Annotated in this window: 48 protein-coding genes and 2 pseudogenes (2 of these 50 cut by a window edge); 43 read left to right on the forward strand and 7 right to left on the reverse strand. The window is 37.3% G+C overall.

Going from position 1 to position 57,671, the window contains the following annotated elements:
- The 6 genes from SAY88_RS09560 to sda form a co-directional block, all read left to right on the forward strand.
- On the forward strand, positions 1-775 hold the 3' portion of the coding sequence (locus SAY88_RS09560; RefSeq protein WP_332631349.1) for a sugar phosphate isomerase/epimerase family protein. The gene continues 89 nt to the left of window position 1, outside the view; only the last 775 of its 864 coding nucleotides appear in the window; its start codon lies off the left edge, out of view; its stop codon occupies positions 773-775.
- A 528-nt stretch (positions 776-1,303) separates the two neighbouring features.
- Positions 1,304-2,326: a Gfo/Idh/MocA family oxidoreductase gene (locus SAY88_RS09565; RefSeq protein ID WP_332631351.1), complete on the forward strand. Its 1,023-nt coding sequence runs from the start codon at positions 1,304-1,306 to the stop codon at positions 2,324-2,326.
- A 40-nt stretch (positions 2,327-2,366) separates the two neighbouring features.
- Positions 2,367-3,194, forward strand: coding sequence for a sugar phosphate isomerase/epimerase family protein (locus SAY88_RS09570; protein ID WP_332631353.1), 828 nt, complete (start codon positions 2,367-2,369; stop codon positions 3,192-3,194).
- Between the two features lie 185 nt (positions 3,195-3,379).
- Entirely contained in the window at positions 3,380-4,801 is a 1,422-nt protein-coding gene (xylE, locus tag SAY88_RS09575; RefSeq protein ID WP_332631354.1) for a D-xylose transporter XylE, read from the forward strand.
- 353 nt (positions 4,802-5,154) lie between these two features.
- Entirely contained in the window at positions 5,155-6,081 is a 927-nt protein-coding gene (gene iolE / locus SAY88_RS09580) for a myo-inosose-2 dehydratase (RefSeq protein ID WP_332631356.1), read from the forward strand.
- A 458-nt stretch (positions 6,082-6,539) separates the two neighbouring features.
- Entirely contained in the window at positions 6,540-6,680 is a 141-nt protein-coding gene (gene sda / locus SAY88_RS09585; protein ID WP_332631440.1) for a sporulation histidine kinase inhibitor Sda, read from the forward strand.
- A gap of 835 nt (positions 6,681-7,515) precedes the next feature.
- Here sda and SAY88_RS09590 read toward each other — a convergent pair.
- On the reverse strand, positions 7,516-8,670 hold the full coding sequence (locus SAY88_RS09590; protein WP_332631357.1) for a GerAB/ArcD/ProY family transporter: 1,155 nt from the start codon (positions 8,668-8,670) through the stop codon (positions 7,516-7,518).
- A 683-nt stretch (positions 8,671-9,353) separates the two neighbouring features.
- On the opposite strand from SAY88_RS09590, the gene SAY88_RS09595 reads away from it, so the two are divergent.
- From SAY88_RS09595 to SAY88_RS09690, 19 genes are all read left to right on the forward strand, one after another.
- Positions 9,354-10,970, forward strand: coding sequence for a spore germination protein (locus tag SAY88_RS09595; protein ID WP_332631358.1), 1,617 nt, complete (start codon positions 9,354-9,356; stop codon positions 10,968-10,970).
- A 25-nt stretch (positions 10,971-10,995) separates the two neighbouring features.
- A complete protein-coding gene (locus tag SAY88_RS09600) occupies positions 10,996-12,219 on the forward strand; it encodes a Ger(x)C family spore germination protein (RefSeq protein ID WP_332631359.1) in 1,224 nt (407 codons plus the stop codon).
- Positions 12,220-12,222: 3 nt separating this feature from the next.
- Positions 12,223-12,405 (forward strand): hypothetical protein, encoded by a 183-nt coding sequence (locus SAY88_RS09605; RefSeq protein ID WP_332631361.1) that lies wholly within the window; start codon positions 12,223-12,225, stop codon positions 12,403-12,405.
- 119 nt (positions 12,406-12,524) lie between these two features.
- Positions 12,525-13,916, forward strand: coding sequence for a D-xylose transporter XylE (gene xylE, locus SAY88_RS09610; RefSeq protein ID WP_332631362.1), 1,392 nt, complete (start codon positions 12,525-12,527; stop codon positions 13,914-13,916).
- A 1,338-nt stretch (positions 13,917-15,254) separates the two neighbouring features.
- Positions 15,255-16,262: a LacI family DNA-binding transcriptional regulator gene (locus SAY88_RS09615; RefSeq protein WP_332631363.1), complete on the forward strand. Its 1,008-nt coding sequence runs from the start codon at positions 15,255-15,257 to the stop codon at positions 16,260-16,262.
- Between the two features lie 266 nt (positions 16,263-16,528).
- Positions 16,529-18,022, forward strand: coding sequence for a sugar ABC transporter ATP-binding protein (locus SAY88_RS09620; RefSeq protein WP_332631364.1), 1,494 nt, complete (start codon positions 16,529-16,531; stop codon positions 18,020-18,022).
- Between the two features lies 1 nt (position 18,023).
- Positions 18,024-19,016 (forward strand): ABC transporter permease, encoded by a 993-nt coding sequence (locus SAY88_RS09625; protein ID WP_332631366.1) that lies wholly within the window; start codon positions 18,024-18,026, stop codon positions 19,014-19,016.
- 163 nt (positions 19,017-19,179) lie between these two features.
- Positions 19,180-20,184, forward strand: coding sequence for a sugar ABC transporter substrate-binding protein (locus SAY88_RS09630; protein WP_332631368.1), 1,005 nt, complete (start codon positions 19,180-19,182; stop codon positions 20,182-20,184).
- 194 nt (positions 20,185-20,378) lie between these two features.
- Positions 20,379-20,645, forward strand: coding sequence for a sugar phosphate isomerase/epimerase family protein (locus SAY88_RS09635; RefSeq protein WP_332631370.1), 267 nt, complete (start codon positions 20,379-20,381; stop codon positions 20,643-20,645).
- Positions 20,646-20,660: 15 nt separating this feature from the next.
- On the forward strand, positions 20,661-20,912 hold the full coding sequence (locus SAY88_RS09640; protein ID WP_332631372.1) for a hypothetical protein: 252 nt from the start codon (positions 20,661-20,663) through the stop codon (positions 20,910-20,912).
- A 20-nt stretch (positions 20,913-20,932) separates the two neighbouring features.
- Positions 20,933-21,088 (forward strand): hypothetical protein, encoded by a 156-nt coding sequence (locus tag SAY88_RS09645; RefSeq protein ID WP_332631373.1) that lies wholly within the window; start codon positions 20,933-20,935, stop codon positions 21,086-21,088.
- An 87-nt stretch (positions 21,089-21,175) separates the two neighbouring features.
- Positions 21,176-22,216 carry a bifunctional inositol 2-dehydrogenase/D-chiro-inositol 1-dehydrogenase gene (gene iolG, locus SAY88_RS09650; RefSeq protein ID WP_332631375.1) on the forward strand — a complete coding sequence of 347 codons (1,041 nt, stop codon included), beginning with the start codon at positions 21,176-21,178 and terminating at the stop codon, positions 22,214-22,216.
- Positions 22,217-22,682: 466 nt separating this feature from the next.
- Positions 22,683-23,708: a LacI family DNA-binding transcriptional regulator gene (locus SAY88_RS09655; protein ID WP_332631376.1), complete on the forward strand. Its 1,026-nt coding sequence runs from the start codon at positions 22,683-22,685 to the stop codon at positions 23,706-23,708.
- 775 nt (positions 23,709-24,483) lie between these two features.
- Complete coding sequence (locus tag SAY88_RS09665; RefSeq protein ID WP_332631379.1) at positions 24,484-28,275, forward strand: DEAD/DEAH box helicase; 3,792 nt, start codon at positions 24,484-24,486, stop codon at positions 28,273-28,275.
- Positions 28,268-29,017, forward strand: coding sequence for a hypothetical protein (locus SAY88_RS09670; protein WP_332631381.1), 750 nt, complete (start codon positions 28,268-28,270; stop codon positions 29,015-29,017). Before SAY88_RS09665 ends, SAY88_RS09670 begins: the two co-directional genes overlap by 8 nt.
- Positions 29,018-29,613: 596 nt before the next feature.
- A complete protein-coding gene (locus tag SAY88_RS09675) occupies positions 29,614-30,654 on the forward strand; it encodes a Gfo/Idh/MocA family oxidoreductase (protein WP_332631383.1) in 1,041 nt (346 codons plus the stop codon).
- Between the two features lie 94 nt (positions 30,655-30,748).
- A complete protein-coding gene (locus tag SAY88_RS09680) occupies positions 30,749-31,744 on the forward strand; it encodes a LacI family DNA-binding transcriptional regulator (RefSeq protein WP_332631385.1) in 996 nt (331 codons plus the stop codon).
- 313 nt (positions 31,745-32,057) lie between these two features.
- On the forward strand, positions 32,058-32,696 hold the full coding sequence (locus SAY88_RS09685; protein ID WP_332631387.1) for an HAD-IA family hydrolase: 639 nt from the start codon (positions 32,058-32,060) through the stop codon (positions 32,694-32,696).
- Positions 32,697-32,848: 152 nt separating this feature from the next.
- Positions 32,849-33,307 carry a 2-thiouracil desulfurase family protein gene (locus SAY88_RS09690; RefSeq protein ID WP_332631388.1) on the forward strand — a complete coding sequence of 153 codons (459 nt, stop codon included), beginning with the start codon at positions 32,849-32,851 and terminating at the stop codon, positions 33,305-33,307.
- A gap of 171 nt (positions 33,308-33,478) precedes the next feature.
- Here SAY88_RS09690 and SAY88_RS09695 read toward each other — a convergent pair whose 3' ends face one another.
- Complete coding sequence (locus SAY88_RS09695) at positions 33,479-34,294, reverse strand: formate/nitrite transporter family protein (RefSeq protein WP_332631389.1); 816 nt, start codon at positions 34,292-34,294, stop codon at positions 33,479-33,481.
- 463 nt (positions 34,295-34,757) lie between these two features.
- Here SAY88_RS09695 and SAY88_RS09700 point away from each other — a divergent pair, with 463 nt between their 5' ends.
- Complete coding sequence (locus SAY88_RS09700) at positions 34,758-36,287, forward strand: malate:quinone oxidoreductase (protein ID WP_332631391.1); 1,530 nt, start codon at positions 34,758-34,760, stop codon at positions 36,285-36,287.
- A 272-nt stretch (positions 36,288-36,559) separates the two neighbouring features.
- Here the strand turns inward: SAY88_RS09700 and SAY88_RS25955 are convergent, their stop codons facing one another.
- Complete coding sequence (locus SAY88_RS25955) at positions 36,560-36,847, reverse strand: helix-turn-helix domain-containing protein (RefSeq protein ID WP_431308854.1); 288 nt, start codon at positions 36,845-36,847, stop codon at positions 36,560-36,562.
- On the reverse strand, positions 36,733-37,431 hold the full coding sequence (locus tag SAY88_RS09705; RefSeq protein ID WP_332631393.1) for an AraC family ligand binding domain-containing protein: 699 nt from the start codon (positions 37,429-37,431) through the stop codon (positions 36,733-36,735). Before SAY88_RS09705 ends, SAY88_RS25955 begins: the two co-directional genes overlap by 115 nt.
- A 157-nt stretch (positions 37,432-37,588) precedes the next feature.
- Between SAY88_RS09705 and SAY88_RS09710 the strand changes: the two genes are divergently transcribed.
- Together SAY88_RS09710 and SAY88_RS09715 are read left to right on the forward strand one after the other, a co-directional pair.
- Complete coding sequence (locus SAY88_RS09710; RefSeq protein ID WP_332631395.1) at positions 37,589-38,431, forward strand: sugar phosphate isomerase/epimerase family protein; 843 nt, start codon at positions 37,589-37,591, stop codon at positions 38,429-38,431.
- Positions 38,432-38,569: 138 nt separating this feature from the next.
- Positions 38,570-38,752, forward strand: coding sequence for a hypothetical protein (locus SAY88_RS09715; RefSeq protein WP_332631397.1), 183 nt, complete (start codon positions 38,570-38,572; stop codon positions 38,750-38,752).
- 132 nt (positions 38,753-38,884) lie between these two features.
- Here SAY88_RS09715 and SAY88_RS09720 read toward each other — a convergent pair whose 3' ends face one another.
- Entirely contained in the window at positions 38,885-39,502 is a 618-nt protein-coding gene (locus tag SAY88_RS09720) for a cell wall hydrolase (RefSeq protein ID WP_332631399.1), read from the reverse strand.
- Between the two features lie 383 nt (positions 39,503-39,885).
- On the opposite strand from SAY88_RS09720, the gene bioW reads away from it, so the two are divergent.
- From bioW to SAY88_RS09760, 8 genes are all read left to right on the forward strand, one after another.
- The gene (gene bioW / locus SAY88_RS09725) at positions 39,886-40,674 is read left to right on the forward strand and encodes a 6-carboxyhexanoate--CoA ligase (protein WP_332631401.1); all 789 of its coding nucleotides are present in this window, start codon (positions 39,886-39,888) and stop codon (positions 40,672-40,674) included.
- The gene (gene bioA, locus SAY88_RS09730; RefSeq protein WP_332631443.1) at positions 40,655-42,022 is read left to right on the forward strand and encodes an adenosylmethionine--8-amino-7-oxononanoate transaminase; all 1,368 of its coding nucleotides are present in this window, start codon (positions 40,655-40,657) and stop codon (positions 42,020-42,022) included. The genes bioW and bioA overlap by 20 nt, the downstream gene beginning before the upstream one ends.
- Positions 42,006-43,190: an 8-amino-7-oxononanoate synthase gene (gene bioF, locus SAY88_RS09735; protein WP_332631403.1), complete on the forward strand. Its 1,185-nt coding sequence runs from the start codon at positions 42,006-42,008 to the stop codon at positions 43,188-43,190. The genes bioA and bioF overlap by 17 nt, the downstream gene beginning before the upstream one ends.
- The gene (bioD, locus tag SAY88_RS09740) at positions 43,191-43,880 is read left to right on the forward strand and encodes a dethiobiotin synthase (RefSeq protein ID WP_332631405.1); all 690 of its coding nucleotides are present in this window, start codon (positions 43,191-43,193) and stop codon (positions 43,878-43,880) included.
- On the forward strand, positions 43,877-44,884 hold the full coding sequence (bioB, locus tag SAY88_RS09745) for a biotin synthase BioB (RefSeq protein WP_332631406.1): 1,008 nt from the start codon (positions 43,877-43,879) through the stop codon (positions 44,882-44,884). The genes bioD and bioB overlap by 4 nt, the downstream gene beginning before the upstream one ends.
- 59 nt (positions 44,885-44,943) lie before the next feature.
- Positions 44,944-46,140 carry a cytochrome P450 gene (locus SAY88_RS09750; RefSeq protein WP_332631407.1) on the forward strand — a complete coding sequence of 399 codons (1,197 nt, stop codon included), beginning with the start codon at positions 44,944-44,946 and terminating at the stop codon, positions 46,138-46,140.
- A gap of 292 nt (positions 46,141-46,432) precedes the next feature.
- Complete coding sequence (gene queD, locus SAY88_RS09755; protein ID WP_332631408.1) at positions 46,433-46,921, forward strand: 6-carboxytetrahydropterin synthase QueD; 489 nt, start codon at positions 46,433-46,435, stop codon at positions 46,919-46,921.
- A gap of 642 nt (positions 46,922-47,563) precedes the next feature.
- Entirely contained in the window at positions 47,564-47,848 is a 285-nt protein-coding gene (locus SAY88_RS09760) for a hypothetical protein (RefSeq protein WP_332631410.1), read from the forward strand.
- Positions 47,849-48,022: 174 nt separating this feature from the next.
- Here the strand turns inward: SAY88_RS09760 and SAY88_RS09765 are convergent, their stop codons facing one another.
- A complete protein-coding gene (locus tag SAY88_RS09765; RefSeq protein WP_332631412.1) occupies positions 48,023-48,640 on the reverse strand; it encodes an RraA family protein in 618 nt (205 codons plus the stop codon).
- A 164-nt stretch (positions 48,641-48,804) separates the two neighbouring features.
- Between SAY88_RS09765 and SAY88_RS09770 the strand changes: the two are divergent.
- The 3 genes and pseudogenes from SAY88_RS09770 to uvsE all read left to right on the forward strand — a co-directional run.
- Positions 48,805-49,032 (forward strand): annotated as a pseudogene (locus tag SAY88_RS09770) (flavodoxin family protein); the annotation flags it as partial.
- Positions 49,033-49,241: 209 nt separating this feature from the next.
- Positions 49,242-49,478, forward strand: a complete 237-nt coding sequence (gene tlp / locus SAY88_RS09775; protein ID WP_332631414.1) for a small acid-soluble spore protein Tlp — start codon at positions 49,242-49,244, stop codon at positions 49,476-49,478.
- A gap of 269 nt (positions 49,479-49,747) precedes the next feature.
- Positions 49,748-50,701 carry a UV DNA damage repair endonuclease UvsE gene (gene uvsE / locus SAY88_RS09780; protein WP_332631416.1) on the forward strand — a complete coding sequence of 318 codons (954 nt, stop codon included), beginning with the start codon at positions 49,748-49,750 and terminating at the stop codon, positions 50,699-50,701.
- Positions 50,702-51,233: 532 nt separating this feature from the next.
- On the opposite strand, the gene SAY88_RS09785 is transcribed toward uvsE, so the two are convergent.
- Positions 51,234-51,803, reverse strand: a complete 570-nt coding sequence (locus tag SAY88_RS09785) for a TetR/AcrR family transcriptional regulator (RefSeq protein WP_332631418.1) — start codon at positions 51,801-51,803, stop codon at positions 51,234-51,236.
- A gap of 156 nt (positions 51,804-51,959) precedes the next feature.
- Here SAY88_RS09785 and SAY88_RS09790 point away from each other — a divergent pair.
- The 4 genes and pseudogenes from SAY88_RS09790 to SAY88_RS09805 form a co-directional block, all read left to right on the forward strand.
- Positions 51,960-53,288: pseudogene (locus tag SAY88_RS09790) on the forward strand (MMPL family transporter); the annotation flags it as partial.
- An 8-nt stretch (positions 53,289-53,296) separates the two neighbouring features.
- Positions 53,297-54,388, forward strand: a complete 1,092-nt coding sequence (locus tag SAY88_RS09795; RefSeq protein ID WP_332631419.1) for a hypothetical protein — start codon at positions 53,297-53,299, stop codon at positions 54,386-54,388.
- A gap of 1,426 nt (positions 54,389-55,814) precedes the next feature.
- Positions 55,815-56,717 carry an AraC family transcriptional regulator gene (locus tag SAY88_RS09800; RefSeq protein ID WP_332631420.1) on the forward strand — a complete coding sequence of 301 codons (903 nt, stop codon included), beginning with the start codon at positions 55,815-55,817 and terminating at the stop codon, positions 56,715-56,717.
- A gap of 420 nt (positions 56,718-57,137) precedes the next feature.
- Positions 57,138-57,671, forward strand: the 5' portion of a protein-coding gene (locus SAY88_RS09805) for a sugar ABC transporter substrate-binding protein (RefSeq protein WP_332631422.1). Its footprint extends 429 nt past the window's final position; only the first 534 of its 963 coding nucleotides appear in the window; the start codon lies at positions 57,138-57,140; its stop codon lies beyond the right edge, outside the window.

Raw genomic sequence — 57,671 nt, forward strand, 5'->3', positions numbered from 1 at the left:
TGTAGAATTATCACCGCGTAAAGATTTTATTTGGTTTTATGAATATCCAAAGGTAGATAAGCAGCTGATCAAAGATCTTAAAAAATATTGCTCAGATGCTGGGGTGAAGATCTCTTCGGTCCTTCCTGTTCAACAATGGTCTTCTCCAAATGAGGAAGAACGTCAAGCGGCCGTACGAAATTGGAAGCGTTGTATTGAAATCACTTCTGAATTAGGTGTCGATTTAATGAACAGTGAATTTGCCGGTGACATAAGCCGTCCGGTTGAAAGTGAAGCGGCTTTTGTGAAATCAATGTACGAATTAATGCCACTTTTTGAAAAAGAAGGCATTAGACTGAATTTACAATCGCACCCGAATGATTTCATTGAGTTGAATACAGAAGCGATTCGAATGATTCGTGCACTCGATAAAGACTGGATTAAGTTAGTATATTCAGTTGCCCATGCGTTCTTCTATGATGATGGCATTGGTGATGTAGAGAAACACTTAGAAGAAGCAGGAGATTTATTGGATCACGTTCTCATTGCCGACACGCTTAATCATAAAGCCGCATTTGGATTACGTTATATTGTGAATCCACCTGATGCAAAAGTAACCATTCACCAGCACCTAAATCCTGGTGAAGGGGAAGTAAACTTTGATGCATTATATCGCAAGCTAAGAGAAATGAAATTTGATGGAATTGTAACAAATTCAGTCTTTGCTTATCCTGATCGACCAGAATGGTCAAATGAGCTAACGCTGAAATCCATTAAAGAAGGATTAAATATTTGAGTAGCAATAGAAATGTATAGGATGGTTTAAAGAACAATTAGAAGATTATTCAAAAAATACAGGTTTCAAAACCCACTATTTTTTCATAGATATTCCCCCTGAAAAACTATGAAAATCCTAAAACCAATTTGGACTTTAAGACTTCGGTATTTGCCGAGGTCTTATTTCTTTTATTTCTTCTCCAATTATCATATCAATCCACTGTAAACAAAGATTATATAAATGAAAGAACCTCAAAAATAGGAAGAATCAAAGTGGAAAGTAGAAAAAAAGGAAAGAACTTCCCTTAGGGGTGACTGCATTTCATAAGAAAGGAATGAATTATAAGTGCAGTTTTATCATTGTTTTGTAAGAGTTTCTTGTAATATCACGTGTTGCAGATGAGAATTAACCTATAAAAACTACGGATCTTTAAATGGAAAAATCCAAAAAAAGTTTGACTAATGAAAATAGATAGGTTAATATCAGAAATAAGGAAAGAGCTTTCCTAAAAATGAATGGTGTATATTATTTTATGGAGGTATAGTTATGAATAAAGTAAATATTGGTTTAATAGGTGCTGGAAGAATGGGGGCTTTTCATGGGGAAACGATTGCTCAGCGATTACCTCAAGCGAATTTGTATGCGGTTGCAGATCCTGTTCCAGGTTCGGCTGAAAAACTAATTGAACGTTTAGGTGTCGATGCGAAGGCTTATACAAGCCCAATGGATTTAATTCAAGATCCAGAAATTCAAGCGGTTGTTATTGTTTCACCAGCTCGTACACATGCAAGCAATGTACTTGCTGCGATTAAGCAAGGTAAGGCAGTATTTTGTGAGAAGCCTATGGCTGTTACTTTAGAAGAGGCGGATGAGGTTGTTCAAGCGGCAGAGGAAAGTAATGTATTAGTACAAGTTGGTTTTAATCGTAGGTTTGAAAAAGGCTTTAAAGCAGCTCATAAGGAGATCAAAGCTGGGAACATTGGAACTCCACAATTAATGAAATCTACGACAAAAGATCCAAAGTTAAATGGAGCTGAATCAATCCCTGAATGGACGATTTTCTTAGAAACTTTAATTCACGATTTTGATGCTCTTATGTATTTGAACCCAGGTGCCAAACCAGTTGAAGTATATGCGGTTGCAGATGCATTGATTCGACCAGACTTAAAAGAAAGTGGATTATTAGATACAGCTTCTGTAACAGTCAAATTTGATAACGGTGCCATTGCAACGGCAGATGCAAACTTCCAAGCTGTTTACGGTTATGACGTTCGAGCAGAAGTGTTTGGATCTGAAGGTATGCTGACTATGGGTGGACTACGTGAATCAAGTATGACTAGATACAATCGTAATGGTGTAAGCTATGATACATCTAGCTATGATCAAGATTTATTGTTTGATGCTTATGTAGAGGAATTAAGAAGCTTTGCAGATTGCATCATTCAAAATAAACCAGCAGAAGCGACGGCTGAGGATGCTAGATGGGCGTTGAAAATTGCATTAGCAAGTATTGAATCTGTAAAAACGAACAGTCCCATTAAAATTGATAATCTAGTACTAGTTAAATAATTTAAAAGATATCTACTAATTATAATGGAGGGGAAAATAAATGATCAGAGAGTATGGCCTTTGTTTATGGACGTTTGGGGATATTGAATTTGAAGAAAAGTGCAAGCTTGCCAAGGAGATTGGTGTTGATGGAGTCGAAGTCCAAGGGGATTTGACACAAAATCCTGAAAAATTAGCAGAAATATTAAAAAAATATAATTTGAAAGTATTGTCAATTACTCCTGATAATGTTGATATTTCAAGTGCAAATGAGCAAGTTCGTTCTAGTGCCGTTCAATATTTCTTGGATCTAGTAAGTTGGGCAGATCAACTTGGTGCGACACGAATTTGTTTGCATGGCGATGTTGGCAAGACTCATGGATGTGGCGATCTAACGAAAGATTGGGAATTACTTGTCCTTAGTACGAAGGAGGTACTAAAGAAAGCGGAAGAACATGGTATAGAAGTTGTATTTGAAGTATTAAATCGTTACGAAAACCACCAAATTGTAACAGGTAAAGAGGCGTTAAACTTAATTAAAGAAGTTGAAAGCGATAACCTTAAAGTTCTATTAGATGCGTATCATATGAATATTGAGGAAGCTTGTCCTATTCAGGCATTAAAGGATGCGGGAGGTCTGTTGGGGGTTTACCATATCGCTGATTCGAACAGACAAGGAATTGGTGATGGTCACTCGAATCTAAAAGCCCAAGTAAATGTGTTAGATGAAATCGGCTACGATGGACCGATTATTATGGAAATGATGGTGGAAGGGCCTAATCCATTTACACCAATGAAACATGGCGATTATTTATGTGAGATTGTCAATCACTATAAAAAGTCTTTGAAACAATTAAAAGAATGGGAAGTTGCTTCAGTAGAGGTCTAGAATCAATTACCACTTTTAAAAGTTTTAAAAGCGCTTGCGACAAAGCATTAAAGAGTGCGTTCCTTACCTCGATGTTACTCTAATAGCGTTGAGGGTAAGGACTTCAATCGAACCGTAATTAAGCCTCCTAATGTATATAATGTACAACGAGACCGATTACTGTAGCAAAAAAGGAGTGAGGTATTGTGAAACAAAATATGAAGTATATTATTTATTTGACGGTCATTGCGGCACTAGGCGGACTTTTGTTTGGATATGATACAGCCGTCATATCTGGTGCTGAACAGTCATTACAAGTCTATTTCATCGACGGGCTTGGGTTAAGTACGTTATTTCATGGGTTGACCGTTTCTAGTGCTTTAATTGGATGTATTATCGGTGGGATAGTGAGTGGAATTCTTTCGAATCGGATCGGCCGTAGGAATTCGCTGATGGTTGCCGCTGGACTGTTTTTTATTTCGGCATTGCTTTCAGCGTATCCAGAATTCCTATTCTTTACAAAAGATGAGCCGACAGTTGGCTTGTTCGTTATGTTTAACATCTATCGAATTCTAGGGGGGATAGGTGTTGGTTTAGCTTCTGGTTTAGGACCGTTATATATAAGTGAAACATCCCCTGCAAACATTAGGGGGAGACTAGTAACATTAAATAATTTAGCGATTATTTTTGGTACGTTATTTGTCTATTTTGTAAACTGGCGAATTGCTGCTGGGCAAAGTGCTAGCTGGATCCATGATCTTGGCTGGAGATATATGTTTGCTTCTGAAGCGATTCCAGCACTCTTATTCTTTTTCTTGCTCTTTTTAGTGCCTGAAACGCCTCGTTATTTAATTTCGAAAAATAGAGATGAAGAGGCTTTAAATATCTTAACGAAAATAAATGGTTCGCAGAAAATAGCAAAAGAAATTTATGAAGAAGTAAAACGAACTATGGACACTCCGAAAGGACACTTGTTTTCGTATGGGAAGTTAGTAGTAATTGTAGGAATTTTATTAGCGGCTTTTCAACAGTTTGTTGGGATAAATGTCATTTTGTATTATGCCCCTCGTATTTTTGCTGATATGGGAGCGAGTACAGATACCGCAATGCTACAAACGGTTCTTTTAGGAGCAGTTAATCTGTTGTTTGTTTTTCTAGCTCTTACAGTAGTTGATAAGTGGGGAAGGAAGCGCTTACTACTTTTAGGGTCTGTAGGTATGACTGTTGGTATGTTCGGAGTTGCTGCTTTATCATTTGCAGATGCAATGGGAGTAAGTGCGTTGCTATTCATTTTATTATATGCAGCTTTTTACAATCTATCCTGGGGACCGCTCATGTGGGTACTTGCTTCAGAGATTTTCCCTAATAGAATAAGAGGTCAGGTGATGGCCCTGACAGTCGTTTCTTGTTGGGTTTCTAATTTAATTGTGTCCTCAACATTTCCTACCTTATTGGAAATTAGTAGTGGCATGACTTATAGCTTTTATGGCTTAGTATGTATTCTAGCGTTTTTATTTGTATGGAAGCTGGTTCCGGAAACAAAAGGGAAAACACTTGAAGAAATTGAAACGCATTGGAAGGTAGACGAAACTTCATATGATATAAGTAATAAAAAAATTCATTTGTAAACCAAAAATAGTTTATGTGAAAGTTCATAAAAACATAATTTTATTATTGACAAAATAGAGACAACAATGTGAACCCTGCTCAAGAAAAGCGCTTTCTCGTTGTTGTTTTAAATGAGTTAACGTAAAGAGGAGGAAGTAAGAATTGATCTAGTTGAAGAGAGAATCGATACCGGTGTACAGCCAATTACACAAAAGAGTCATTCAAATAAATAAATAAATAAATAAATAGCAGATAGGTATGTAGATGTATGGAATGTTATTAAACTTGAAACCTATATACCTATGTAGTTAACTAATTAAATTTCATTGCAACTATCATTAATAGAACCAATCTAATTAGAGGGGGAAGAATTGTGACTCAATCACTAAATCATGAATTTAAAATTGGTATTGCTGCTCTTAGCTGGATTAATGATGATATGCCAGCATTAGGAGATAACTATTCCCTAGAACAAGTATTATCAGAGATGAACTCACTTGGATATGTAGCTACTGAATTGGGAAGAAAATTTCCAACAGAGAAAAACGAGCTTAAAGCAATATTAAACAAGTATCAATTAACATTAGCAAGTAAATTTGTTGGGGTTATATTTTCTGACCCTGAATTAAGAGAAAAAGAATTAGAAAGTTTTTGTAAATGGGTTGATTTTTTAGCAGAGATGGGTTGTAAGCACGTCATTATCTGTGAAATGGGCGGTTCAATGCATTGGGATAGGCGTCGCTTAGATGATAAGAAGGTCGTGCCACTTTCAGATGTAGAGTGGAATAGTATGGTTCAAGGGTTAAACAAAGCCGGTGAGATGTGCCAAGAGCGTGGATTAGAACTTGTTTTTCATCCTCATGGAGCTACTGTTGTGGAGCAAAAGGAAGATATTGACCGATTAATGGAAACAACAGACTCAAATTTGGTTCATCTCTTATTTGATACAGGTCACTCTGAATATGGAAAATATAACCCGTTAGAACAACTTCAAAATCATTATAATCGTATTAAGTATGTTCATTTAAAAGATGTTCGTACATCGGTATTGTCTAAAGTGCAGTTAGGGGAACTAGATTTTAGAGAAGGTGTACTTGCTGGAGTATTTACTGTACCTGGTGATGGTTCCATTAATTTCAAACCTATTTTAGAGGAGTTAATGTTCCGTGGTTATAAAGGATGGTTAATTGTTGAAGCAGAGCAAAATCCTGAAATTGCTAATCCATACAAGTATGCAAAAATAGCAAAGAATTTTATCGATGAAACAATTCATGAAATTAGTAATAAAAAAAGCGTTTGAAGTCTCTAAGAACTGAATTCATTCTTGAATATTGAATCCTATCCAATGGAAAAACCTAACTTTTCATGTTTACAAAGTAAAGCAAGGGATCTAAGGCGGCCTGTACCTTAATATAGCCTTTATATAGACACCTTATGTGGAACTGCCTGTGAAGAGGGGCGCTAGGGATTATGCAAAATGAACGAGCTGACATTCAAATGACAAAAAAATTACTGGTAAATTCATTAAACGGACTGTAGAATGGTGTATTTTCAATGCGAAAAATGATTAGGTGCTTTAAGAAAAGGTGATTTAATGTTTAAAGCTTCGTTTTGACTAATATACCAAGAATCTATGTGTTGGCACATTTAGGTCAAGTATTTAGCCGATTATATAAGTGAACACAGTTAATTATATGAAGTAATTACAAGTATAGATAATATGTCTGAGAGGGAAATTAGATAAATCAGGGTGGTATGATGAACCAGCTAAAAAATGAATTATTAGTAGAAGTTTATATAAAAGCTATTGAAGCTGGAGTAGATCAAGAGTTTCTTCTATTAATTAAAAAGGAGGTTAATAGAAGAATAAAAGAACGCCAATTGTACCATAATAATTGACGTAAAGTTTTATACCTTTTGTAAAAAGGGTATCCCCATGGTCATCAACCTAAGCATATTAGTTGTGTGAAAATTTTAAAAACGCTATCCTTTCAACAGCCCACGATGAAAGGATAGCGTTTTTATGATAGATCTTGTAGAGAAAGAACTTCAATGATTTGTTACAGAATTGATGAGGTATTTATCGCAGCAAGTCTTACAACAATTAGCCAGAGAACTCAGTTTGTCCAACGGTAAAGTAAAACCGGTGCTAAGGAGCTTATCAAACTTTGTGTTGGTTACATGAAAAAAGCGATGACTTCCCTCGTTGAATTTGTAGTACATTAGAAGCTACATCAGGAGTTTCGGTGAGTCCAAAAGCATTAAATTAACGATTCAACGCCACAGTGACGTTTTCAAAAACCTTATTTTCTACCCAAAAATTTACCCACACGTCGCTCCCTTTCACTAAATATAACCATCTATTTAATAGAATTCCACTGCTTTTCAGTTGCCAGATTCCTTTTATGATACTACCCAGGAAAACCCTTTATACTTGGTTCGTTAGGCAAATTGAACTGTTTATCAAAAACGTGGAACTCCTATTTTAGCAAGCACATGGTTGAAGTGTTTAGAATATCAGATCTATGTACAATTTATTTTTTTACTTAATTTAAAATGAGAAAACTCCTCTTACAAAAGAAAGAGAAGGAACTTAGCAAATACAAAGCTGTTTATATTGTATTACTCAAGCCTAAGCAAGGCTATAGAAAAAGACACCATCATACATTTAAAAGAGATTGAAGACTTATTTAACGCATTAGGCCTTCTGTTACATGCAATTTGTTGACTGAGTCTATTCGACATTATGAGATTTTTCAACCCCAGTACACTTGTTGTCATTTTTGAATTTCACTAAGGGCTTTACCCTTTTATGAAAATAGGAAATAACCAGTAACAAACAGGGTATCACAATCTGTAAAGGAAGATGTACATAAGTCATGAGAAACTTTAATCCTATGGCATCGTGTTCCACTAGATTCCTTGCCTGGATAAATCCAAGAGAGGTAACAATTGTACCAAGCGGAATAAGAACGGAATGGTAGCTCTGTAACTTAAATAAATGAGCGGTTCCAACAGCAGCCCCATATATGTATGCACCTACTTTAAAAAAACCTCCTACTACCATGATTAGGATTACCACCGCATCGATCCGCTCGAGAAAATCTGCTACGGAAGCCATCCGTGCTGTCGCTAATAGAGGGACATTGATCCTACCGTACAATTGAGGCCCGAGAACAGATATCAAACCTATTATATTAAGAGTTAATAAAACTCCTCCAGTCAAAACAACAACCATACCCACTGTCTTAACTCTTCTATTATCTTTTAACGCTGGCCAAAGCATGGTGAACACGATCAATTCCCCATACGGCAAGATGGTAAGAGTAGGAAATGATGTATTTAATACGTTTTTTATTCCTGTACCAAGTACAGGTGTAAGATGTTTCAGATCGATAACCCCTGAAGCATAAATGACAGCCCATGTGGAAAATAATATTATCAGAATAACGGGAACCACCATTTCTGCCATCCGTCCAAACACTTCAATACCACCGCGGAGAGTATAAATAATGACGGCTACAAAGCTTGAAATGATAATCATAGTAGGGGTTCCATATAAAATTGTAGAAATCATAAGTTCAGCGAAATCTCGACTAACCCTTGCAGCTTGGGATATAAAATAAATAATATAAGTGATACATAATGGATATCCAAAAAACCTACCTAAAATAGTTTGAATGATTTGAATCAATGAATTACCTGGATAATCCCCAGATAATTTAGTGAAAACTAATACTAACATAAATCCAAATAATGTGCCGACTACCGAGGCAAGCCAAGCATCCTGTTTTGCTTCTCCTCCTAAGGCATGAATGATAGTAGTTCCAATTTCAAAAATTAACATTACAAGAAAAAGTTGTTTTAGACCTATTTTCTCCTGGTTCATTTCATAATTTCCTTTGTTTACCAAGGAATAAAGGGAAAATTAGCCTGTGTAACTTGATTATCATAATAGAACATTCCTCTCTCTCTAAATCAAATCATCCAATTAATGTACATAGGTATTATTATCGTTTATCATCTTTTTTAACCCAAAAGTTAAATTGAGAAATATAGCTCATTTCTTTAAAAGCCTTTCTTGAAAGGCAAGGTACAGTGGGTATTTTATTCTCCATTTTGAAAATGATATATAGATAAAGAAAGTGTGAGAATAGATAGCAGTAACACTTATTTATCAATACAAATTAAGTTGCTTATCTAACGCGCAGTTACATCTTTGGAGGACAAAATATGAATACTTTTCGTAATGTGTGTTTTGCTGTTATGCTAATCTCTTTCATCGGATGGTGTATTTATTACTACATAAATGAGGTTGTGTTAAAACTTTTGGTTAATATAAATTATTATACTTTCACCATATTGGAAATTCTGATGGCTTTTATGGGAGCTTTCTACATGATCATAAACGTTATTATGTTAGTAGGATACCTTATCTATGGGTTAGTTTTCTCATATAAAAAAAAAGATGTTTAATAATTACATAAAGGTGGTAGGTTCTCTCGATCCAAATAGGAACCGTGGACATATGTGGTGAAGAATTTAAAAGCTTTACTGAAAGGGGTAGGCGGAATGACAAAATGGATACCAGGTAGAATGAAAAGTTTAGTAACTTTCAAACGAAAGTACATGAATTCTCTAGTTCAATCATCGCTAACAAATAGGGAACCTTTGAAAAGTGACATACTTAGCACAAATCTTTCACAGAATGTAGAACAATTGAAAACGATCTTTGATCGCTCTTCTGATATTGTGTATAGAGATTTTCAATTCGGGGATCTTCAAAAAGGAATAATTGTTTTTTTAGATGGGCTCGTCAATATGAAATTGATTGACGACGATGTCATAAAACCTTTGCTTGAATACGGAAAGAATCCCTTGTCGCAATCAATACTTTGCTTTGAAGATCTGGAGAATTTTCTGCGAAATCAAGTGGTGTCCGCTGCACAGTTAAGTGAGGGGAGAGAATTTCAAGAGGTGATAGACCATGTGTTAGGCGGTGACACGGCTTTGATAATTGACGGCGTAGGACAAGCCTTATTCATCAGTGCAAAAGAATGGGAGTCCCGCTCAGTAGAAGAACCGGCGACAGAGTCCGTAATCCGTGGCCCTAGGGATGGATTTACGGAAAACTTGCGGACTAATACCAGTCTTATTCGCAGGAGATTGAAAACTCACCAGCTTAAAATGGAAGCGATGAAGGTAGGGAGGTTATCGAAAACTGATCTCGTTATTACATATTTGGATGGTATAGCGGATGAATCCATGGTAGCGGAAGTCCGCGAAAGAATTGGCCGGATTGACATCGATGCAATTCTGGAAAGTGGATATATTGAAGAGTTAATTGAAGACAATCCTTATTCAATCTTTCCTCAAGTTCAGTATACGGAACGACCGGATAAAGTCACCGGAAATTTACTAGAAGGAAAAGTAGGGATTATCATCGATAATACCCCGTTTGCTCTGATTGTTCCGGTTACCTTTTATGGAATGCTTATGTCGAGTGAAGATTATTATGAGCGTTATTTGATTTCGACTGCGCTACGCTGGATCCGCTTTACATTTTTGTTGATTGCCTTGTTATTACCATCGCTCTATATTGCCTTGTTAACATTTCATCAAGAAATGGTTCCCACTACCCTTTTGTTCAGTATGGCAGCCTCCCGTGAAGCAGTTCCCTTTCCTGCTATTATTGAAGCATTGCTGATGGAAATTTCATTTGAAGGATTGCGAGAAGCTGGGGTGCGTCTACCTAAGCCGGTCGGACAGGCTGTGAGTATAGTCGGAGCCTTGGTGGTTGGTCAGGCCGCTGTTCAGGCCGGTCTTGTTTCTGCGCCGATGGTTATTGTTGTGGCTATGACCGGTATCTCATCTTTTATTATTCCAAGCTACAGTCAGGCAATCTCGATCCGTATGCTACGTTTTCCCATGATGATTCTAGCAGGTATGCTAGGGTTATACGGAATATTATTAGGCCTCTTGATTATAATAAGTCATATGTGTCGTCTTCGGTCGTTCAGCATACCTTATTTGTCACCGATGTCCCCTATGCATTTTGGTGATCTTAAGGACGTCCTTGTACGGATGCCTTGGTCGAACATGATGGTACGCCCAGAAGAGACCGCTAAAAAAAATTCGAAACGAATGAATAATTCTTTTCGCTCTCGCCGGCCGAATGGCAGCAAGTAGAATTTTCCACGGAAGGATAATTTAGATGAGAAGGCGATTTTTTTTTGTTTCGATTCTTCTGATAATGTCGTTTATCTCCGGTTGCTGGAGCCAGACAGAGGTCAATGACTTGGCATTTGTGACCGCGACCGGAGTTGACATGATGGGGGATGGCAAAATCCGTGTATCACTCCAAGTGGCTATTCCACGAATGTTAGGTCCTGCAGAAGGTGGCGGCGAACAAGGCTCAGGGGCTGAAGCGGTATGGGTTGTTTCAGAAAAGGGGGAAACGATTTTAGACGCTTATCGAAAGATCCAAGAGAAACTACCGCGGAAAGTCTACTTTTCCCATAACCGTATTATTATTATTGGTGAAAAATTGGCCCGTGACAGCGTCTCACCGGCACTCGATTTTTTTACAAGACATCGAGAAGCCCGAATGAACAATTATATTATGTTCACGAATGGAGAAGCTTTGAAGATTTTAAAATTTATTCCTAAACTCGAAAGAATACCGGCTGAAGTCATGAGAAAGGAAGAGGAAATGCAAATTGGATTAAAGACTAATCTGAAAGATTTTGTCAATATGCTTGTGTCAGACGGTGTGGATCCCGTTGCTTCTAAAATAGAAATAGTGTCCTCGAATGTAAAAAGTGAAGAAGACTCACCATCACTAGATCAGCAATCTCCCGCAAAAGAGGAAACTAACCTTTCCGTCAAAGGGGCAGCGGTATTCAACAAGGATCAATTAATAGGTTGGATAAATGATAAGGAGACGAGAGGAGTACTTTGGCTTCGCAATGAAATGAAAGAAGATGAGGTCACGGTAACCATCCCGGAGGATAAAGGAAATGGAAAGATAAGTGGACAAATATTGAAGGCAGAGTCAAAAATCATCCCGATCCTTATGCAGGACGAGTTGGAAATAGAAGTTAAAGTAAGGGCTGAAGGCGATCTTTTTGAGAATAGCTCAAAAATGGATTTAAGTGATCCTAAAGTGATTCAATTTGTTGAAAAGAAATGGGAGGATAATGTCGAAAAAAGAATCCAATTGGCACTCGATAAAGTGCAAAAAGAATTCAAATCAGACATTTTCGGATTTGGTTTGGCAGTGGAGCGAGCCTATCCGAAAGAGTGGAAGAACAAGTTTTCTGGAGAACGGTGGGATCAAATATTTCCAAGTTTGAAAGTGACGATCACAACCGATATAACAGTGGCCCGTACAGGTTTAACGAACAAATCTCTGATTTGGGAAGAGGAGGAGTTTTAATAAATGAAGCTAAACATAATTTTGATCCTTTTCGTACTGCTTGCTTCTCGGGATGTGCCTCGATTGATTCGGAACAAACAATATAGAAAAGATCTGCTTGTATACAGCTTTTTGATGCTGCTAGGGTTAACCTTGAATATTCTTGCTGCCTTCCATGTTTATATTCCGATTTGGGTGCAGGTTTGATAGCAATTAGATCCGTTGTTTTTCTAGATATTTAGTAGAGAATTGGTACGGGTGGGAGTATATTGAGCAAACGGACCATCTTGTGGTGTGGTGCTAACTTATAAGGGAGTTCATAAGAAGTGAAACAAAATATTAAATATATCATTTATTTAACAGTGATTGCTGCGTTGGGCGGACTTTTGTTTGGATATGATACAGCCGTCATATCTGGTGCTGAACAGTCATTACAAGTCTATTTTATCGACGGGCTTGGGTTAAGTACGTTATTTCATGGGTTGACCGTTTCTAGTGCTTTAATTGGATGTATTATCGGTGGGATAGTGAGTGGAATTCTTTCGAATCGGATCGGCCGTAGGAATTCGCTGATGGTTGCCGCTGGACTGTTTTTTATTTCGGCATTGCTTTCAGCGTATCCAGAATTCCTATTCTTTACAAAAGATGAGCCGACAGTTGGCCTGTTCGTTATGTTTAACATCTATCGAATTCTAGGGGGCATAGGTGTTGGTTTAGCTTCTGGTTTAGGACCGTTATATATAAGTGAAACATCTCCTGCAAACATTAGAGGGAGACTAGTAACATTAAATAATTTAGCAATTATTTTTGGTACGTTATTTGTCTATTTTGTAAACTGGCGAATTGCTGCTGGGCAAAGTGCTAGCTGGATTCATGATCTTGGCTGGAGATATATGTTTGCTTCTGAAGCGATTCCAGCACTCTTATTCTTTTTCTTGCTCTTTTTAGTGCCTGAAACGCCCCGTTATTTATTTTCGAAAAATAGAGGTGAAGAGGCTTTAAATATCTTAACGAAAATAAATGGTTCGCAGAAAATAGCAAAAGAAATTTATGTAGAAGTAAAACGAACTATGGACACTCCGAAAGGACACTTGTTTTCGTATGGGAAGTTAGTAGTAATTGTAGGGATTTTATTAGCAGCTTTTCAACAGTTTGTTGGGATAAATGTCATTTTGTATTATGCCCCTCGTATTTTTGCTGATATGGGAGTGAGTACAGATACCGCAATGCTACAAACGGTTCTTTTAGGAGCGGTTAATCTGTTGTTTGTCTTTCTAGCTCTTACGGTAGTTGATAAGTGGGGAAGGAAGCGCTTACTACTTTTAGGGTCTGTAGGCATGACTGTTGGTATGTTCGGAGTAGCTGCTTTATCATTTGCAGATGCAATGGGAGTAAGTGCGTTGCTATTCATTTTATTATATGCAGCTTTTTACAATCTATCCTGGGGACCGCTCATGTGGGTACTTGCTTCTGAGATTTTCCCTAATAGAATAAGAGGTCAGGTGATGGCCTTGACCGTCGTTTCTTGTTGGGTTTCTAATTTAATTGTGTCCTCAACATTTCCTACCTTATTGGAAATTAGTAGTGGCATGACTTATAGCTTTTATGGCTTAGTATGTATTCTAGCGTTTTTATTTGTATGGAAGCTGGTTCCGGAAACAAAAGGGAAAACACTTGAAGAAATTGAAACGCATTGGAAGGCAAATGAAACTTCATAAGATATAAGAAATTAAAAGTTCATTTGTGAAACAAAAATAGTTCACGTAAAAGACTATTAGATATAAAGAAACACTGCTGAACCTTCAATTGTATATATAATGGGCGATTTTCTCTATTCATTAATATAAATGGTAAGTACAATCTAGTTTTTTTTGAATGTCGATTTCAAATAAAGGAAAGGGTTTTCTCTATTCGTGATTTTGAACGAAAGAAAATATAATTTTATATAGGTGTTGGATTTAGATAAACCTCTGTTATATCAACGTATTTAACGTTTAATTCAATAGAATATATATTTTGAGAGTTCAAAAAATATAAAATTTATATTGACAGTAATGAAATATCGTTATAGACTTTCAATTAAGGAAAGAGCTTTCCTTTACTTACCTTAAAATGAAAGCGTTGTTATCAGGTGGTTAACATTAAATAGGGAGGAAGGAGTAAGATTTGGTCTAGTTGGTGCAGGTCGTATGGGATGGTTTCATGGTTTTTCTATTGTTCGTAAGATATTTACACTAAACTTGTTGCGATTGCTGATCTAGTGCCAGGAGATGCCGAGAGGTGTGCAACTCAACTGAGGTGTGCAACTCAACTGAGGAGGCAACGAAAGCATATACAGAGATGCGGAAGAAATGTTTCAAGCCTCATCTGTTGATACGGTTGCCATTGCATCACCATCCTGTTCGCAAGCGAAACTTGTAATCGTTGCCACTTAAGAAAAGAAAGAGGTTTCTTGGTAAAGACCAATGATTGTCACGTTAGAAGAGGTAGAGCAGGTAATATTGGTAACTAGTAAAGCGGATGTTCCTTTGCAGGTTAAATTTCAAAGTGGTTTATGGTTATGAAGCAAGAGGTGAGGTGATTGGTTTAACTGGAATGATAACTATACAAAGTATTCAACAACCATGATTAGTTATACAGATGATGGGATTAGTATGGATACATGCTCGTAATGCTCTCTCTATTGCCTTGGCTTGTATCAAATTTGTTCAAACTAGTCAACCTATGAAAATTTCAGAGGGTGAACTTGAGATTTAATGCTCTGATATTAAAGGTAAATTATAAACAGCAATTATTTTAGATAGTTTGACAAAAGTAGTGTGTTGAATATGCTATTTTGAACGAAATAAAGATATAAGGATCTAAACTTTTTGAGGGAAAACCCTTTCTTTAATTATGTTAATCACTGTGGTTTAATTTTGGGGTATCTTGTTTGATTCGAGTGGAAGTTACGGGGTATCTAAACCTAGGAAAGCTCTTCTAATCCTCCTCTTTTAACCTACATAAAAATGGTTTAAACTAATGTATAGGTTCTAAAGTGAAAGGAGGGTAAGAACATGAAACAACCAACAATCTACGATGTTGCAAAAGAAGCGGGTGTTGCAATCTCAACGGTTTCAAAAGTTCTAAATAAAACGGGTAGCATTAGTGCAAAAACAAGAAAAAAGGTAGAAGCTACTATGCTGAAGCTAAATTATCAACCTAGTGTTGCGGCATCGGTAAAAAAGCGTATGCAAACAATTGGTTTGTTAATACCAAACATTGCCGACACGTTTATGGCTGAAGTTGCCAGAAGTATTGAAGACCACGGTAGAAAGTTTGGATATAGCTTAATAATTTGTAGTACGGACAACGATTCTGAAAAAGAATTAGAATATGTTTCTATGCTAAAGCAAAAATACATTGATGGGATTATTGTTGCAACAGGTTTAAAAAACATTGCAGCATTAAAGGAATTATTAAGTAATGAGATACCAGTTGCTCTACTTGCTAGGGATGTACCATCGCTACGAGTGGATACAGTGACTGTAGATGATTTCTTAGGAGCTTTCCAAGCTACCTCTTACTTGGTTAATCTTGGACATAAAAATATCGCGATGATCACCGAGGATATTAACTTTCCGGCTGTTCGAGCTAGGTTTGATGGATACAAACAATCTCTTGAAGAAGCTGGGATAGAGTACAATGAAGAATTAGTATCTTTTAATAATGTAACTTTTGATGACGCCAAAAAATCAACTCGAAAATTACTTGAATTGTCGCAATCGGCAACAGCAATATTTGCTTCTACAGAATCGTTAGCAATTGGAGTAATGCAAGCTGGCCGTGAACTTGGACTAGATATCCCTGGAGAACTTTCGGTTGTCGGTTTTGATAATACGATTCTTGCAACAATGTGTTATCCACAACTAACAACCATCGCTCAACCGATTAATGAAATGGGAAAGAAAGTAATTGAATTATTAATAGAAGAAATAAACGATCCAAAAAAGATTAAACAACGAATTGTCCTTTCACCAGAATTAATTATTCGTGACTCTGCTAGTAATTTGAAAACTAGCTAAATAAGAATGACATAGGCGGCTATATTAGGTAGAGATACATCGTGTGGAGAATAAGATGTGTCTCTAATCCTAAAAAAAGAATTAGTTATAAATCTGACTATTCAAATGGGGGAAATCTGATTATTGCATTTACTTAATGTTGAAAGCGCTACCTTTGTTAGGTTATTTAGCTTTCAGGAATTTATTTAAATAATATTTAAATAAATTCCAACTAAGTTAATAGTCAAACATTAAGAGGCTATGAATTTTTGGAAGGAGGGTCAGTGGTGACAGAATTACTCAGACTTGAAAATGTTTGTAAAGGTTTTTCTGGAATTCCTGTATTGAAAAATATTGATTTGGATGTTAAAGCTGGAGAAGTTCATGTATTACTAGGGGAGAACGGTGCCGGTAAATCAACAATGATTAAAATTATGACTGGTTCATACAGCAAGGATGAGGGTGACATGTATTGGGAGGGGCAAAAAGTAAATATACAGGGCCCCTCAGACGCCATGAACCTTGGAATTGCAACCATATATCAAGAACTAAATTTAATACCTGAGTTGCCTGTATATGAGAATATATTTCTTGGAAGAGAAATAAAGAAGAATGGAAAGTTTTCTCTTTTAAATAAGAGAGAAATGATAGAAAGAGCAGCTACGTATTTAAAGAGATTAGGGCAAGATTTCTCACCAGAAGTGTTAGTGAGTTCATTGGGGGTTGGCCAACAACAGTTAGTTGAAATTGCTAAAGCATTTACGGTTGATACCAAATTAATTATTATGGATGAGCCAACATCAAGTTTAAGTGCTTCTGAGTCAGAACAGCTATTAAAAACAATTATGGAGTTGAGAAGTCAAGGAATTGCAATTGTATACATTTCGCATCGGTTAGAAGAATTAAAACGAATTGGCGATAGGATAACGATTCTAAGAGATGGAAATACGATTGACACCTTAAATGTTAAAGAAACTAGTACAGATAAAATGGTTGAACTGATGGTTGGTAGAAAATTGGAGGATAAGTTTCCAAAAGGTGAATTTAAATTGGGAGAAGAAGGATTAAGGATTGAAAATTTGCGATTAAAAGGATCTGAGGAGGAATTAAATTTTACAGCTTATCAGGGCCAAATCTTAGGTATATCTGGTTTAGTAGGGGCTGGAAGAACAGAGCTAGCTCGCAGTATTTTCGGTGTAGATCCTATTGAAACAGGGAAAATTCATGTTTTTGGAAAAGAAACTCTAATTAAATCACCAAAGGATGCAATTAGAGCAGGCTTGGCATTCATAACAGAAAATCGAAAAACAGAAGGTTTAATATTAGATGATTCAATTAAAAACAACATGTCAATTGCCAGCCTTAAGAAATATAAACGAGGGCCCTTTATACATTGGGAAAAGATAAAGCAAAGTACTGAAGATTACACTCGTGAACTCCAAATTCGTCCAGGAAATATTGAAAAACATGCTAGGAAATTAAGTGGGGGTAATCAGCAAAAAGTTGTAATTGCAAAATGGTTAGCAACAAAAGCTAGGGTATTTATTTTTGACGAGCCTACCCGTGGTATAGATGTAGGTGCGAAAGTTGAGGTTTATCGTTTAATTAACTCTCTTGTTAGTGATGGAGCGGTAGTCATTATTATTTCATCTGAACTGCCTGAAATTTTAGGAATATGTGACAGAGTACTAGTTATGAGTGAAGGGAAAATAACTGCAGATTTATTGAGAGAAGAAGCAAGTCAAGAACTAATTATGAAGGCAGCTACAGGAGGGATGTAACGTGGCACAAACAGTAGTAGAAAAGAAAAATGAAAAGAAAAAAGGGGTTGACGCAAAAGCAATACTAAGTAAATTCGGGGCTTTATTTGGATTATTGTTATTAATAATCATTTTATCATTGCTTACAGATAGATTCTTAACTATCAATAATTTTATGAATATAGCAAATCAAGCATCAATTAATGCATTACTAGCTTTAGGTGTTTTATTGCCGATTTTAACAGCTGGTATTGATTTATCTATAGGAGCGATTTTAGGTTTTTCAGTTATGATGATGGGACTTGTTGTTGTAAATATGGGTGCCAATCCGATTATTGGTATTTTAGTTTGTTTAGCGGTTGGTGCAGGATTTGGTTTAATTAACGGCCTTCTATTAACAAAACTTAGATTACCGCATCCATTTATTTCAACGTTAGGTACTATGAATGTTGCACGTGCATTAGCTTTAATTATAACTGGTGCAGCTCCAATTGCAGGTTTTCCATTTTTGATTCAGTATTTTGGAAGTGGGAAAGTTGCAAATGTTATCCCATTTAGTTTTGTTCTTGTGATAATCGTTGCTGTTGGACTTCATATGTTCCTAAATCACACTATGACTGGACGATATATCTACGCTATCGGTGGAAATAAAGAAGCGGCACGTCTTTCAGGAATTAATGTCGATCGTATTTTGATAATAGTTTATTCAATAAGTGGATTGATGGCGGGGTTAGCAGGACTTGTTTTAGTTGGACGAGTGAATTCCGCTTTCCCATTAGCTGGGTTAGGATATGAATTAGATGCTATAGCAGCAGTAATTATTGGCGGTGCTAGCCTATTTGGTGGTGTAGGTACTGTATGGGGAACGCTGATTGGAGCTTTAATCATTGCGGTCTTACGTAATGGATTGAACTTGTTAGGTGTAGCTGCTGATTTGCAGTTAGCTTTTATAGGGGTTGTTATTATTGCAGCAGTATATGTTGATGTGTTAAGACAGCGACCTAGAAAGAATTAAATTGTTTCCATTTTAGAGATAGCGGAGGGTGCAGTAATTTCTACGATGTTCGTTCAATTTTTTTAGGGTTAGTTACAACTCTATAAATCAGAATGTTCAGTTAATTACTAGTTATTCTCATGCTTTTTCTAATTAAAATAAATTAAATTGTAGGAGGAACGAAATGAAAAAGTTATTTGTTGTACCAATGGTATTGATGTTGATGTTGATTCTCGTAGCTTGTGGTGGAACCGAATCTTCTAACACAGAAGAAACTGTTGAACCATCTGGAAACGAGGACGCATTAGAAGCAGGTTCAGATGAGGAACTAAAGGTTGCTGTTGTTCTACAGTCGTTAACTAGTGAATATTGGGAATTTGTTCAAGCTGGGGCACGACAAGCATTTGAAGATTTCGGTGTTAATGGTACGATCCTAGGTCCGTCATCTGAGGCAGAAATTATGTTACAAGTTGATATGCTGCAAGACGTTCAAACACAAGGAACAGATGCATTAGTTGTTTCAGCAACTCAACCAGATACTGTAATTTCAACATTTGAACGATATAAAGAAGACGATATTCCTGTTATTTTGATTAACCAAGATGTTGATTGGGAAGACAAGGTTACTTTTATTGGGACGGATAACTATATAGCAGGAAAGCAAGGTGGGGAATTACTAGCTTCCATGCTACAAGAAGGAGATGAAGTTGCTTTAATTGGTGGCCACCTTGGATCAAGGGCTCATGATGACAGACTTGGTGGTGCAAAAGAGGCGTTAGAAGCTGCTGGAGTGATTGTTGCCTCCGAACAACCAGCTGATAGTGATCGAAGCAAAGCGATGAGTGTAATGGAAAATATTTTACAAAGCAATCCAAATTTAAAAGGTGTTTTCGTCAGTAGTGATGATATGGCGATGGGGGCATTAAGAGGGGTGCAAAACCAAGGGGTAGATATTCCAGTTGTAGGATTAGACGGGATGGTAGAGAATATTGAATCTGTTATTGCCGGTGAATTAGCAGGGACCGTTGCACAGAACCCTTATGATATGGGGTATAAGGGTGTAGAGATGGCTATTCAAGCTATTAAAGGTGAAGAAGTTGAAAAGAGAATTGATACCGGTGCACAGCAAATTACACAAGAAAATGCTCAAGAGACGTTAGATTTCTTAAAGAGTCTTACAACTAAATAGATAGTGAATAAGGGTATATAGGCAGAAAGGGGTATGTTAACCTTGAAACCTATATACCTATTGTAATTAAGTAAATTTCATCACAGAAATCATGAATAGAATTAATGTAATAATTGGAGATGAAGGATTGTGACTCAATCATTAAATTATGAATTTAAAATTGGCATTGCTGCTCTTAGTTGGATTAATGAGATATGCCAGAATTAGGAGATAATTTTTCCTTAGAACAAGTCTTGTCAGAGATGAACTCACTTGGGTATGTGGCTACAGAATTGGGAAGAAAATTTCCGTCCGAGATAGAGGAACTGAAAGAAATTTTAAAAAAGTATCAATTAACCTTAGCAAGTAAATTTGTTGGGGTTATATTTTCTGATCCTGAATTAAGAGAGAAGGAATTAGAAAAGTTTTCTCAATGGGTTGATTTTTTAGAGAAAATGGGTTGTAAGCACGTCATTATCTGAGAAATGGGCGACTCAATGCATTGGGATAATCGGCGCTTAGATGATAAAAAAGTCGTTCAACTTTCAGATGTAGAATGGAATAGTATGGTTCAAGGATTAAATAAAGCTGGTGATGTGGAGCAAAAGGAGGAAATTGACCGCCTAATGGAAACAACAGACTCAAATTTGGTTCACCTCTTATTTGATAAAGGTCATTCAGAATATGGAAACTATAACCCGTTAGAACAACTTCGAAATCATTATGATCGTATTAAGTATGTCATTTAATAGATGTTCGGAAATCAGTTTTGTCTAAAGTGCAGTCAGGGCAACTGGATTTCAGAGAAGGTGTACTGACTGGAGTGTTTACTGTACCTGGTGATGGTTCGGTTAACTTTAAACTTATTTTAGAGGAATTAATGTTCCGTAGTTATAAAGGGTGGTTAATTGTTGATAGTATTTAGTTTTAAGTATTTTGAAAGCGCCTAATAGCTCTTAACTAATCAGTCTAGTTAAGAGTTCATATTAATATTTAGAGGAGGAATTTGATTATGACATTAGGATTTGGTGTAGTAGGAACAGGTACAATAGGGAAAGAGCATATTAATCGAATTACTAATAAACTATCGGGAGGAAAAATCGTTGCAGTAACAGACTACTTCGAAGAGTCAGCCAAAAAGACAGTTGAACAATATCGATTAGATGCCGTTGTCTATTCAGACGATAAAGCGTTAATTGCTGATGAAAATGTCGATGTTGTTCTTGTGACAAGTTCAGAAGCAGCACATGAAGAAACGGTGCTTGCTGCCGTAGAAGCGGGAAAATATGTTTTTTGTGAAAAGCCATTGGCAACAACAGCGGAAGGTTGTATGAGAATCGTTAATGCAGAAATGAAACACGAAAAGAGATTAGTTCAAATTGGGTTTATGCGACGTTACGACAGTGGTTATGTTCAATTAAAGCAAGTAATTGATACTAATGAAATTGGGGAACCATTAATGATTTATGCTGCACACCGTAATGTTGCTGTAGATGAAAGTTATACAAATGAAACGGCCGTAGTAGGTACATTAATCCATGAAATCGATGCGTTACATTGGTTAGTGGGTGATGATTATAAAACAGTGCAAGTTCTTTTCCCTAAAAAAACCAAGGCTGCGCATTCAAAGTTACAAGATCCCCAAATTTTCATAATTGAAAGTAATAGTGGAATTGTCATGAATATTGAGGTTTTTGTAAATTGTAAATACGGTTATGACATTCAATGTGAAATTATTGGTGAAGATGGTATTGCTAAGCTTCCTGAATTTCCAAGTGTTATTACTCGGAAAGATTCTAAATTAAGCACAGGAATTTTAACGAACTGGAAGGATCGCTTTGTAGAAGCATATGACATAGAAATACAAGACTTCATGGATTCTGTTATTAAAAATGGAGAACCAGAGGGACCTTCATCTTGGGATGGTTATATTGCGGCAGTTACTGCTGATGCCTGCTTAAAAGCGCAAGAAACGGGTGCTAAAGAGCCAATCTCTCTTAAAGAAAGACCAGATTTTTATAATGATGAAAGGACTATTCAAAAAACAGTTTGATTTTTACGTCATAGTAAGGTGGAAGAAATGAAATAGAATGGAAGGTTATCTGACTTTTATGGCATATAACAGCATGGTATCAGAGTAAAACTTTAAGGTAGCGGTCTTTGGTTCTATAAAGATATTACTAATAAGCTAGTATTACATAGTGCGAATTGGTAAATACTGGCTTATTATTATTATTCTATTCGATTGTAATCAAAAATATTAAAAGATAGTTGAAAGCGATTACGCAATTTGGTCCTCTTACTGAGCTGGCAAGTTAATTTAATACCAGGATGAAGTTATGTAATGATTACGAGAGGGGAAAAGGTAAAACGGTGAGATTGTAAATTGGTCTTTAAAAAAACTTTACCCTATCTATTTCTTATATGCCTCTAGAATAGAGGTTGATAATAGTATTAAAATCATTTCAAATCAAAAACTAATCATTTTTATAAAGAAATTCAAATAAAAAGGTGATTATATGAAAATGAGTGATGTTGCGAAACTAGCTAATGTATCTACTGCAACGGTTTCAAGAGTTATTAGCAAACCTAATAGCGTAAGTATAGATAAACGGCAAAGAGTTTTGGATGTAATTAAGGAACTAAATTATCAACCACATATAATTGCTAGACAATTTAAAACAAATAAAACAAAAACAATACTAGTAGTTGTCCCGGATGTAACCAGTGCTTTTTTTGCCGAAGTCCTAAGGGGAATTGAGCATATAGCAATAAAGAATGATTACCTAGTAATTTTAGGAAATACAGAAAATAAAATAGATACTGAAAAAAAGTTTGTGAATTTGTTACCTCAAAGACAAGTAGATGGAATGGTAATGTTAACAGCCAGACTTGATAAAAAGACATTAGAAGACCTTTCAAAAAAATATCCGTTGGTTCTTGCGTGTGAATATATAGAAGGATTAACTGTACCAACTGTTTCTATTGATAATATTAGCTGTGCTAGAAAAGTGACAGAACACTTAATTAGACTAGGACATACTAAAATTGCACATATCACTGGTCCGATTAATGTCATTCTTAGTAGAGATCGATTGAAGGGGTATCAAGAAGCGATGATTAATAATGGTTTAGATATCGTTAAACTATATATTCAAGAAGGTAATTTTTGTTTTGAATCTGGATATGATCAAATGTCAAAATTACTAGCTTTGGAAGATAGACCTACAGCAGTGTTTATTTTTAATGATGAAATGGCTATGGGGGCAATTAGGGCTATTAAAGATAGTGAATTAAACGTTCCGGAAGATATAGCAGTTGTTAGTTTCGATAATGTCTATATGTCATCTGTATGTGAACCTAGAATAACAACAGTTAATCAACCTAAATATGAAATCGGTAGAATAGCAATGGATTTATTATTAAAATTAATAAATGGGGAAGAAGTACAAAATAGCAAGATTATTTTAAAGGATGAATTAATAATAAGAGACTCCTGTGGCTCCCGGAGTAGACAATATAGGGTTAGAGGTGAACAAACATGAGAGAGTAGTTGTTTGTTCACAAATTCTAATGGGGATAATTGGATTAAGGAAGCTAGAGCACTGGTCTAAAAGAATATACGTTCTGTTATGGGATATTATACTTGGTTATAATAATTGTTAGAGGTGATAATTCATGTGCTGTAGATTTACTTTGACAGCAACTAAAGAACAAATTGAAGAACAGCTGCTCATAGAACTATTTGATTATCAACCAAGATTTAATATAGCTCCTAGCCAGCCTATATTAAGCATTGAGCAAAAAGTAGGGCTGGTTTCTTAAGGTGGGGTGCGGTCAATAATACGAGTATAGGTAAGAAGATTGAGGTCCTTCGGCATTGTAACAGTGTCGGAGGACTTTTTTGAGATTGAGAGTGTCAGAAAACTTGGAAAATGGAGAAAAAGTTCATCATAAGGGGGATGAAGCCCAAATCCATGCTCAAACAAAGAGAAAAAGTTCATCATAAGAGAGATGAAGCCCAAACCCACGCTCAACCAAGGAGAAAAAGTTCATCATAAGGGGGGATGAAGCCCAAACCCATGCTCAAACAAACAGGAAAAGGCGTGTTAAGACTGTAGAGACTCCTGATAAACATAATTAAAGCCTACTAAATTGATAAAGCTCATTATTCATTTCAAACTTGCAAAAATTACATACATATAATTCTACTAAAAAACTCAATCTTAATGAGCAGCTGTCGTTCAATATGCTATAATTCAGTTTTGGACGAAAACTATTAAACATTTTTGGTGTTGAATAATGCAAGTAGGTGGACGCATGAATACACTTATAAAGACATATCGTTGTCCGATTACTATAACGAATAAAGCGAAGGATAAGATGCGAGTGCTCGGGATCGAGGAGCGTTCGTTTTTTTCGTTGGAGAAATCGTTTCGTATATATATAGAAAAATATCCGCAGACGGAGGATCGCCCTCTTTCAGTAGCTTTTTACGTAGATAATGAGGCAAATGTACGGATGGCCGATATGTACGATGGGCTTGTGGTCATACTGCATTGTGTCGTTGAGAAGGACCGTTTTATTGTAACGAATGTAACGACGAAAACGGCGCGTGCCTCTGTGCATACAAACTGGCGCCGGTCAGTCGACTTAACATTTGATTTGAATGTTCAGCGGGGGAGTACGATCTCGTTTGAATTACTAAGCTTGATTCACGGAATGCCCGTTGCGCAGGAAAGTTCTACGTACGTAAAAAAACGTATTGCAAGTTGGGAAGGTTACCTGAAAATTCAGGAACGTTCGGCGGATATCCCAGATATGGACTGTAAGTATTCGGGTCTTACATTCAATGGTGATTTTACCCGGATGACCATTACTGGCTGTGAATTAGATGATAAGCAATGGAAATCACTCAAAGATTTGAGCGTTAAATTAAAAGGACTAGACCAGGATGTTGGAAAAGTAATAAAAGCGAATCGTTCTGCTCGTAAGGTGGAAGTAGAACTGAACAAAAATATGGAAGAACGGGCTAGAAAGAATCAGATTGACCTGAAGCAAAAAGAAGTGGTTTTCAGTAATTTTGCAACGTTAAGCCAGGTGAAAAGACTGCGGCAAGGATTTAAGAACTTAGAAAATGGCTTAGCTGCAAATCCAGAGCTGGAGCAACTTTTATTTGAAAATAAGCCACCGGTTCGGCCTCTAAAAAAGCTACCACCACTTCAGTTTCATAATCGATTAAATGAGTTTCAGAGGGAAGCGGTCACAGGCGCTATGTCTGCGGAAGACTTGTACGTCATTCAAGGACCGCCTGGAACCGGGAAAACAACGGTTATATCTGAAATCTGCCTGCAAAATGCACGAGCAGGGCTGCGCACACTAGTCGCGTCGCAGTCCAACTTGGCGGTTGACAATGCTCTTGGTCGATTGTTGGAAAATAAAGATATTCGCATTCTTCGAGTGGGACGGACGGAAAGCATTGAAGAAGAAGGCAAAAAGTTCATTGAAGAAAATGTAGGACAGTATTGGAAAGACCATACATTAAAAGAAGTTTCCACACAATTTGAAGCACGACAAAAACGTGAAACGGAATTTGAAGCAGAATGGACGGAAAATGAACGGAAGCTAGAGGAGCTAGAGCCAGAGCTTGCTCGTTTGGAAGCGGAGATTGAAGCAAAAAAGAGAGCGAAAGAACAAGTTAGTGAAATTGAGACTAGTATCAAAGAGCATAGAAAGAACGTGCAAACGGCCGAGCATGAGCAGCAGTCAGCTCAGCAGCGTGTGCTGGAGGTCGAGCATTCTCTCCGTTTGTTGGACGAAGAAATAAAAAAGGATGGTATTTTTCTTCGTGATGAGCCAAACAGTGACGCTATTCAAAAAAAGTACGATGCCATCCAAACAGAAATACAACAACTACAGCACAGTATCGCCTGTCATGATCTTGAAAATAACGTTGCTGAAAAAATGCAAATCTTCGAAAAAGCTAAAGCTGAATGCAAAACTTGGGCCGAGGAAACGGTAATGTTGGATGCGTTAATCACAAAAATAACGGACGTCAAACAAGTTGACGGTTTAAAATGGATCTTACTTGAACAAAACCTGGAACGGCCGGTAAAAGTTCAGGAGCTTTTGGAAGAACTAAGAGAGATTCGGGCAGAAATCAAACAGCTCGAAAAATTAAAAGAATACAATGACAAACTAAATGGTGCGGTTTCCTATATAGAACAACTATTAAAAGGGCAGCGCATTTCGTTTGACCAAGTTCAGCAGCGTGCTCTAAATCGCTCAGTTGTTTATACAGCGGTGGAAATCGATCATTTTTTAGATGAACTTAGAAGCAGATTAAAAGGTAACACAAATATCTATCCACAAATGCTTTTGGCAGCTCTTGAAGGATTGTATAGCAGGAGGCACTTTGTGCGGAAAAAGGCTGTACGGCTAAAGCCATTTGATACGTATAAAAACATGGCACAGGAAGCCTTCAGGCAACTAAAGCAAGAAATGCTCAATCACCTTCAGAGTATACAGGAAGAAAACAAAAGGTCCTATCAAAAGTGGCAGCAGAAGGTGGATGAGCAGAACGCAGAACTTCAACCACTTCAAAATAGATTGAAAGAAATGATGGAGGATGCAGAACCGATTCCGAATGCTCATGAACTGCTTCGACAAAATGAAGCGAAGGCAGTAGAGCTTCAGAACAAGAAAAACCAGTATGAGCAAGTAAAAGAACGGGTTGATACAAATCGTCAACAAAGTGAGGAAGTAACGTTGCAACTTCAAGAAGAGGAGCAGAATCTTGCACAAATCGAAACTCGTTTAGAAGAGTTGTATAGCTTGATTGCAGAGAAGGACGAAGAGCTAATTCCTTCTTATGAAATTCTTGAGAACGAACCGGAAAAAGAGCATGAAGAAGTCTTAAAGCAAGTGGCGAGTTTTACTTTTACACGGGAGTCACTAAAACAGGAAAAACAAAGGCTTCCTCTTTTTCAGTCCATTCAAGGACAATGGCTTTCCTTGCTTGAAGAAGCAAATGACCACGATCTAGATGAAATTCGCAAACTTTACGTCAAGCATGCTAACGTTATTGGAACAACATGTGTGGCATCTGCACGGAAGGACTTTATGGATAGCTTCCCTGTCTTTGATGTCGTAATTATTGATGAAGTATCAAAAGCGACCCCTCCAGAGCTTCTTTTGCCAATGCTAAAAGGGAAAAAAGTCATCTTAGTCGGGGACCATCACCAGCTACCACCTTTTTTGGGAAACGATACGCTAGAAGAGACTTTGCAAGAAATGGCGGACGAAAGTGATGACTTTGAAGGGAAAGTGGAATTAAAAAATCTGTTAAAAGAATCGTTATTTGAAAGGTTGTTTAAAAACTTGCCGAAAAGCAATAAAACAATGCTTGCTATTCAGTACCGGATGCACGAAAACATTATGTCAACTATTTCGCCATTTTATGAGCAGGAAAACGAACGACTCCAATGCGGTTTGCCAGATTCCGATTCACAGCGGGATCACTTGCTAGAATCGTCACTCATTCACCGAGACAATCATTTATTATGGCTCGATATCCCGAACGAGCCCGCCTTTTTCGAAGAAAGAATGAAAGGTGGAAAAAGCCTCTTTAACTCGGCTGAATTGAAAAGAATTGAGGAGTTGTTAAAGGAACTCGACCAAGCGACGGCAGAGGCGAAGCAAGCTGGAAGAATGAAGCAAGATGAGAAGAAAAGCATTGGTGTTATTAGTTTCTATGGGGAACAAGTCAAACGAATTGACCGCCTAATTCATCAGGAGCTACGCTTGGACCACTTGACGATTCGAACTGGGACCGTCGACCGCTTTCAAGGGATGGAAATGGATGTCATATTGTTAAGCATGGTACGTAATCACGATAACAAACAGGATGATATTGGTTTTGCCAAAGACTATCGCCGTTTGAATGTCGCTCTATCTAGAGCAAGGGAACTGCTCGTTTTAATTGGCAGTACGAAAATGTTTACCGAAAAAGCAAGACAAGCAGCAACTAGACAAATGTATATGCACGTATTAGAAGCGGTCAAACAACAAAATGGTCTGCGCACGCTTGAAGAGGTGAGCCTGCATGGATAAATTAACAACACGGTTACGAGCGAGTTTGCTTGAGAACTCAGCTGTTGAAATCAAAGAGTCTGCTATTTGGTATGTGCCAGTTGAAATTCTTGATGTGACATTTAAACGGGTGAAGCGATCTAAAATGGATATTCTCATGAAGATGATCCTTCTTGCGGTAGAACAGACAGATATCCGGCGCGCTGCTAATTTGTCGGAAATGTTGTTAGTAGAGGAACTCTTTATTGCAGATTTGATGGAAAAAATGCAGCGCACAGGCTTGATCTACCTCGAAAGATCCATTTTTAAGCTAACAACGAAAGGACAAGAACAACTGCAGACAGGTATCCTGGAAGAGGAAATGGAAGAAGAGGGGACAGAGCTTTTTTACAGCTCAGTTCATGATGAATTTATGCCAGAGTCTACCTCCTCCTTATCCGAAGTAAATGAAGGTTGGAAGCTTTACCGTTACGCAGAGATCCAGGACTTTAACGATAACGATCGAATCTTTCATGTTCTTTCCGAGCAGGAAAATGGCTTAGACGAAAACGGCTTCCAAACAGTTGTAAGTGAATTAATAAGTTTTGAGCAACAGACTGTCGAACACGTTCCATGTTTGGAATTTCAACTATATAACAAAGAACAGGATATCTACTATGCACGCGTTTGGAATACATGGCTTGCACGCTGGGATGATAAGCTTGAGAAACAGATAGAAGAGCATGAGCGGGTTGAATGGAGAAGAAAGTGGATAGAAGCTTAGGAAAGTTACGGACTGAATGTTCATATTGATAAGAAAAGTTATCAAAATGGGAGTGATTTGGTATGGGGACAATCCATTCTTCAGAAAAGTTAGTGAGATATATTTCGAACATGAATAGCGACAATTCTATGTTTTGATTTTCTAATCCAGGAAAAGGAAAATTCACTCTTGTTTTACAAGAACAAGTTAACAAGTCTATAAAAGATGAAGCGAAAGCTAATCCTGAACTAGAACATATAGTTAAAAAATATGACTTCGGTATGATGCCGGAGTCTTTTTCTTATTAATTTAGCACTATTGTTTGTGGTGTAGCGCTTAATCGACATGGCACTAACTACTATTATGTGTATTATGAATTTCTTCTTTTTATTAAGAATTTAATTTTTATAAAAGCTAGAGATCAATTAAATTATTTAAATCTTTTATTTTTAACACAATATTTTCGTTGACTAGTAAAGCGTTATCATGATAAATTTTGATTAAGCGCTTCACCAAAAGTGATTTTGTAATTGAACTTTATAAATGATGTGTTTGAACCTTAAGACGAAAGCTACTAACCATGCAAGTAAATACCAAGAAACAAGGAGTCGATTAGAATGAAAAAGGTAAAAGTAGGGATTGTTGGATTAGGAAGATTAGGTAGACAACATGCAGAAAATTTAGCTTTTCGCATTCCGGGTTGTGAATTGACGGCAGTGTGCAGCGTGATCGAGTCAGAGGTTGAGGAAGTCCAAAAACAATGGAATATCCCATATGGCTATACGAGTTATGAAGAAATGCTTGAAAATAAAGAGCTTGATGCCATTTTTATTGCTTCTCCATCAGGATTTCATTGCGATCAAATCAAAAAAGCACTGGCAGCTGGGTTTCATGTATTTAGTGAGAAGCCGCTTGGTCTGTACTTGGAAGAGGCTCTTGAAGTACAAGAAGCTGTTAACAATCACCCTGACCAAGTCTTTATGTTGGGATTTATGCGTCGCTATGACCGCTCGTATATGGCAGCAAAAGAAGCGATTGAAAGAGGGGAAATTGGTGAGCCATTCATGATTCGTTGCTATGGTTTAGATCCAGCTTCTAAATTGGATGGGTTCTTACAGTTTGCTCGTGCGAATTATAGTGGAGGATTGTTCTTGGATATGTCGATCCATGACTTTGACTTAGCGCGCTGGTACTTAGGTACGGAAGCAAAAGAGACTTGGGCAATTGGTGGTGCTTATGCACGCCCTGAGTTTGACGAAATCAATGATGCTGAAACGGGAGCAGCGATGGTTCACTTTGAGAATAATACGATGGGGATCTTTGTAGCTGGTCGAAATTGCGCACATGGGTATCATATCGAAACAGAAATTATCGGAACAAAAGGTTCTCTTCGAATTGGTACAGTGCCTGAAAAAAATCAAGTGGTAATCATGAAGGAAGAAGGAGTAATCCAGGAGTGTTTCGATGGATTTTTAGAGCGCTTTGAGCAAGCGTACCAAAAAGAAGCGGAAGAATTTATCAATTGCATTATTGAACAAAGAAAACCGGAAGTAACGGTTGAGGATGGAGTCAAATCAACAGAGCTTGGGTATGCGTGCAAACAATCGTATGAAAGCAAAGAGTTAGTAAAGTTAAATGAGTTCATAGCAGTAGACTAAGGAACTAAAATGAGAGACCGATTATTCCTCGAATGGTACCTATTAAGTCAAGGTAAATGGTATAATTAGAATCAAAAATAAAGAGGGATATGAGATGAAACCTACTATATATGATGTTGCAAAGGAAGCAGGCGTCTCTATTGCTACTGTTTCCAATGTCATCAATAACAACGGCCGTGTAGGGGAGAAAACGAGGCAAAAAGTATTAAAAACAATGGAACAACTAGAGTATTCCCCTAGTGTTGTAGCTTCTGCATTAACAGGGAAGAAAACAAATACAGTCGGGCTTTTGATTCCTGATATCTCTAACCCTTTTTTTGCTGATATTGCAAGGAGCATTGAAGATAGAGGAAATGAACTTGGGATTAGTGTGATTATTTGTAGTACGGATAATCTTGAAGAAAAGGAAAAGAAATATATTTCTCTTCTGATTCGTAAGAGTGTGGATGGATTTATTCTAGCTTCAGGGGTAAAAAGCTTAGATCTATTGGAAGAGGTCATGGAAAAGAAAATTCCTGTCGCCCTGATCGCAAACGACATCCCATCATTGCCAATTACGACTGTAACTATTGATGATTTTAAAGGCGGGTATATTGGGACCAAACACTTACTCTCCTTAAATCATACGAAAATTGCCATGATTGCCGAACATGCCTGGAGCAATATTCAACGAATTAATGGATACAAACAGGCGCTGTTGGAACAAAATGTAGAGCCAAAGGAAGAATACTTCATCAAGACAGAAGCAACGATTGAAAGAGGCAAACAAGCTGGATTGCAATTGCTCAATTTAGAGGAGCCACCATCAGCGATCTTTGCTTGCAACGATTTATTAGCCATTGGCGCGATCGAGGCAGCTAGAGAACTTGGATTTGATCTTCCAAACGATTTATCTGTCATTGGGTTTGATAATACTGTTCTTTGTAGGCTAACGGTTCCAAAGCTAACCTCTGTATCCCAACCCATTCATGACATGGGGAAGAAAGTGTTTGACATGCTTTTAGATAGTGATTTTACTAATCAAAAGACACTTTTCATGCCGGAGTTGGTTGTAAGAGAGTCTAGTGGAAAATATACGGATACAGTTTAGTTTTTAAGTGCCTGTTACTTTTGAAGACAAGTGACAGGCATTTTTTTTGTTTCGGTTATACACTGTTTGAAACCAGCCTGTGCATTCGCTTATTTGCAGCTTAATTACGTACGTTATTGAACGGGCATTAATAACATAAATATAGTTAGCGAATAACCAGCTTTGTAATAAAATAATGAAAGATGGGACAAATAGAATAAAATGGTAATATGAATGTAGTTCACGAATAGTTTCTAATTCATTGGAGAACGATGATCAATGGTTTGTATGATTCTATCATATTCATTTACCGAGGAGAGACAGGAGACAACAAATGCCTAAATACGTTCTATTCGATTTTGATGGAACCTTGGCCGACTCTAGGAATGTTTTCATTTCTGGATGGAACGCCTTTGCGGAAAAATATCAATATCGAAAAATTAAACTTGAGGAATTACCCTCACTGAGAAAGTTATCAATCCTTGAAAGAGCCAAGCGTTTGAACTTTCCAATCTTGAAAACGCCACTCATTATTCCAGACTTCTACCGTTTCTACCTGAAAAATGCAAAGGAGATCAAATTGTATCCTAGAATGAAAGAGGTACTCGATACGTTAGAGCGGCAGGGGCATAGCACCGCCATTATTTCCTCTAATTCAGAGGATGTGATCAAAGAGGTATTACTGCGTAATCAAGTATTAAATATATCAAGGGTGTTGAGTTCGAATGTCATCTTTGGCAAAGATAAATTAATTCGCAAATTTCTTAAGGAGCATCAACTAGAGAAATCTGATGTTATCTATGTCGGAGATGAGCAACGGGACATTATAGCCTGCAAGTCAGCTGGAATCAAGGTCATATGGGTGAGCTGGGGTTATGACGCGAAAGAGCTTGTGCAGGAACAAAACCCTGATTACCTTGTGTATACACCGAAGGAGCTGCTGGAGGTTGTTTTGCAAGAACTCGGCAGATAAAACGATTAAATTCCTAGTCACATACAGAGTTTTGTGTGACTAGGTGACTTTCTAGTAGTTATAGGATTTGTTTTCTTGCTACGAGGTTAGTTCAGCAAAGAAATTTTTGATTAAATTTATTAAGGCAGATTTATGCTGGAGGGGTTAGCGATATGATATTGGTGAGTTCCTGCTTAGCGGGCTTGAAGGTTAGATATAACGGCACGCACAGTTTAAATTATGAAATAACTAAGCTTGTAGAAGAAAATAAAGCTTTTACAATATGTCCAGAATTACTCGGCGGATTTTCAACTCCCAGAGAGCCTGCTGAAATAGTGGGGGGAAACGGAGAAGATGTACTCGATGGAAAGGCTAAAGTAATTGAAAAATCAGGAAAAGATGTTACGAAACTTTACATAAAAGGAGCTTATGATACACTTGAAAAAGCTTTAGAATTAAATGCGACAATAGTGGTTCTAAAGGAAAATAGCCCCTCTTGTGGCAGTTTAAAGATTTATAACGGCGAATTCATTGGAGAAAAAATTGAGGGGATGGGTGTTACTTCTGCTTTATTAAAAAGAAATGGATTAAGAGTAATTTCGGAAGAACAGTTTGCTGAAACCTTTCTATAGTGCTGGCTTCAAGGATTTCTACAGCTGAACTGTTTTCCACAAATACTTATGAGAAAGAATAAAATAAGATATCCGTTTTTAAAATTTTGTGAAAAACGCTTGGATAAATTACATCCAAACGTTTTTAATTCTGTGGGCTAGAGCCACGAGTGATCAAAGGAGCTATTCTATTTACGCATTTGAACGAAACACCTTAACCTCTCCTTGTGACTTCACTTGTTTCGGTTGATTGAGATAGTGATAAAGCACACCCATGAACAAGCTTCCGCCGATAAAGTTCCCGATGGTAACGGGAATCAAATTATGAATCGCTCCACCATAGCTAATCGTCTCAGGATGCTCTAATACAAGCGCAATGGCAAAGGCACCCATATTAGCAATGCTATGCTCATAACCTGAAATAAAGAAACAGAATACAAGTAGCATCATTGTAAAGATTTTCGCTCCTTCTGATTTCATATTCATCGGAAGGAAGAAGGCTAAGCAGACAAGCCAGTTACATAAAATACCTCGAAAGAAAAGCTCTAACCAAGGAGCGCTCATTTTTTGTCCAACGACACTAAATAAGAAACTGTTCACAGATGGATCGTTAAAAAGTCCTGTTAGAAAGATGATGTGTGCAAATAAGATAGCACCTAGAAAGTTACCAACATAACTCATACTTAATAATTTCAAAGCATTAGACCACATCATTTTCTTCTGCAAGCATGTATACGTATAGTAAAATGCGTTGCCGGTAAATAAATCACCGCCACCAAAGGCAATGAGAATAATCGCCGCTCCGAACGTAATTGCAGCAACTGGATATGTGAATGGAGATCCTTCTACATAAAAAAGATTTCCTGTTTTAAATGCAACAATGACACCAAACCCTATAAAGAGACTAGCTAAAATCGCTCGAAATACGTAACGAAAACGACTTTCGCTAAAAGCCTTCTCTTTTTTTAGGGCTAGTTGTTCAACTTGTTGTAATGCATGATGTTCCATGATAACTTCACCTTTTCTTTTGCCCCTTTTTGACAGAGGTTTAACTTCGTTGTCTAAACAACTTTACTACTATAACAAAAGATGAGGATTGGAACTAGAGGGAAAAATCAAGGTAGGCGTTTTCATTTGAAAAAAATTTTTTGAGTGTATTTTTTATTTGTTTATTCAAAAAATTGTCAGTTTATTGGTAATAGCAAACCAAAGGTTTAACCCTTGCATAGAGCAGGTTTGAGCCTTTGGCTTTAAGGGAGTGGTACACATGCTTGTCATTTCTAACTAGCTTTTAAAAAGCTTAGAACTATTATATAATAGGAAGTAAATATTTTAATCTAAGAAAAATTCTGATAAACTGTAATTAGGTTTAATTCATCAGAAAAGATATAGGCGCCCTCGCTTACTGAGGTTGCCTAAGTAGGAGCGCCTATATCTTTTCTGCAAATTCTAGGAGAAAAGGTTGGTAGACATGAGCAACAGAGAAACGAAAACCGACGTCATTTTAATTGGCGCTGGAATCATGAGTGCGACTTTAGGAACACTCTTGAAAGAATTAGTACCAGAATGGGAAATTAAAGTGTTTGAGAAGCTCACCAACGCAGGAGAAGAAAGCTCTAATGAATGGAATAATGCAGGAACTGGACATGCGGCACTGTGCGAGCTTAACTACACCGCTGAAAAAGCGGACGGATCAATTGATATTAGTAAAGCGATAAAAGTTAATGAAGACTTTCAGGTGTCAATGCAGTTTTGGTCTTATCTTGTAAAAAGCAAGCTTTTACGGAATCCACAGGATTTTATTATGCCATTGCCTCATATGAGTTTGGTCCAAGGCGAAGAAAATGTATCTTTCTTAAAAAAACGTTTTGAAGCGCTTTCAGAAAATCCATTATTTAAAGGCATGGAACTTTCCGAAGATCCAGAAAAACTGATGGAGTGGATTCCGCTAATTATGCAAGACCGTACTTCTAAGGAATCGATTGCAGCAACAAAAGTTGACTTGGGTACTGATGTTAACTTTGGTGCATTAACACGAATGTTATTTGATCACTTGAAGACTAAAAATGTGAAATTAAACTACAAACATAGTGTTACTGATATTACACGTACTAGTGATGGATTGTGGGAATTGAAAGTTCGGAATCTCGACAGTGGTATGGTCGAAAACCATACGGCAAAATTCGTCTTTATCGGAGGCGGAGGAGGAAGTCTTCATTTACTACAAAAATCTGGTATTCCTGAAGGGAAAAATATCGGTGGATTCCCTGTAAGCGGAATATTCCTTTCCTGTAATAATCCAGATGTTGTAGCGAAGCATCATGCAAAAGTATACGGCAAAGCTAAGGTTGGTGCGCCGCCAATGTCTGTTCCGCATCTTGACACGAGATATATCGATAATAAAAAATCATTGCTATTTGGACCGTTTGCCGGATTCTCACCAAAGTTTCTAAAATATGGTTCAGTGTTTGATCTGTTAACATCTGTAAAACCGGATAATCTCGTAACGATGTTGGCAGCAGGCGCTAAAAACATGTCATTGACAAAATATCTAATTCAGCAAGTCATGTTGTCAAAGGAAAAGCGTATGGATGAGTTACGTGAGTTTATCCCAAACGCAAAAAGCGAGGATTGGGATTTAATTGTAGCGGGCCAACGTGTGCAAGTAATTAAAGATACAGAAGCTGGTGGCAAAGGAACGCTTCAATTTGGTACAGAAGTAATTACAGCCGAGGATGGTTCAATTTCAGCATTACTGGGTGCTTCTCCGGGTGCATCTACAGCCGTTTCTGTTATGCTGGAGGTCATTGAAAAATGCTTCCCTGAACAGGTAAAAGAGTGGGAACCAAAAATTAAAGAAATGATTCCTTCTTATGGTGTGTCACTAATGGAAAACCCAGAACTTATTGAAGAAATCCATACTTCAACAGCGAAAACTCTTGGCTTTGAGGATAACAAACAAAATTCGAAAAGTAAAAACGATATGTTACAGCAAGCATAAATTGCCGTTTGGGCAATTTATGCTTTTTCCTTTTAGGGGAATCTTTATAAAAAGGATAGATTACCTAAAATCGTTACTGTAGTATTAAGTTATTTATTTTGTATTGGTAACCAAATATACGTTTTGTGCTAATATCGATTTGTTTTCTTCTATTACCCAATATGTGGGTGTGTTATATTGTATTTGTAATAAACAGTTATTACTCGTTTGAGTAATCGCTTACCCTAGCATACTTATTTACGACGATATATGCAGATTTCCCATCAAAAGGATTAAAAACCTGATTTTCGGAATTCACGCGGTGAATAGCCAATGATTTTCCGGAAGAGCCGTGAGAAATAATTTGGATCGTAAATTCCTACGGCAGCAGATACATCACTTATAGTCAGTGTATGGTCCTTCAAATATTCAACTGCACGAACCATACGTAAGCGGTTTAGATATTCTACTGGGGGAAGTCCAGTCGCTGACTTAAAGATTGACCGAAAATAACCGAGACTGATGTTTTGTTCACGGGCGTAATTGGAAAAATCGATCTGTTCGGTAAGGTTGTCCTCAATAAACTTTTGGGCTTTGCGATAATATTGTTACGTGGACTTTCTTTGTTAGGTACAATGGCAAACTGGCGTAATCTTGCTCTTGAAATGACAATTAGAATCAAGTTCAAATAGTCCTGCTTGACCTGCTCAAAAGCAAAGTCTTGTTCCTTTTGTTCGTGAAGAATAATTTCCATCATCTTTTGAACCCGTTTAGCCTCAGGTACCGACAAATGAATGATGTTCTGACGGTTTAAATCAGCAGGTGAAATTGGATTGTTGCTTTCAGGTTCAGTCAGATCCTTGATCAATCCACCGAATTGTTCTACCCACCAATCAGCAATTTCTTCAGGGTAAAACTGACAGTTGTACATCGAAACTGGGGTTTCAATGGTATATGTATGCTCCTGGTGTGGAGGGATGAGAAACACATCGCCCGGAATCAATGGCATAGAAATATTCTTGAATTGGTGGAGACAGGAACCTTTTGTAATCAAAACAAATTCCTGAAAATTATGACGATGAAGTGGAACAGATTCCACTGTATGGAACTCTTCCAAGGCAATGGCACTCTTATCAGTACCCTTAAAAGGAAAATATGGGATCATACGTCACCGCTCCTTATGTTACTCGTTGATATCATAATTATAAATTATTTAAAGAAGGAAAATAAGATGAAAATGGGTCTAAAGGAAGGTTACGACCTTTTCTTGTGTTGAGTTCCAATCGAAATATAATCTATAAAACTAAAAAGGAGAGAGTCTAATGAAAATTGCATTTAATCAAGCTACTACCCTTAAATCATCTACCCTTTATGATGACCTACGTTTTTGTGAGGAGAACGGGTACGATTTTATCGAAATCAGAATTGATAAGCTAAAGGAATATTTAATCGACCACTCAGTGGAAGATTTGAAGAATTTCTTTCAAAATTCTCATATTAAGCCTTTATCGTTTAATGCTATTGAATTCTTTACCTTCCAACCTGATACGACGTTTAATCTAATGAAAGAAGACGTTCGTTTAGTGGAATCAGTAGGGAAAGAAATTGGTTGCGACTTGGTCGTAGTGGTTCCAACCTTTGACATTGGTGATGTCACATGGAGTCAGATCAAAGAAGAGACAAACAAACGCCTCAATGAGTTTCTAACGTTAACGGAAGCATCAAATTTCAGATTTGCCCTAGAGTTTGTTGGTTATCCGCATTGTTCGATTAATACGCTTGATGGTACCTTTGAAATCGTAAAAGAGGCAAATAACAATAGGGTTGGGCTCGTTGTTGATTGTTTCCATCTGTATGCGATGAATTCCAACATTTCATTATTAAATGAAATATCAAAAGAACAAATTTTCTTATTCCATATTGACGATGCGGAAGATATTCCAGCAGGGGTTATTCGTGACCACCAAAGAGTATGGACAGGGGACGGTGTCATTGACCTAGATCGTATTATTAAATTAGTTCAAGCTACCGGATTTGACGGTCCTGCATCGATTGAGTTGTTTAGACCTGAATACTGGAATATGAAGCCTGAAGAATGCATTAAGGAAGGGAAAGCGAAAACGGAATTAGTATTAAAAACATTACAAATTGAAGTGAAAAATTGAATTTAGTGGAATGAAATAATTATCCTAAAAGTTAAGCGCTTATCAAGAGCTAGTAGCACAATGTAAACTAATATCCAGACAACTATGACGTATAATTCACTCCTTTATTCGTATAATAGGAAAGAAGGAGTGATACATATGGCGAAGCGTAATGGCAAAACAAATGCTGATCAAAAAAATAAACAGGGATTTGACTCAAGTAAAACCGATTCAGAGTTCTCTAAAGAACCGGGTAGTGCAGCAGCTAATAGAGCGCACAAAGAAAAAGCTAAAAAAATGAAATCATCTAAAAATCAAGGAGAATGGAAAGGGATGAATTAATCCTTTTTTAGCGTCTAATGGGAAACTCGTCCCAATATTATGGGGGTGTCTCAAAGGTTTTTACCTTGTGGGACACCCCAAAAAACTTTACAGAACACCTTTGTCTATTGATAAATTCTGAAATCTCCAAAATTAATGTTTAAACTCATGCTGTCCAATCACAACGGTTGTTTCTCTTGTATCTAGCCAACGATTTGTAGCAATATCAGGATTATAGAAGAATAATGAATCTTCGGTTATATTTCTCATGTCTGATAATGCGGCATCAACGGCCTCGATAGACTCCTCATCAGCTGGTTGATCGACCTGGCCATTCATTACAGGTTCAAATTGTCCAGGCTCATAAATGACTTCTTTTATCGTATCAGGAAATTGTGGACTTTCTAGTCTGTTTAAGACCACATCCGCTACCGCCACTTTTCCTTTGAAAGGTTCTGTCTGCGCTTCGGCTCTTACGATTCTAGCAAGTAGATCTAGTTCTTTTTCTGAGAGATTTTCACCGTGATCCGTGCTTGTTTCGCTACTTGATTTGGAAGTGCGTTTCTCTTTATGTAAATGAATGTGCTGGCCTACATATATTAGATCAATATTTGCAATTTGTGGGTTTGCTTTTGATAATTCTTCTAATGTTAATCCATTCTTCTTTGCAATTTTCATCATGGTGTCACCTTTTTGCACGGTGTAAGCAAAAGTAGTCTCAGCAACAAATAGAGCTGCTAGTAAAGTTAGTAGAAAAATCAGTTTCCTCATAAAGATTGCGTCCTCCTAGTACATTTTGTTTTTTGAAAGCTCGTCTAACACTCTTATCCCTATGAGAGAATCAGAAAGAATAGTATTACAGTATGTTTACATAGAGATTACAATGTTGGTAAAAGGATTGGAATTACAATGATAATGTTGATTTCTGATTAATATGTTAACTTAAAAAAATAAATGGTTGACATTTGGCGTGTGTAAATGTAAACTTTTCTAAAAATATGGTTAACATTCCCATGGGAGGGATGCAGAATCTATGAATGGCGATCGACCACTTCAAATAAGAGTTGAAGTCTTTTCAAAAATTAGAAAAGCCCCCTTCCTTATTCGATTAGCAAGTGCTCTAGGTTATGCATTCAATCCAAAGGCGGATTCGTATGGGGGATAAATTCTTCAGTATAAGAATGAGAGCAGCAAAGGGAGGTCCTCATGAAAAAGGTGGAAAGCATATTTCCGGTGGAGAGATTCTAGCAAGCTATGAAGACATTCAAAAAGCAGTGAATGATTTGGTGGAAAAGGCGCTTACGCATTCAAGAGGAAATCCAGATTTTATGCAAATTCAATTTGAAGAAGTTCAAATGCCTGTTCACTTTTTAGCACCCTTGTCGATCACAACCAATCACGTTTTAAGTGTAAGGGAGGGGCATCAACTGGCCATGCAGATGCTAAGAAAATGCGGCGTACCCGGCCTATCCATTGAAAAAGCTTACGAACTCATCGCACAGTCGGAAAATGTTGGGATGAGAGGAGCAATGCTCTTACACGTTCAGTCGGGTGAACGTGTTGACAATAGAGGCGAAAAAGGAGTGCGTGTTTCTCGGATGGATTGGGATGCAGCCAACTTTGATAAATGGGCGATAAGACAGGAAATGCCGAGAAATGCAAGGGTCAAAGAAGCTATTACACTAGCAACCAAAGTCGCTAGTCACCCTGAAATCGTTGCTGAATTATGTTGGTCTGATGATCCTGATTACATTACAGGGTATGTGGCAAGCGAAAAAATAGGGTACCAGCGAATTTCAAAGCTAAAAGAATATGGCGATGAAAGAGGCTTTCGAATTTTTTTTGTGAAAGATGCTCTGAACCTAGATAGTTATATACATTATCTTGAAAAAGAGCCCACACTACTTTATTGGGAGGAAGATGATGACACACGAATTAATTAAAAAAAGTAAAAAACACTTATGGTTACCTTTCACACAAATGAAGGATTATGATCTAGATCCTCTCATCATAGAAAGTGGAAATGGCATCAAGGTGAAAGACATTCATGGTAAGGAATATTATGATGGGTTTTCATCTGTGTGGCTAAATGTCCACGGGCATCGTAAAAAAGAATTGGATCAAGCGATCAAAGATCAGTTAGAAAAAATTGCTCATTCAACACTATTAGGAATGACAAATGTACCAGCGACAGAACTTGCTGAAAGATTAGTTGAATTAACACCTGATGATCTCACTCGCGTTTTCTATTCGGATAGTGGTGCCGAAGCAATGGAGATCGCACTGAAAATGGCCTTTCAATATTGGAAAAACATAGGGAAGCCCCAAAAACAAAAGTTTGTTTCGATGAAAGAAGGCTATCATGGCGATACGATCGGGGCGGTAAGTGTTGGCGCGATTGAGTTATTTCATCATGTCTATGGTCCTCTAATGTTTGAGAGTTTTAAAGCGCCGATTCCGAATGTATATCGATCAGAAAGCGGGGATCCAGACCAATGTAGAGATGAATGCTTACAAAAACTTGAAGAACTTCTAAAGGAACATCACGAGGAAATTGCTGCTCTTTCAATTGAATCTATGGTACAAGGTGCAGCCGGAATGATTGTTATGCCAAGGGGGTTTCTACAAGGAGTGCGCGCTCTATGCACAAAGTATGATGTGTTAATGATCGTAGACGAAGTGGCGACTGGCTTTGGTCGTACAGGAAAAATGTTCGCTTGTGAGCATGACGGTGTTCAACCTGATTTAATGGCTGCCGGAAAAGGCATAACCGGTGGGTATCTACCTATTGCCGTCACATTTACGACAGAAAAAATATATGAAGCATTCTACGATGACTATGAAAATTTAAAAACGTTTTTTCATGGTCACTCCTATACCGGAAATCAATTAGGGTGTGCTGTTGCTTTAGAGAATTTACGCCTCTTTGAATCGGAACGCATTGTTGAAAACGTTCAAAGAAAATCAGAGCACCTGAAGGAAATCCTATTAGACCTATATTCATTGCCTCATGTTGGGGATATTAGACAATTAGGATTCATGTGCGGCATTGAGCTTGTACAAGACAAATTAAAGAAAACACCTTACCCATTTGAGAGAAGAATTGGTTATAAAGTTTCGTTAAAGATGAGAGAGCTCGGGATGCTCACAAGACCGCTTGGAAATGTCATTGTATTTATGCCTCCACTTGTCAGTACTAAGAGTGAACTAGAATCAATGGTGAGCATTATGAAGGAGGCGATCGAAAGCGTTTGCGAAGAGGAGGGGGCTGCTTTTGAGCGCAGCGTTTGATTCTTGGCTATCAGAAAAAATCACCACAATAAAAGAGCATGACTTGTACCGTGAGTTAAGAGTTATGAATAGTGGTCCTAAGCCAATGGTTGACATGAACGGACGAAAAAAGTTGATTTTTTCGTCCAATAACTATTTAGGTCTAGCAAGTGATCAGCGACTGATTGATGCAGCGAAGTCCACGGTCAAAGAATTTGGGATTGGTAGCAGTGGATCAAGATTAACAACTGGTAACAGTTGCTGGCATGAAAAACTGGAAGAAAGAATTGCTAGCTTCAAGCAAACAGAGGCTTCATTGCTTTTTTCTAGTGGGTATCTTGCAAATATAGGTGTTTTGTCATCCTTACCCACAAGCGGAGATATCATCTTAAGTGATGAGTTAAATCACGCTAGCATCATCGATGGGTGTCGCCTTTCAAAAGCTAGGACACTTGTATACAAGCATGTTGATTTACAAGATCTCGAAAACAAACTAAAAGAAACAAAGCCATTTACTAGACGGTTTATCGTGACAGATGGTGTATTCAGTATGGATGGAACGATTGCGCCACTAGATCAAATCATTGCTTTAGCAAAAGCGTACGATGCCTATGTGATTGTCGATGATGCACACGGTACAGGAATTTTGGGTAAAAATGGAAGAGGGATAAGTGAGTATTTTGGAGTCAAACCAGATGTGTTGATAGGGACCTTAAGTAAAGCTGTTGGAACAGAGGGAGGGTTTGTCGCTGGATCTTATGTGTTAAAAGATTTTTTAGTAAATCAAGCACGAACATTCATTTTCCAAACCGCAATTTCGCCTAGTGTGTGTGCTGCTTCTTTTGAGGCGATTAACATCATTGAAAAAGAGTCTAGAAGAAGAGAGGCATTAATGGAAAAAGTGATGTTGATTGGAGATAGACTGCGAGCATTAGGGTTTCACGTGAAAGGGAATAAGACACCGATTATTCCTGTCATTCTTGGAGAAGCAAAAAAAGCTGTATCGGTTGCCAATCAGTTACAAGAATATGATATCTTTGCCCCTGCCATCCGCCCTCCAACGGTAAAGGAGGGAGAATCTCGTATTCGTTTAACGGTAACCGCAGAGCATTCCAATGATGATATCGATCGATTAATCAAGGCTTTCGAAACGATACGCAACGATACGCAACGAACCAGAGGTGATTAAGTGAAGGGAATTTTTATAACAGGGACGGATACAGATGTCGGGAAAACTGTTATTTCGAGTGGGATTGCCGGAGTGCTAAGGGATCAAGGTGTAAATGTTGGTGTGTTCAAACCTATGTTAAGTGGAATCAAGAGAGACGATCCAGAAAGTGATACATATTGGCTGAAAAAGATGGCAAAGACGCCACTTACCCTTGAGGAAATTACTCCATTTCAATTCGAACAACCATTGGCCCCGGCGGTTGCACAAGAGCTAGAAGGAACGAGCATCACGCTGGAAGATATTTTAAAGCATTGGGAAACCATTCGAGAAAAACATGATTATTTCATTGTTGAGGGAGCTGGTGGAATTTCCGTGCCATTAGGAAAGGACTTTTTAGTCAGTGATGTAATCAAAGCACTTAACTTCCCGGTACTAATTGTCGCCCGACCGAATCTCGGGACGATTAATCATACGTTTTTAACGGTGGAATACGCCAAAAAATTAGGCTTAACAATTGCTGGAATCATTATAAATGGAACGAGTGAACAGGGGGATTTAGTAGAGAAAACGAGTCCTAACGTCATAGAAGAAATGTGTTCAGTCCCCATTTTAGGAATCATTCCAAAAATACCATGTATAACTGATGTGACCGTTAAGCAGTTAATTGAAGATCATATAAATGTAGATCAACTGGAGGGATTAATATGATGCAATGGTTGGAACTATCAAACAAAGTACTAGAAGGGCAGGAGCTAACGAATGACGAGGCTTTGTCAATATTAGAATGTCCGGATGACGAAGTGTTGCTTTTAATGCATGCTGCTTATCATATTCGCAAGCATTATTACGGAAATAAAGTGAAGTTGAATATGATTATGAATGCAAAGTCTGGGTTGTGTCCTGAGAACTGTGGATATTGCTCTCAATCTTCTATTTCGAATGCACCAATTGATTCGTATCGATTTGTAAATAAGGAGACAATTCTTACAGGTGCTAAAAAAGCGTTTGAGCAAAATGTAGGTACGTATTGCATCGTTGCAAGCGGCAGAGGGCCTTCCAATAAAGAAGTTGATCAAGTAGTGGAAGCAGTAAAAGAAATTAAGGACAGCTATGGATTAAAGGTATGTGCCTGTCTAGGGATCTTAAAACCAGAGCAGGCGGTTCGTTTAAAAGAAGCTGGTGTCGATCGCTATAATCACAACTTAAATACTTCAGAGAGTCATCATGATCAAATTACTACGTCACACACGTATGGTGACCGAGTCAATACGGTTGAAATTGCGAAGGAGTCCGGACTTTCTCCTTGCTCTGGAGTCATCGTTGGGATGAAGGAATCGAAACAAGATGTCGTTGATATCGCAAATAGCTTGAAGGCACTTAATGCTGATTCAATTCCTGTAAACTTTTTACATGCTATAGACGGCACTCCGCTAGAGGGAGTAAATGAATTACATCCCCTCTACTGTTTAAAAGTCCTAGCTCTGTTCCGTTTTATAAATCCAACTAAAGAAATTAGGATTTCTGGAGGGAGAGAAGTTAACCTTCGTTCGTTACAGCCACTAGGTCTGTATGCTGCTAATTCAATCTTTGTAGGGGATTACTTAACAACAGCAGGACAGGAAGAATCCGAGGATCATAAAATGCTTAAAGATTTAGGCTTTGAAGTAGAAAGTGTTGAAGAAATGAGAGAGAGCTTAGCGACAGAAAAGTAATAGAAAAAGTAAAAGAGAGGTGCACATCTAAACGCATCTCTTCTTTAGGAGGTGCTCTAATGATGAATCAACAAACAAAGATCAGAACGTCGTCGGACTTTGTCCAAGATCCGTATTCTTTTTATGATAACATTCGCTCAACTAACCCTATCTACAAGGGCAATTTCTTCCGTTACCCTGGTTGGTATGTAACGGGATATGAAGAAGCGAACCTTATTTTAAAGGATATTCGTTTTCAAAATCGTATTCCACTTCCAGAAACAACGAAAAAATACGAAGTCTTAAAAAATGTGCAAAAGCAGATGATGCTTTATAAAAACCAACCAGATCATAATCGGTTACGTAAGATTGTGAGCGAACGTTTTACTCCTAGAGCTTTGGAACAATTAAATCCTATTATAAAAAAAACAGCGAATGATCTCTTTCAACATGTTGCAAATCAAAAAAGGATGAATGTCATATCTGACTTTGCTTTTCCGTTGGCAAGCCTTGTCATTGCTAACATGTTAGGAGTACCGAAACAGGAAAAGGATCAATTCCGCCAATGGGCGTTAACCTTAATCCAAACCATTGATCACACTCGTTCGAAGGAATCTCTAGCTAAAGGGAATGACACTATTATAGAAATGGTTACTTACTTTCAACACTTGATAAATAAGCGAAAACAAGACCCACAAGATGATCTAATAAGTCTACTCATATCAGACGTTCAAAATGGAGAGCCATTAACAGATGCCGAAACCGTCTCAACTTGTATCCTGCTTGTCATTGCAGGTCATGAAACAACGGTTAATTTAATTGCTAACTCCGTATATTGTTTCCTAACACACCCTACACAATATGAAAAATTACAAGCTAACCCCTTGCTACTAGATTCAGCAATTGAGGAGATTTTGCGCTATGAGAGCCCAACTCAAATGACAGCTCGAATCGCTGCAGAAGATGTAACGATCAATCAAACTGAAATAAAAAAAGGAGATCATGTCTATATATTAATTGGTGCAGCCAATCGAGACCCAAAACAATTCATTAATGCCAACAGCCTAGATATTACAAGAAATCCAAATCCCCACCTTTCATTTGGTTCCGGTATTCATTTTTGTCTCGGTGCCACCCTCGCTAAGATAGAAGCACAAGCCGCCATTAAGACGATATTAGATCATACACAGAAGATTAGATTTGAAACAGCTGAGATTGAATGGAGAAATCTTGTTGGTTTTAGAGCCCTAAAAGAATTACCGATTATTTTTGAATAAAAGCATATCGTGGGGATGTTAGGAGCGAATTGGTAGCTTGTTGATGAACATCAAAGAGGAAAATCAGTTAAGCATGATACTAGAGAAGAATGATAGAGCTATAAAAAGAGCAAAAACAGCACAGTAGGGTATTTAAAAATAAGTGTGATTTATTACACTTATTTTTTTGACGTGATCTGGCAATATGGGTGACGAGATGTTCTAAGTTGTGAATTTTTAAAGTACAAGTATCTTGTACTTTAAAAATTCACACAAAAATTCACACAACAAAATTCTGTAAAGAGGCGAAACAATGGTCGAAAAAATGTTTGGTTTTAGAATTGTAGATCGGTTACAAAAAATAGAAAAAGATATCAAACAATGTGAATTAAAGTACCATAATAAGAGAGTACTTGTTAGTAAAGAGTTTACATTTGATGCTGCTCATCATATGCATTGTTATGAGGGGAAATGTAAAAATCTGCATGGTCATACGTACAAAGTGATTTTCGGAATCAGTGGATTTGTCAATGAGATTGGACTAGTGATTGATTTTGGAGATATTAAGACGATATGGAAAGAAGAAATTGAAGTGTACCTAGATCATCGGTACTTAAATGAGACACTGCCGAAAATGAATACAACTGCTGAAAATATGGTTGTGTGGATCTATGAGAAGATGCAAGAGTCACTAGAAAAAAGGCAAGAGCTTTATCGGGGAGCCAGAGTTGAATTTGTTAAATTATATGAAACTCCAACTAGTTATGCAGAAGTAAAGAGAGAATGGGTGAATGTTGAGTGAAAATTAAGGATGGGCCTTGCCTATCATCCAACCACCACGACCATAATATTGGATTGGGGTTTGTCCCAAAAGTCCGGAACAGAGGAGACCTATGTTTGGAGACAAAAACAATCATATAGTTAACTTTTTTGTGAAGTACTTGTGACGTCGACCTTGTGGAAGTCAGTTCTATCGCTTCTTTATATTTATAAACGTTCTGTTGGAGTTGTTTAATAAGGGAGAGAGTGGGGAAGAGAAATCATGTCTTATGAAGAATGAACTGAACGCTGAATGAGGACGGTTATAAAAATCCCAATTCATGGTGAGTACGATTGTGAGCTTCTTTTTTAGTTTTATTTAAATATTTTTCTTTGCTTTAGGGTTTGTTGCTAGAGACCAATTCTGAGTTTGTTGGGGGACTCAATGGAAGTATAAACGGTTACTCACCGGAAATATAGCTTGTCAATCATTTCTTAATTTGAAATATGATTGACAAGCTTTTTATAATTAATAATCATTGAAATTTTAATATTGAAAAAAATTAATAATAGTAATACAATAAATATGTTTTTATCCAACATTGGATTGTTATAATAAAAATTGAAAACAATTTATTATAACTTATTATTAAACTTCGAATTCAAAATTGGAGGGAAAATTAGGATGATCATACAGGATTTATTAGGAAGTAGAGTGGTAACACAAATCGAGAATGCATTAGTAATTTACGAAAAAGTACTAATACGGGATGTGCTTATGAGCGGGCACTTTTGCATTGAAGGAAATAAGAAGGTAGAAGAATATATAAAGGTTATTACTGAAAATGATAATGAATCTATTCAGGTGGTTGCTTCCTATAAAGTAGGAGTAGAGTATGCGAGTATAAATGAGATCATCACTAATTTAGAAACTAATAAAGCTTGGAAGTTAGAAAAGGTTGCGCTATAAAAGTGAAGAAAAGAAATTCTTGTAAACTCTTCAATTTGGATAATGACACGAAGTTTAAATATAAAATGAACCTAGCATAATGAACTAAAAAAGACTCAGGTGCTACTAAATGTTAATAATTAGATGTAAGCAAAAGGGGTGTCTCAATGTTTTTTTGAGACAACCCCTTCCTTTTTATTTTGAAAGCATATCATCAATATATTTGTGTATAGCTTCAATATTACCAGAAATCGCTTGTTCTCTATTTTCATCTCTTTGTAACTTTTCCAAAGATTTTTTTAAGGTTTCTTCTTCAATATGTTGAGGAACAACTATAACTCCATCTGCATCTCCTACAATAATATCACCTGGATTAACAGTGGTTCCACCTAAAGAAATAGGAATATTCATGTCTCCAAAGCCTCCTTTTCCCCCTGCGGCTAATGTTGTTCCTTGACAAAAGACGGGGAAATTTAATGCTTTACTTCCTTTAATATCACGAATTACCCCATTTGTTACAACTCCTGTAATTCCTAGTGTTTGTGCCATGCCTAAAACAAAATCTCCGGCAACAGCACGAGTGGTGTCACCATTAATGTCAATAACTAAAACATCACCAGCCTTAGCTTCTTTCATTGCTTTTAGTACGAGTAGATTATCACCTACAGGTACTTTAACTGTAAAAGCTCTTCCGACTATTTTGTAGTCTTCTTTAAGTGGTTTTATGGAAACATCCATGTTCGTCAGACCTTGTAAAGCATCAGATATACAAGTAGCTGGTATTTCTTCATATTGCTTAATAATTTGAGTCATAGTAAAACCCCCCATAATAATTCGTCTTCACTTTAATTATAGAGAAGAAATATTATTTATAAAATTAAAATAATTTATACTTAACTAAAATGGGTATTTTTGAAAAAATATTTGGAAAATCAAAGGAGTCGAATAACATGTCAAATTAGCATATTTATTACAGCATGGGTGGTACAAATTATCAATTATCTAAATGGGTGGAAGAAGGTGCAAAAGAAATTGGTGCTGAAGTAAAAGTATTAAAATTACCAGAACTTGTTCCACAATCCGTCATTAATGAGAATGAGGGTTGGAAAGGACATATTGAGATGACGAAGGATGTTCCAGAAGTTACTTTAGATGATCTTGAGTGGGCAGATGCAATTATTTTCAGTATGCCAACACGATTTGGTTATAAAGATGTAGCGAATCCGAACACTCCCTTTTTGAAAATTGCATGAACTTAAATCAAGGGAGGGTCTTGTATCTAATTAGCCGGACATCATATAAATTATAGGAATACTAAAAATAAACATGTTTATTTTCTGAATTATCATTTTCCGTCTTTGTCATACTATAGGGTGGTGCTAGGAAAAGCGCCTATCTTACGTGAAAAAGGGGTATGAACATGGCAAAACCAGATAATCGAAAGAATAATGTGGAGCGCTTGCAACAAATGAAGGATAATACACAACACAATATTGAAGCGGCAGAAGAGACGTTGCAGTCGGATTTACAAGAAGAGCAACGAAAAGTAATTAAAGAGAAAAACCATCGACGTGCGGAAAGCATTAAGGCGTTTGATGCTGAAATAGCTGACGAAATGGAAGCAAGAAAAAGCGGGTATAAGAACCAATAAAGGTAAAACCAAATACTGTAAATATAGTGTTGATATTTCTACTAAAAGTAGGGGAAAAACCGAAGGCATTGAGAAAGGTAAAACAACCTTTTTCAATGCTTTTTTTTACATTAGAGGTACGAAAAAAAGTGATATTTACCTTTTTTCGGGGCCTCTGGAGAACCGGCCTTTTTTAGTAAGTTACAATTGCCTCAATGGTGATTGAACCCGTATGAAGTTCCCGTAACTCACACACACTACATTCATCTATCATAGGTTGGAGTGGTACGATGATACTAAGGTTCGGATACGTCTCGACAGCGCTTTCTTTATGGGAAGCTTCCCCTTCAAGGACGTTAACGTTTACGAATTGGAAGAAACAAGATCAAGATAGTAGAAAGGAAAAGTTATACTATATTACAGAGCAAAATTTAAAAAATACGATTCGCATTTTGCATTATAATATTGCGCATGGCATTGACGTTTATCGGATGTCTTCTTCACTCGTACCGCTTGCCACACATCCAGAGGTTAATTGGGATTATGTCACACCTTTTCGAGATTTGTTTATAGAGATAGGAACATTGGTTCAAAAATATCATTTGCGTGTGAGTTTTCACCCAAATCAATACACATTGTTTACGAGTCCACAGGATCATGTAACGGCAAATGCCATTACCGATATGACCTATCACTATGAAATGTTTGAAGCAATGGGATTACATAAGGATGCAAACATAAATATCCATGTGGGTGGCGCTTATGGGAATAAGGTAGAGGCGATAGCTAGATTTAACAAAAACTTTGTGAAACTTGATAAAGCTATTCGTAGTCAGACGACGCTTGAGAACGACGATAAAACCTATACAGCAGAAGAAACGCTGCAAGTTTGTGAACAGCACGGTCTTGCTTTTGTTTTTGATTATCATCATCATTGGGCCAACCCTGGAGATGAAACCGTAGAGGATTTACTGTCAAGAATTTTTGACACATGGGAAGGGACTGGAAAGCCTCCTAAATTTCACTTATCTTCTCCTAAGTCAGAAAAATTAATACGAGCCCACGCCGATTATGTTGATATGGAATTTGCGATGGCCTTTATCAAAGCATTAAAGGGATACGGAAGATCAGCAGATATTATGATAGAGGCGAAAGCGAAAGATAAAGCGGCATTAAGACTTGTCGAAGAGTTAGGCAAAGTGCGAGGGTTTAAGAGAATTAATGGTGGGGAGATAGAAATGTAAGAGGTGGAGGAGGGGCAGAGAGAATTCGTCTAATTTATGCCTCACTAGTTGGATGGGCGGGCCCGTATGAATTAAATCAACTTTATCCATTGAAGTTCCCCAGAACGGCAGTTTCCGTATCATCGTTCACCATCTTTCCATGTTATTGTTCATGTGTCATTTCTGTACCTAGTTACCGAATGAAGGACAAAACTAAGGCAGGAATTCAGGTGATGTCCTTCATAAAGCCAATGAAGGATAGAACAAGGCAGGAGTTCAAGGGGAATGTCCTTCATAAAGCTGATGAAGGACAAAACAAGGCAGATGCCCAGGAGGAATGTCCTTCATAAGCAACGAAGGACAAAACAAGTCAGAAATCCGAGGAGAATGTCCTTCATGAAGGCAAATATTGTGGGTATGAATTTATTAAGTTATGAGCTTTCAATAAGGTATTAAAAATATGAGAAATCGTTCAATCGATAAATGATTGAGCGATTTATTATTTTAAGGAACATTGCACCGGTGCAACAATGCGAGGTCACTTAGTAGATTTTTAATGTTGCAATGAGGATAGTCCCTTATTGGCAAGAGAGATCAGTAGTTCAGCTATCTCTTTTGGTGGTTCTTTTAACCCGTTTTTCAGCCAATGTTGGACAAGGTGAATACTTCCGTTGACGATATACAAACTTAAATATTCAGCGTTATAGGGGAGGTTTATTCTGTCTGCCATCAAGGATTTTAATGAATGCCTATGGGCTAGCGACATGACTTTTTTTTGGAACGTTGGATTGCCATGTTCACTGAATAACGTTTGGCAGCTTTCTCGATTTTTTACTAGGTATTCTAACAGTTTTTCTGTCATTTGAATGGCTTCTTCATTTTTCGTGTAGTTGCATGCGGACAAGGTTTCGTTCATGTCCTCGATGATGCCGTCCTCAATTTGGTGAAGAAGGTCATATAAGTCTTTGTAATGAGAATAAAAAGTTGAACGATTAATGTCGGCTAATTCACATACTTCTTTAATGGTAATGCTTGTTAACGGTTTTTCTTTCATCAGCTTTATAAAACTTTCTTTCAAAACCATTTGTGTATATTTGATTCGTCTGTCTATTTTGGAACTCACGTGTATTCACCCTTTATTTTTGACAATTTTTTGTAAATCCATCACATTACCTTCGGGTGTTGGATATGTAACATAAGATAACAAACTGTTTGTTGATTATCCTACACAGTGTCATTATACTTAGCCAGTAGTTACGATTCAAGGAGTTGTTCTGTCATGCTAGACATTGCTGCAAAAATAATGAAATACAAAAAGTCGATTGTAATCGTATTTATGCTAGTAACGGTGTTAAGTGCAATCGCCCAGCTGTTTGTTTCTGTTAACTACAAAATAAGTGAATACATGCCTGAAGATACTCCATCGACAAAAGCCATTGAAGTGATGGAAGAGGAATTTGATACCCCTCTTTCAAACGCACAAGTCATGATTCGGAATGTATCTGTCCAAGAGGCGCTTTTGTATAAGGAAATGCTCGAGGAGGTTGAGGGCGTTTCTGATGTTGTCTGGCTTGATCAGGTGCTGGATGTAAAAACTCCTTTAGAGATGGCAGAAAAGGAATTAGTTGAGTCTTACTATAAGGACAATCATGCCCTCTTTTCGTTGACAATACGAGAAGGGGATGAAGTAGCGATTACAGAGGCTATTTATGAACTGATCGGTGAGGAAAATGCATTGGCAGGAGAAGCGGCCGATACAGCAGTTGCTCAGAGTATGGCAGCGAATGAAGCCATGTATGCAGCTTTGTTGTTAGTTCCGCTCATTGTTATTATTCTTGTTATTTCTACAACCTCATGGGTTGAGCCACTATTTTTCCTTACAGCTATTGGGGTATCTGTGCTCATTAATTTAGGGACGAATATTTTTATTGGTGAAATCTCTTTTGTGACACAGTCTGTCAGTCCTATTTTACAATTAGCGGTTTCTTTAGATTATGCTGTTTTTCTGCTTCATAGTTTTGCCCATTATCGGAAAGTGACGGCAAGTCCTGAAGAGGCGATGCAACTTGCGATAAAAAAATCATTCCCGGCGATAGCGGCCAGTGCTGCTACCACTTTCTTTGGTTTTTTGGCACTCACGTTTATGCAGTTTGAAATCGGAGCTGATTTAGGAGTTAACCTTGTTAAAGGAATTGTTTTAAGTTTTATTAGTGTGATGATATTTTTACCAGCATTAACGGTGTTGTTTTATAAATGGATTGATAAAACACAGCATAAGCCACTCGTTCCAAGCATCTTTTCCATTGGCAAGGGAGTGATGAAGGTAAGAGTTGGCAGCTTGCTCGTTGTGTTGATTCTGATTGTTCCTAGTTTTTTAGCTCAACAAGAGACAGAGTTTATTTATGGGAGTGGTGAACACCCAGTGACAACCCGTCTTGGTAGTGACATTATAGCCATTGATGAGGTATTCGGTAAGACCACTCCGATTGTTCTTCTTGTTCCAAAAGGGGATGTTGCTAGAGAAGTAAGGATGGAACAAGATTTAGAAGAAGTCCAGCACGTCACAAATGTGATTTCCTATAATCAAGCAGTTAGTCCAGCGATCCCGCGGACGAAATGACAAGCGAAATGCGAACGTTAAGTGATGCGATTCAAGAAATAAATAACGGTGTGTCTGATTTAAACACAGGTGTGTTGGAATTAAATAATGGTGTTCAAAGCTTGAACTCTGGTTCTCGACAATATGGAGCAGGGATGATCGAAATAAAGGATGCTTCCTCTGAAATCATCAATGCTTCCCGGACAATTGATGAATCAATCGGGACACTATACAGGGGACTGAGTGGCACATCAGGTGAGATTGATTTGAGTGATTTAGCGCAATTGCCAGAAGGGTTATCGATTATGGCAGATGGGCTTAAAGAGGTAGGGGGTGGATTAACCCAATTAAAAGAACACTACGAGATGGCATTTTCCGCATTAAATGAAGCGATCAACGGTATTCCTGCTTCTGCTGTATCCGAAGAAGACATTCAGCAATTATACGCAAGCGGTGTCGATCCAGATACAATTGAAAAATTAGTGGATGTGTATGTTGCAGCCCAAACAGCAAAAGGAACGTATGACAATGTGAAAGAAGCGTTTGTTGCTGTTGGCACAACGTTGGAAGGAACTAGCGGCGCGGTCTCTAACATAAGCAATCAGTTACGCACGATGGCAAAAGAGCTTTCCATCGCTTTTGAAAGGATGGAAGGATTAGACGCATTAGGTGAGTTAGAAGAAGGAATCGGTTTACTTGCCAAAAATTATGGCGAGTTTCACGCAGGCCTCGTTTCTTATACAGACGGTGTCGCTCAGCTGGCAAACTCTTACAGCGAGATTGATTCAGGGTTTGGGGAAGTGGCAAAAGGGACTTCGGAGCTGAGTGACGGTGTCGGAAAGCTTCATAATGGTACAGAAGAATTAGCTGATGCTACAAACGATTTACCAGAACAGATGCAAGAAGAGATTGATGCAATGAGGAAACAATTCGATAAGTCAGATTTTGAGCCCGTTTCGTTTGTATCACCGAAAAATACAAACATTGCATCTGTCCAATTTATTCTCAAAACAGAACCGATTGAAGTAGAAGAAGAGGAAGAACCGACTTTCGTTGAGGAAGAAGGGGAAGTAGGTTTTTGGGAAAGGCTTAGGAATTTGTTTCTATAATAAATGCAGCACCTGAAAGAGCGTTTCGGGTGCTGTTTTTGTGCACCTGGTGTACGGGCATGGGTTCAGTTCAGAACCATGTCCCGCAATCAGGTGTTATGAAGACCATTTTGTTAACCGATTCTAAAGTTAAAGTCCGTCATAGGTGTTATGAAGACCATTTTGTTAACCGATTCTAAAGTTAAAGTCCGTCATAGGGGGTATGAAGACCATTTTGTTAATCGATTTAAGAGTTAAAGTCCGTCATAGGTGTTATGAAGACCATTTTGTTAATCGATTCTAAAGTTAAAGTCCGTCATAGGTGTTATAAAGCCTTTTTTGTTGATCGATTTAAGAGTTAAAGTCTGTCATAGGGGCTATGAAGACCTTTTTATGAATAAATTTAATAGTTTGAGTGCGTGATCTGGGTTATGAAGGGCTTATTGTGAATCTTATTAAGAGTTAAATACGTCATCGGAGTTGAGTAGGACCTGAGGGAAGAGTACCTTGTCCCACGACAGGAAGTCATTGAGACAGTGAACCTGTCTTATGAAGTACGTAAAATATTAGATGTTATGAACCGCAAGCCTCAAATAGTTTGGGGTTTTATATTTAAACAATTACAAGTTTAATTACAGATAATGTATGAAACATACATATCGTATTGGAATCTCCGTGATGTTGTTTAAATCTTTCTTTTGAATATATGGTATTTACTGGTGTTTTCACGCGATTCGAGGATGAAATTATCTGCTATAATTGTATTATGAATGAATCCTACAGTTACTAGAGATATCAAATAAATCGAAACAACATATTGAAGTAATCTTAACATTGAAACTTTAAGTGTAAATAATATGGAAGCTTTCTCTCGTCTTTAAATCGTCGAAATGCACCCTTGCCTCTATCATCTATTTGTTAGTAATCATTTGTTTAATTAAGCGGATGTCTGTTTCATGATCTATAACTTTTTGAGCTATATCTTTCAAAATCAGCTCTTGTTCAGTATTATGGGCAACTTGTGAGGCGACAGTATCGAGCTTCTTACTCATTTGTTCAAGCTTAGAGCCATGCCTTTGAGGTCATGTTTAGTAGCAGCATCCCCGAAGTCTTGCTTAGTAACTATGTTTGCTTCAAGATCGTTCACTCGCAAGTTTATCCTGTAAAGATGAGGTATCTTCCAGTAAAAAACTAATTAGAGAGTATATTAATCAAGCGAAGCGTCGTGGTTTTATTGATTGGAAAAGCGTGAATCATGCGGTTGTAGGTGCGGAAATGACAAGCGGAATGAAATAAACGAATTATTCCTATTTCATTTACCTATACAAATTGATGCTATAATCAAAATTGAACTGCTTTACAAAGTTGGGGGCCTTTTTACTTCATAGAATCGTTTTATCTACAATAGAAATTTAGCCAACTAGCTTCAAATGAAGGAGGGGTCTGCTTGGTTAATTACGTTTCTGCAAAAATTGCGTTGAATAAATTTGTGCATCGAATAGAGCAAAACGGAGCTTTATTTCATGTTCATTATTGGGGAGGGATGCCAAAGCATTATAATAATTTAGTTCATAAACATTCATTTTTTGAGGCTCACTATGTTCTTGATGGTAGTGGATTTTATATGGACGATAATAAAACGTATCCACTTCAAGCGAATACATTATTTTTATCGAGACCAGAGGTGCTTCACCAGATTACCAGTGAAAAGGGAATTACAGTTGTATATGTTGCCTTTGAGTTAGTAGAATCTGAGTCGAGTGAGGAATGGATCAAAATGATTGATGGTGTAAAGAGAAGCTCTCAAGTTGTCGTTAATATAAATGAGGATACAACCGTAGCGTTACTATGGAAGTCGTTACTTCTAGAAGCGACAAAACTACAACAACCCTTTTATGAAGAGAACCTAACAACTCTTTCCTATTCACTCATTTCTTCATTAATTCAGACCTTTGCTCCATCATCTTATACAGGTAATCAGAGAAGCATCCCTGAGACTTCCTCCGTTGTTCTGAATCAAGTGAAATTATATATAAGAGATAATTTGACCGATTCCTTGAAATTAAAGGAAGTTTCAAAACAATTCCATATTTCTGAGCGTCATTTATCTAGATTATTTGTTACTCAATTAGGGATGAATTACTCTGACTTCATTCAGCATGAAAGGATTCAAAAGGCTGCAACCTTATTAAAAACGACTGATTTAACGATCAAGGATATTGCAGAGGAAAGCGGGTTTGTTTCCGTTCATCATTTTACCAGAGTGTTTCGAGCCATTATGCGTAACCCACCAGGGCGTTTTCGCTCTCTTTATACAAATTTGAAAAGAACATCTTTCACGGATTACTAACTATCACTCCAACCATTCGTTTGGAGTGATAGTTTTTTTAGGTTTAACTATTGCATGTCTGTTTTAGACAAAAAAATGTCTTTAAAAGGCAAATATACTTTTTTGTCAAGTGAATGAATTCTTTATTGTAATAGTCTCCAGTCGCATAATTGCAGTATTTTCCAGATTATTAGGTGTTTTGAAAATGCATTTTATTTTATCCTATCCGTTGTTTTGATTATTCGAATGTCCGTAATTGGCAAAAGTAAGTCTGTTCTAGATAAATACAATTAACGTCTTAATTCCTATAATCAAATTGTAAGCGCAAGGCTTCAATTAAAAAATTAATTGATTGAGAGGAGGAATAAAAAAATAGATATCAGTCGGCGGCATAAAAGTAAGCGATTACACTATAGGCACTCAATTAGGGGGAGTTAAAAAATGAAAAGAAGTTTTGTATTAATTCTCAGTTTAGTTATGTCGTTCATGCTTGCAGCTTGTGGTGGTAATGAAGGAGTTTCATCCGAAGGTGGTTCTAAATCAGGTGAAGATAACAAAGTTATCGGGGTTTCATTACAAAATATTACTGAGTTCCGCACATATATGATTGAAGCAATGGAAGAAGAACAAGAGAATCACCCAGATTTCGAATTTATTTACTCGAATGCGGAAAATGATAGTGCGAAGCAAATGAATCAAATTGAAAACTTTATTGCTCGAGGTGTTGATGCCATTATCTTAACACCAGTAGATACTGTGGCAGCAGTTGACATTTTGGCCAAAGTGAATGAAGCAGGTATTCCTATCATTGTTGCAAATCAAACGTTCGATGGCGTAGATAAGGCAAGTGCATACGTTGGTTCGGAATCTATTGAAGCTGGAATTCTTCAAATGGAAGAGGTAGCAAAAAGACTTGGTGGTAAAGGAAACATTGCCATTATGGAAGGTCAAATGGGTCATGAAGCCCAAATTATG

The sequence above is a fragment of the Halalkalibacter flavus genome (genome assembly GCF_036663575.1).
In the GTDB taxonomy this organism is placed as follows: Bacteria; Bacillota; Bacilli; order Bacillales; family Bacillaceae_D; genus Halalkalibacter; species Halalkalibacter flavus.

What these genes read in the sequence shown, in the direction of transcription:
- SAY88_RS09565 (WP_332631351.1), top strand. Translation starts at nt 1,304, where the DNA reads ATGAATAAAGTAAATATTGGTTTAATAGGTGCTGGAAGAATGGGGGCT.
- SAY88_RS09570 (WP_332631353.1), top strand. Translation starts at nt 2,367, where the DNA reads ATGATCAGAGAGTATGGCCTTTGTTTATGGACGTTTGGGGATATTGAA.
- sda (WP_332631440.1), top strand. Translation starts at nt 6,540, where the DNA reads ATGAACCAGCTAAAAAATGAATTATTAGTAGAAGTTTATATAAAAGCT.
- SAY88_RS09590 (WP_332631357.1), bottom strand. Translation starts at nt 8,670, where the DNA reads ATGAACCAGGAGAAAATAGGTCTAAAACAACTTTTTCTTGTAATGTTA.
- SAY88_RS09595 (WP_332631358.1), top strand. Translation starts at nt 9,354, where the DNA reads ATGACAAAATGGATACCAGGTAGAATGAAAAGTTTAGTAACTTTCAAA.
- SAY88_RS09600 (WP_332631359.1), top strand. Translation starts at nt 10,996, where the DNA reads ATGAGAAGGCGATTTTTTTTTGTTTCGATTCTTCTGATAATGTCGTTT.
- SAY88_RS09605 (WP_332631361.1), top strand. Translation starts at nt 12,223, where the DNA reads ATGAAGCTAAACATAATTTTGATCCTTTTCGTACTGCTTGCTTCTCGG.
- SAY88_RS09615 (WP_332631363.1), top strand. Translation starts at nt 15,255, where the DNA reads ATGAAACAACCAACAATCTACGATGTTGCAAAAGAAGCGGGTGTTGCA.
- SAY88_RS09630 (WP_332631368.1), top strand. Translation starts at nt 19,180, where the DNA reads ATGAAAAAGTTATTTGTTGTACCAATGGTATTGATGTTGATGTTGATT.
- SAY88_RS09635 (WP_332631370.1), top strand. Translation starts at nt 20,379, where the DNA reads ATGCCAGAATTAGGAGATAATTTTTCCTTAGAACAAGTCTTGTCAGAG.
- SAY88_RS09640 (WP_332631372.1), top strand. Translation starts at nt 20,661, where the DNA reads ATGCATTGGGATAATCGGCGCTTAGATGATAAAAAAGTCGTTCAACTT.
- iolG (WP_332631375.1), top strand. Translation starts at nt 21,176, where the DNA reads ATGACATTAGGATTTGGTGTAGTAGGAACAGGTACAATAGGGAAAGAG.
- SAY88_RS09655 (WP_332631376.1), top strand. Translation starts at nt 22,683, where the DNA reads ATGAAAATGAGTGATGTTGCGAAACTAGCTAATGTATCTACTGCAACG.
- SAY88_RS09665 (WP_332631379.1), top strand. Translation starts at nt 24,484, where the DNA reads ATGAATACACTTATAAAGACATATCGTTGTCCGATTACTATAACGAAT.
- SAY88_RS09670 (WP_332631381.1), top strand. Translation starts at nt 28,268, where the DNA reads ATGGATAAATTAACAACACGGTTACGAGCGAGTTTGCTTGAGAACTCA.
- SAY88_RS09675 (WP_332631383.1), top strand. Translation starts at nt 29,614, where the DNA reads ATGAAAAAGGTAAAAGTAGGGATTGTTGGATTAGGAAGATTAGGTAGA.
- SAY88_RS09680 (WP_332631385.1), top strand. Translation starts at nt 30,749, where the DNA reads ATGAAACCTACTATATATGATGTTGCAAAGGAAGCAGGCGTCTCTATT.
- SAY88_RS09685 (WP_332631387.1), top strand. Translation starts at nt 32,058, where the DNA reads ATGCCTAAATACGTTCTATTCGATTTTGATGGAACCTTGGCCGACTCT.
- SAY88_RS09690 (WP_332631388.1), top strand. Translation starts at nt 32,849, where the DNA reads ATGATATTGGTGAGTTCCTGCTTAGCGGGCTTGAAGGTTAGATATAAC.
- SAY88_RS09695 (WP_332631389.1), bottom strand. Translation starts at nt 34,294, where the DNA reads ATGGAACATCATGCATTACAACAAGTTGAACAACTAGCCCTAAAAAAA.
- SAY88_RS09700 (WP_332631391.1), top strand. Translation starts at nt 34,758, where the DNA reads ATGAGCAACAGAGAAACGAAAACCGACGTCATTTTAATTGGCGCTGGA.
- SAY88_RS09705 (WP_332631393.1), bottom strand. Translation starts at nt 37,431, where the DNA reads ATGATCCCATATTTTCCTTTTAAGGGTACTGATAAGAGTGCCATTGCC.
- SAY88_RS09710 (WP_332631395.1), top strand. Translation starts at nt 37,589, where the DNA reads ATGAAAATTGCATTTAATCAAGCTACTACCCTTAAATCATCTACCCTT.
- SAY88_RS09715 (WP_332631397.1), top strand. Translation starts at nt 38,570, where the DNA reads ATGGCGAAGCGTAATGGCAAAACAAATGCTGATCAAAAAAATAAACAG.
- SAY88_RS09720 (WP_332631399.1), bottom strand. Translation starts at nt 39,502, where the DNA reads ATGAGGAAACTGATTTTTCTACTAACTTTACTAGCAGCTCTATTTGTT.
- bioW (WP_332631401.1), top strand. Translation starts at nt 39,886, where the DNA reads ATGGGGGATAAATTCTTCAGTATAAGAATGAGAGCAGCAAAGGGAGGT.
- bioA (WP_332631443.1), top strand. Translation starts at nt 40,655, where the DNA reads ATGACACACGAATTAATTAAAAAAAGTAAAAAACACTTATGGTTACCT.
- bioB (WP_332631406.1), top strand. Translation starts at nt 43,877, where the DNA reads ATGATGCAATGGTTGGAACTATCAAACAAAGTACTAGAAGGGCAGGAG.
- SAY88_RS09750 (WP_332631407.1), top strand. Translation starts at nt 44,944, where the DNA reads ATGATGAATCAACAAACAAAGATCAGAACGTCGTCGGACTTTGTCCAA.
- queD (WP_332631408.1), top strand. Translation starts at nt 46,433, where the DNA reads ATGGTCGAAAAAATGTTTGGTTTTAGAATTGTAGATCGGTTACAAAAA.
- SAY88_RS09760 (WP_332631410.1), top strand. Translation starts at nt 47,564, where the DNA reads ATGATCATACAGGATTTATTAGGAAGTAGAGTGGTAACACAAATCGAG.
- SAY88_RS09765 (WP_332631412.1), bottom strand. Translation starts at nt 48,640, where the DNA reads ATGACTCAAATTATTAAGCAATATGAAGAAATACCAGCTACTTGTATA.
- tlp (WP_332631414.1), top strand. Translation starts at nt 49,242, where the DNA reads ATGAACATGGCAAAACCAGATAATCGAAAGAATAATGTGGAGCGCTTG.
- uvsE (WP_332631416.1), top strand. Translation starts at nt 49,748, where the DNA reads ATGATACTAAGGTTCGGATACGTCTCGACAGCGCTTTCTTTATGGGAA.
- SAY88_RS09795 (WP_332631419.1), top strand. Translation starts at nt 53,297, where the DNA reads ATGACAAGCGAAATGCGAACGTTAAGTGATGCGATTCAAGAAATAAAT.